This is a genomic window from Nocardiopsis alba DSM 43377 (assembly GCF_000341225.1).
GTDB lineage: Bacteria > Actinomycetota > Actinomycetes > Streptosporangiales > Streptosporangiaceae > Nocardiopsis > Nocardiopsis alba.
The window spans coordinates 114,430-172,100 of the sequence record NZ_ANAC01000001.1 but is presented as its reverse complement, the minus strand read 5'-3'; the positions used below and the strand labels follow the sequence as shown (position 1 = coordinate 172,100).

41 protein-coding genes (2 of these 41 only partly in view) are annotated in these 57,671 nt (G+C 67.5%); 29 read left to right on the top strand and 12 right to left on the bottom strand.

Going from position 1 to position 57,671, the window contains the following annotated elements:
* On the top strand, positions 1-595 hold the 3' portion of the coding sequence (locus D451_RS0100750; protein ID WP_017533071.1) for a DNA repair ATPase. The gene continues 4,418 nt to the left of window position 1, outside the view; only the last 595 of its 5,013 coding nucleotides appear in the window; the start codon falls outside the window, past its left edge; it ends in the stop codon at positions 593-595.
* Positions 596-642: 47 nt separating this feature from the next.
* Here D451_RS0100750 and D451_RS0100745 read toward each other — a convergent pair whose 3' ends face one another.
* Positions 643-2,667, bottom strand: coding sequence for an acyltransferase family protein (locus tag D451_RS0100745; RefSeq protein WP_017533070.1), 2,025 nt, complete (start codon positions 2,665-2,667; stop codon positions 643-645).
* A 79-nt stretch (positions 2,668-2,746) separates the two neighbouring features.
* Positions 2,747-3,349: a suppressor of fused domain protein gene (locus D451_RS0100740; protein ID WP_026124716.1), complete on the bottom strand. Its 603-nt coding sequence runs from the start codon at positions 3,347-3,349 to the stop codon at positions 2,747-2,749.
* 148 nt (positions 3,350-3,497) lie between these two features.
* On the opposite strand from D451_RS0100740, the gene D451_RS0100735 reads away from it, so the two are divergent.
* Entirely contained in the window at positions 3,498-4,334 is an 837-nt protein-coding gene (locus D451_RS0100735) for an aldo/keto reductase (RefSeq protein WP_017533069.1), read from the top strand.
* A gap of 111 nt (positions 4,335-4,445) precedes the next feature.
* Positions 4,446-5,144 carry a DedA family protein gene (locus D451_RS0100730; RefSeq protein ID WP_017533068.1) on the top strand — a complete coding sequence of 233 codons (699 nt, stop codon included), beginning with the start codon at positions 4,446-4,448 and terminating at the stop codon, positions 5,142-5,144.
* A 57-nt stretch (positions 5,145-5,201) separates the two neighbouring features.
* On the opposite strand, the gene D451_RS0100725 is transcribed toward D451_RS0100730, so the two are convergent.
* The gene (locus D451_RS0100725; RefSeq protein ID WP_017533067.1) at positions 5,202-6,437 is read right to left on the bottom strand and encodes an MFS transporter; all 1,236 of its coding nucleotides are present in this window, start codon (positions 6,435-6,437) and stop codon (positions 5,202-5,204) included.
* A 940-nt stretch (positions 6,438-7,377) separates the two neighbouring features.
* Between D451_RS0100725 and D451_RS0100720 the strand changes: the two genes are divergently transcribed.
* The 12 genes from D451_RS0100720 (at position 7,378) to D451_RS0100665 (ending at position 23,420) form a co-directional block, all read left to right on the top strand.
* The gene (locus D451_RS0100720; RefSeq protein ID WP_017533066.1) at positions 7,378-8,394 is read left to right on the top strand and encodes a hypothetical protein; all 1,017 of its coding nucleotides are present in this window, start codon (positions 7,378-7,380) and stop codon (positions 8,392-8,394) included.
* A gap of 208 nt (positions 8,395-8,602) precedes the next feature.
* Positions 8,603-8,785, top strand: coding sequence for a thiazolylpeptide-type bacteriocin (locus D451_RS0100715; protein WP_017533065.1), 183 nt, complete (start codon positions 8,603-8,605; stop codon positions 8,783-8,785).
* A 160-nt stretch (positions 8,786-8,945) separates the two neighbouring features.
* A complete protein-coding gene (locus tag D451_RS0100710; RefSeq protein ID WP_017533064.1) occupies positions 8,946-9,128 on the top strand; it encodes a thiazolylpeptide-type bacteriocin in 183 nt (60 codons plus the stop codon).
* Between the two features lie 88 nt (positions 9,129-9,216).
* Positions 9,217-10,134 carry an ABC transporter ATP-binding protein gene (locus tag D451_RS0100705; protein WP_017533063.1) on the top strand — a complete coding sequence of 306 codons (918 nt, stop codon included), beginning with the start codon at positions 9,217-9,219 and terminating at the stop codon, positions 10,132-10,134.
* Complete coding sequence (locus tag D451_RS0100700; RefSeq protein WP_014912034.1) at positions 10,131-11,021, top strand: ABC transporter permease; 891 nt, start codon at positions 10,131-10,133, stop codon at positions 11,019-11,021. The genes D451_RS0100705 and D451_RS0100700 overlap by 4 nt, the downstream gene beginning before the upstream one ends.
* Positions 11,018-13,699, top strand: coding sequence for a lantibiotic dehydratase (locus tag D451_RS0100695; RefSeq protein ID WP_017533062.1), 2,682 nt, complete (start codon positions 11,018-11,020; stop codon positions 13,697-13,699). Before D451_RS0100700 ends, D451_RS0100695 begins: the two co-directional genes overlap by 4 nt.
* A gap of 4 nt (positions 13,700-13,703) precedes the next feature.
* Positions 13,704-14,858 (top strand): lantibiotic dehydratase C-terminal domain-containing protein, encoded by a 1,155-nt coding sequence (locus D451_RS0100690; RefSeq protein WP_036567597.1) that lies wholly within the window; start codon positions 13,704-13,706, stop codon positions 14,856-14,858.
* The gene (locus D451_RS0100685; protein WP_017533060.1) at positions 14,851-16,446 is read left to right on the top strand and encodes a hypothetical protein; all 1,596 of its coding nucleotides are present in this window, start codon (positions 14,851-14,853) and stop codon (positions 16,444-16,446) included. The genes D451_RS0100690 and D451_RS0100685 overlap by 8 nt, the downstream gene beginning before the upstream one ends.
* Positions 16,447-16,457: 11 nt before the next feature.
* A complete protein-coding gene (locus D451_RS0100680) occupies positions 16,458-18,281 on the top strand; it encodes a YcaO-like family protein (RefSeq protein WP_017533059.1) in 1,824 nt (607 codons plus the stop codon).
* Complete coding sequence (locus D451_RS0100675; RefSeq protein WP_026124715.1) at positions 18,233-19,648, top strand: hypothetical protein; 1,416 nt, start codon at positions 18,233-18,235, stop codon at positions 19,646-19,648. The genes D451_RS0100680 and D451_RS0100675 overlap by 49 nt, the downstream gene beginning before the upstream one ends.
* Complete coding sequence (locus D451_RS0100670) at positions 19,645-21,345, top strand: thiopeptide-type bacteriocin biosynthesis protein (protein WP_017533057.1); 1,701 nt, start codon at positions 19,645-19,647, stop codon at positions 21,343-21,345. Before D451_RS0100675 ends, D451_RS0100670 begins: the two co-directional genes overlap by 4 nt.
* Positions 21,346-21,602: 257 nt before the next feature.
* On the top strand, positions 21,603-23,420 hold the full coding sequence (locus tag D451_RS0100665; protein ID WP_014913041.1) for an acyl-CoA dehydrogenase: 1,818 nt from the start codon (positions 21,603-21,605) through the stop codon (positions 23,418-23,420).
* A gap of 106 nt (positions 23,421-23,526) precedes the next feature.
* Here D451_RS0100665 and D451_RS0100660 read toward each other — a convergent pair whose 3' ends face one another.
* The 4 genes from D451_RS0100660 to D451_RS0100645 all read right to left on the bottom strand — a co-directional run bounded on the left by D451_RS0100660 (position 23,527) and on the right by D451_RS0100645 (position 27,684).
* On the bottom strand, positions 23,527-25,026 hold the full coding sequence (locus D451_RS0100660) for a DUF4190 domain-containing protein (protein ID WP_017533056.1): 1,500 nt from the start codon (positions 25,024-25,026) through the stop codon (positions 23,527-23,529).
* 573 nt (positions 25,027-25,599) lie between these two features.
* Positions 25,600-26,004, bottom strand: coding sequence for a PIN domain nuclease (locus D451_RS0100655; protein WP_017533055.1), 405 nt, complete (start codon positions 26,002-26,004; stop codon positions 25,600-25,602).
* Entirely contained in the window at positions 26,001-26,222 is a 222-nt protein-coding gene (gene vapB, locus D451_RS0100650; RefSeq protein WP_017533054.1) for a type II toxin-antitoxin system VapB family antitoxin, read from the bottom strand. Before vapB ends, D451_RS0100655 begins: the two co-directional genes overlap by 4 nt.
* Positions 26,223-26,391: 169 nt before the next feature.
* Positions 26,392-27,684 (bottom strand): MFS transporter, encoded by a 1,293-nt coding sequence (locus D451_RS0100645; protein WP_017533053.1) that lies wholly within the window; start codon positions 27,682-27,684, stop codon positions 26,392-26,394.
* Positions 27,685-28,268: 584 nt separating this feature from the next.
* Here D451_RS0100645 and D451_RS0100640 point away from each other — a divergent pair.
* The 9 genes from D451_RS0100640 (at position 28,269) to D451_RS0100595 (ending at position 45,242) form a co-directional block, all read left to right on the top strand.
* The gene (locus D451_RS0100640) at positions 28,269-28,640 is read left to right on the top strand and encodes a hypothetical protein (protein ID WP_014910506.1); all 372 of its coding nucleotides are present in this window, start codon (positions 28,269-28,271) and stop codon (positions 28,638-28,640) included.
* Between the two features lie 74 nt (positions 28,641-28,714).
* Entirely contained in the window at positions 28,715-29,905 is a 1,191-nt protein-coding gene (gene solA, locus D451_RS0100635) for an N-methyl-L-tryptophan oxidase (RefSeq protein ID WP_017533052.1), read from the top strand.
* A 150-nt stretch (positions 29,906-30,055) separates the two neighbouring features.
* Complete coding sequence (locus D451_RS0100630; protein ID WP_241463270.1) at positions 30,056-32,125, top strand: protein kinase domain-containing protein; 2,070 nt, start codon at positions 30,056-30,058, stop codon at positions 32,123-32,125.
* Positions 32,126-32,318: 193 nt separating this feature from the next.
* Positions 32,319-34,418, top strand: coding sequence for a WD40 repeat domain-containing serine/threonine protein kinase (locus D451_RS0100625; RefSeq protein WP_017533050.1), 2,100 nt, complete (start codon positions 32,319-32,321; stop codon positions 34,416-34,418).
* Between the two features lie 16 nt (positions 34,419-34,434).
* Positions 34,435-36,486, top strand: a complete 2,052-nt coding sequence (locus tag D451_RS0100620) for a serine/threonine-protein kinase (RefSeq protein ID WP_017533049.1) — start codon at positions 34,435-34,437, stop codon at positions 36,484-36,486.
* A 46-nt stretch (positions 36,487-36,532) separates the two neighbouring features.
* Positions 36,533-38,569 carry a protein kinase gene (locus D451_RS0100615; protein ID WP_017533048.1) on the top strand — a complete coding sequence of 679 codons (2,037 nt, stop codon included), beginning with the start codon at positions 36,533-36,535 and terminating at the stop codon, positions 38,567-38,569.
* 455 nt (positions 38,570-39,024) lie between these two features.
* Positions 39,025-41,106: a WD40 repeat domain-containing serine/threonine protein kinase gene (locus D451_RS0100605; RefSeq protein ID WP_026124714.1), complete on the top strand. Its 2,082-nt coding sequence runs from the start codon at positions 39,025-39,027 to the stop codon at positions 41,104-41,106.
* 69 nt (positions 41,107-41,175) lie between these two features.
* Positions 41,176-43,176, top strand: a complete 2,001-nt coding sequence (locus D451_RS0100600; RefSeq protein WP_241463269.1) for a protein kinase family protein — start codon at positions 41,176-41,178, stop codon at positions 43,174-43,176.
* Positions 43,177-43,202: 26 nt separating this feature from the next.
* The gene (locus D451_RS0100595) at positions 43,203-45,242 is read left to right on the top strand and encodes a WD40 repeat domain-containing serine/threonine protein kinase (protein ID WP_017533045.1); all 2,040 of its coding nucleotides are present in this window, start codon (positions 43,203-43,205) and stop codon (positions 45,240-45,242) included.
* A 145-nt stretch (positions 45,243-45,387) separates the two neighbouring features.
* On the opposite strand, the gene D451_RS0100590 is transcribed toward D451_RS0100595, so the two are convergent.
* From D451_RS0100590 to eccD, 5 genes are all read right to left on the bottom strand, one after another.
* On the bottom strand, positions 45,388-45,651 hold the full coding sequence (locus D451_RS0100590) for a hypothetical protein (protein ID WP_017533044.1): 264 nt from the start codon (positions 45,649-45,651) through the stop codon (positions 45,388-45,390).
* A gap of 416 nt (positions 45,652-46,067) precedes the next feature.
* Complete coding sequence (locus tag D451_RS0100585; RefSeq protein WP_017533043.1) at positions 46,068-47,141, bottom strand: PQQ-binding-like beta-propeller repeat protein; 1,074 nt, start codon at positions 47,139-47,141, stop codon at positions 46,068-46,070.
* Between the two features lie 62 nt (positions 47,142-47,203).
* Complete coding sequence (locus D451_RS27720; protein ID WP_357226997.1) at positions 47,204-49,660, bottom strand: TPR repeat region-containing protein; 2,457 nt, start codon at positions 49,658-49,660, stop codon at positions 47,204-47,206.
* Between the two features lie 103 nt (positions 49,661-49,763).
* Positions 49,764-50,135 carry a hypothetical protein gene (locus tag D451_RS27715; RefSeq protein ID WP_152472743.1) on the bottom strand — a complete coding sequence of 124 codons (372 nt, stop codon included), beginning with the start codon at positions 50,133-50,135 and terminating at the stop codon, positions 49,764-49,766.
* 111 nt (positions 50,136-50,246) lie between these two features.
* A complete protein-coding gene (eccD, locus tag D451_RS0100580; RefSeq protein ID WP_026124713.1) occupies positions 50,247-51,587 on the bottom strand; it encodes a type VII secretion integral membrane protein EccD in 1,341 nt (446 codons plus the stop codon).
* Between the two features lie 271 nt (positions 51,588-51,858).
* Here eccD and eccCa point away from each other — a divergent pair, with 271 nt between their 5' ends.
* The 5 genes from eccCa to D451_RS0100545 all read left to right on the top strand — a co-directional run.
* Positions 51,859-55,779, top strand: coding sequence for a type VII secretion protein EccCa (eccCa, locus tag D451_RS27115; protein WP_241463268.1), 3,921 nt, complete (start codon positions 51,859-51,861; stop codon positions 55,777-55,779).
* 129 nt (positions 55,780-55,908) lie between these two features.
* On the top strand, positions 55,909-56,247 hold the full coding sequence (locus D451_RS0100560; protein WP_026124711.1) for a hypothetical protein: 339 nt from the start codon (positions 55,909-55,911) through the stop codon (positions 56,245-56,247).
* A gap of 29 nt (positions 56,248-56,276) precedes the next feature.
* The gene (locus D451_RS0100555) at positions 56,277-56,573 is read left to right on the top strand and encodes a hypothetical protein (protein WP_017533039.1); all 297 of its coding nucleotides are present in this window, start codon (positions 56,277-56,279) and stop codon (positions 56,571-56,573) included.
* 10 nt (positions 56,574-56,583) lie between these two features.
* Positions 56,584-56,946, top strand: a complete 363-nt coding sequence (locus tag D451_RS0100550; RefSeq protein ID WP_017533038.1) for a hypothetical protein — start codon at positions 56,584-56,586, stop codon at positions 56,944-56,946.
* 57 nt (positions 56,947-57,003) lie between these two features.
* Positions 57,004-57,671, top strand: the 5' portion of a protein-coding gene (locus tag D451_RS0100545) for a serine/threonine protein kinase (RefSeq protein ID WP_026124710.1). It continues 1,669 nt past the right edge of the window; only the first 668 of its 2,337 coding nucleotides appear in the window; it begins with the start codon at positions 57,004-57,006; the stop codon falls past the right edge of the window.

Sequence of the window (57,671 nt, the reverse complement as noted above, 5' to 3'; positions counted from 1 at the left end):
CACCTCCAACCCGACCCTGGCCCCACTGTCGACGCGTGACCGGGAGGACGTGTACACGTTCGTGCGCATGGCCCAGGGCGACGACTCGGTCGGCACCGACCGGTTGAAGCATCCGTACTCGGCCGCCGAGGTCGACCGGATCGTGTCGGTGCTGCGGAAGATGCTGCGGGTGCAGGAGGTCGTGCTGGCCAACAACCAGGCCTACATCGCCTCGGCCGCCCAGTCCGAGGACTCGCGCACCGAACCGCCGTTCCGACTCCAGGGGTCGTACCGGAACATGAACCGGCTCGCGGAGAAGATCGTGCCGGTCATGAACGACGCCGAGGTGGAGGCCGCGATCGACGACCACTACGTGGGCGAGGCCCAGACCCTCACGTCGGGCGCGGAGGCCAACCTGTTGAAGCTGGCCGAGCTGCGCGGGGTGATGACCCCCGAGCAGGAACGACGCTGGACCGAGGTCAAGGAGGGCTTCCGCCGAGGCCGTGCGCTGGGCGGCACCGAGGACGACCCGATGACCCGCGCCATCGGCGCGATGGGCCTGCTGGCCGACCGTGTCGGCGAGATCGGCGCCGCCCTCGACCACGACCGACGCTGATCACCCACCCCGAGGGCCGCCGTGACCCCCACGGCGGCCCTTCGCGTTCACCAGTCGGTGGCGGTGAGGAGACGGCGTTCGAGTTCGGGGGCGAGGGTGCGCATGTAGGTGGTGGTGATGTGGCCGCCGTCCCAGAAGACCAGCACGTTGCCGACCACGGGGCGGCACAGGTCGGGGTCGCACACCAGGTCGGTGAGGTCGAGGGTGGACACGTTGTCGGGAAGGGCGGCGTCTTCGAGGGGCGAGGTCCGCGCCATCGAATCCTCGGGGGCCGCCGTGCACTCCGAGGGTTCGTCGGTGGCCAGGCATTCGGGGACGTCGAACCCCGGGCGTGGGGTGTCCCGGACCGCGACCACCTCGATCTCCAGGTCGTCGAGTTCGCGCCAACGGTCGACGTAGCCGTCCACCAGCGTCTCCTCCCCGAACCCGGCCGAGGTGTCGAGGCTGGTGGTGGTTCCGGTGGTGAACACGGCGTCCGGGCGCAGGTCGGCGAGTTCGTCCATCACGCCGCGGTTCCATTCGGCACACTCGGTGTAGGGCTCGCCCCGGTAGCGCTGCGGCTCGTCGGTGAACAGGCACGCCCCCTTGACGATGTTGACGAGTCTCCAGCCGTGCCGGTCCGCGATCTCTTCCAGGGCCGGGAACCAGTGGGCCGCGTGGGAGCCTCCCACCAGGGCGACGGTGCGGTCGGCGTCCTCTTCTCCGTATTCGCAGGTGATGACCTCGGTACCGGCGATCGTCTGGTTGCAGCCCTCCTCGTAGGTGACGGGGACGTCCTGGTCGGCCGAGGCCGGGTCCGGAAGAACCGGGTCGGGATAGGAGGAACGTTCTCCGTCGACCAGTTCGACGGCCCCCGGGTAGCGCAGGGGATCGCCGATCAGCTCCTCCAGACGGCGCTGTTCGGCGTCCATCCGGGCCGTCCAGGCACCGGTGACCGTCAGCAACGGCAATAGGCAGGCCAGGGCCAGGGCCGGGGCCCGTACCCGAGCGGGCCGACCGCCGCCGGCGTGGACGAGGACGACCAGCCGATCGGCGATGGGCGTGGTCACGGCGGCCAAGGCCACCGAGAGGGCCAGGACCAAGGCCCCGCCGAACGGGCTCGCCAGGGTGCGCCCGGTGTACTCCAGATAGAACACCAGGATCGGCCAGTGCCACAGGTAGAGCGCGTACGAGATCGAGCCGAGGTAGCGCATCGGACGCGGCGTGAGCAGCCGGTCGGCCCCCAGGCGGGAGCCGGTGGTGCCGGCGGCGATGATCGCGACCGCCGCCAGAGTGGGCCACAGCGCGGCGTATCCGGGAAAGACCGTGGACACCTGGAGGAGCACCCCACAGGAGACCAGGGCGACCAACCCGGCCCATCCCAGGATGAGTCGCGCCGTCCTGGGCGGGTTCAGGAGCGGTACCGCGAGGGCCAGAAGGCCGCCGAGCGCGAACTCCCACAACCGGGCCCCGGTGTCGAAGTAGGCCCAGGCCTGATCCGCCCGGGTCACGACCACCGAATAGGCGAGCGACAGGGCGAACACCGCGACCAGCACCGCGACCAGCACTCGACGCGGTGCCCGTCCTCGCCGGTGCGCCCACCAGGCGGCCAGGCCGACGACCAGGGGCCAGAGCAGGTAGAACTGCCCTTGGACGGACAGTGACCAGAAGTGTTGGAAGGGGCTGACGGCCGTGTCCCGCGCCAGGTAGTCGACCGCGTTCCGGGCCAGGGCCCAGTTCTCGTGATAGAGGGCGGAGGCGACGGCCTCGGTGAGGGTCTCGCGCCATCGGGGCTCCGGCAGGAACAGCCGGGCCCCGACGAGCGTCACCGCGATCACCAGGACCGCGGTGGGGACCAGCCGACCGGCCAGCCGGGAGAGGAAGGCTCCAAGGCGGATCCGTCCGTCGCGTTCGACCGCGCGTATCAGGGAACCGGTGATGAGGAAGCCGGTGAGCAGCAGGAACACGTCCACGCCGCCGGAGACCCGGCCGAACCACACGTGGTAGACGGCGACGAGCAGGACGGCGACCGCCCGTAGCCCGTCGATCTCCGGTCGATGGTCGATGCGTGTGGGGGGACTGATCGTTCTCACGGGGAGCCCATGCTCACGCCCCCGGGTGACGGGCGGTCGTACTCGGAGCGACCTTCCGGCCACTCTCGGGCGAACCTCGTCAGAGACGGATGGTCTCGCGATTCGGGTCCGTGATCATCTTCGGGTCGCGGTCGCGCAGGAGGGCGACGATCGGGGCGACGGTGTCGGCCTTCTGAGCGTATTCGCCCTCTTCGGTCTTGAGCCCGACGACCTGGAAGAACAGCACCAGGCCGTTGTCGGTGTCCATGACACGGATGTCGACGTCGGGCACGATCGCGAGCGAGGTCATGTCGCCGTTGGCGGGCTCGCCGCCCAGCGGGGCGGGGGTGACGATCCAGTGGCCGACGTCCAGGGCGGTACCGGCGAGGAACTGCGAGGCGAGCGCGTGCAGGACGCGGAGGATCCACGCGGGCACGGTCTCGTCGCCGTCCTCGCGCGGGATACGGCAGGTGAACTCGAACCCGGCTCCGGAGACGCGCTTCTCCTCGCTGGTCTTCTCGCCCAGTTCGGTGAGGCCGAAGGTGACGAGGAGCCAGTGTCCCTCCAGGGGGTAGGCGAGCACCCCGTTCAGGCCCTCCGTGGAGCCGTCGGCGGCGAACTGGACGGTCAACGGACGCACGTCCGGGTACTTCTCCGCCCATCCCTCGTAGATCCGGGTGAGTCCGGGAAGGATCTCCAGCATCGTGTGTCGCTCTCCTGCTCGATGTACGACGTCGCACCCCAGAGGATACGAGTGCCCCGGGGGCACCCCGACCGACGTGTGTGTTTCGATCATGCCCTCGGGGTGAGAGAGACCACGCGGGCCCTGAGAGACGAACGGGAAGAGGACCATGCGAGATCTGAACACTCCGTCCGGCGAGCGACCACTGCCGGTCCTGGGTCAGGGGACCTGGGGCATGGGCGAGACGGCCTCGGCGCGGGCGGACGAGGTGGCGGCGTTGCGGCACGGGCTGGACCTGGGTCTGGGGCTGATCGACACGGCCGAGATGTACGGCTCCGGCGGCTCGGAGGAGGTGGTCGGCGAGGCGATCCGTGGACGCCGGGACGAGGTGTTCCTGGTCAGCAAGGTACTACCGCACAACGCCGACCGGTCGGGCACCGTGGCCGCCTGTGAGCGGAGCCTGCGTCGCCTGGGCACCGACCACCTGGACCTGTACCTGCTGCACTGGCGTGGCGGGCACCCGTTGGAGGAGACCCTGGAGGCCTTCGCCGAGCTGCGGGACGCGGGGAAGATCGGGGCGTTCGGGGTGAGCAACCTGGACACCGACGACATGCGCGAGCTGCGTTCGATCCCCGGCGGGGAGGAATGCGCCACCGACCAGATCCTGTACAACCTCACGCGTCGGGGGCCGGAGTTCGACCTGCTCCCCTGGTGCCGTGAGCACGGGATCCCGGTGATGGCCTACTCCCCCATCGAGCAGGGGCGCCTTCTGGGCGACGAGGTGCTGGGCCGGATCGCCGAGGAGCACGGGGCCTCGCCCGCGCAGGTGGCCCTGGCCTGGATCCTGACGGACCGGAACCTGTGCGCCATTCCGAAGGCGAGCAGGGTCGAGCACGTCGAGGCCAACCGGGCGGCTCTGGACCTGCGTCTGGCCTCGGACGATCTGAGGGCCCTCGACGAGCGCTTCCCCGCTCCCACCGGGAAGGTGCCGTTGGAGATCCTCTGATCCCTCGGACGACACGGCGATGTCGGTCTTTACGAGGACCTTGCATCACCCTCCGTAGTGTGTTCCCCCTCTCCTCGACGGCAGGAGAGGGGACCGAACGGGAGATACCGAGTGAGCAGCAGTGATCCGACCGCGGCGGGGGGCGTCGTGGGGTGGGTGGTCGGCCTGATCGAGCCGTTGGGCGGCCCCGGAGTGGCACTGGCTCTGGCTCTGGAGAACCTCTTTCCGCCGATCCCCAGTGAGGCGATCCTCCCCTTGGCGGGGTTCACCGCGTCCCGCGGGGAGCTGGGGCTGGTCGAGGTGATCGTCTGGGCCACGATCGGGTCGTTGACGGGCGCCGTGATCCTCTACGGGTTGGGGGCCTGGCTGGGGCGGGAGCGTTTTCGCGCGCTCGCCGGGCGGGTGCCTCTGGTGAAGGTCTCCGACATCGACCGGACCGAGGCCTGGTTCCTGCGTCACGGCACCAAGGCCGTGTTCCTGGGTCGAATGGTGCCGGTGTTCCGTAGTTTCATCTCGATCCCGGCCGGGATCGAGCGGATGAACCCGCCCCTCTTCCTGTTCCTCACCGCTCTGGGCAGCACCCTGTGGAACACGCTCTTCATCCTGCTCGGCTACCACTTGGGCGAGCGGTGGCACCTGGTGGAGGGGTACGTCGGGATCGGATCCAAGGTGGTCCTGGGGGCGGTCGCGGTGGCGTGCGTCTGGTTCGTGGTGGCCCGGGTCAGGGAGCGTCGGCGCGCGCGAAGAGAGGGCGGTAAGGGCGGAGAGGCCCGTCCCGACGAGGAGGAGGACACATTCTCCTGTCCTTGAGGTGAGTGTCGGAGTCCCCCGAGGTCCCGTCGCGTCTTCCCGAAGCCCGTTCACGGCTCACGCCTGGTCCGGTCCGGAGCTCAGGGCCGGTTCAGGGTCCTCGTCCGTACCGGCCGCCGCCCCTCGGATCCCCAGGAGCAGGGGCACGCACAGGAAGACGAACAACCCCATGAACAGGAAGTAGACGGAGGCGTTGATCGTCAAAAGCCATCCGCCCGTCACGGGGCCCACGAAGAAACCCAGGTGGCGCAACTCGGACAGCCCGAAGTAGGTGCCTTTGCGCTCGTCCACCGCGAGTTCGTGTACGGCGATGTCGGGCAAGGGGAGCAGGATCGCCTCCCCCAGCGTCCAGAAGACGATACCGACGTACAGCAGGGCCAGGTGGACGGGGCTCAGCCAGAAGAACACGAAGGCCAGGGTGAAGGAGACGCTGCCCAGGAGAACCAACGACCGACGCGGAAGTCTCTCCGAGAGCCACATGATCGCCGGCTGGACGGCCAACGCCAGGACCGCGTTACAGATCAGGAGCAGAGCGAACAGGTACTCGGTCCGGTCCGCGTACCGCTCCCTCATGTACAGCGGGATGATCGACTCGACCTGGGAGAAGACCAGGAAGATGACGGCACCGGCCCCCACCGCCAGCAGCAGCGAACGATCGCGCAGAGCGGTGCTCACGGCCAGGGCCGAACTCGGCGGAGCCGGGCTCTTCGGCCCCTCGAGGGCGTTCAGTGAACGGCTCCTCGACAGTAGGAGCAGCAGGTACAGGAAGAACAGGAACGCCGGTACCAGGAAGAACGCCACCGGGCTGATGTTGTAGAGCACCGCGCCCACGGCGGGTCCGATGATCGCCCCCAGGCAGAGGGTGATGTAACGGACCCGGAAGATCCGACCGTCCCCGGTGTCGGCCAGGGACAGCAGCTTCTTCGTGCCGGGCTCGACCAGGGTGCGCACGGCGCCGAGCAGAAGGAGCAGCGGAACGATCGGCTCGGGGATCCCTACCAAGGCGAGCGCGGCGTAGACGGCGACGTTGGCGGCCAGACCCATGCCCATGAGTCGCACCGCCCGGGAGCGGTCCACGAGGAGGCCGCCGAACAGACCGCCCACCGCCGCGATGAGGGCGATGCCGCCGACCACCGCGCCGATCAGTGGAACGCTCAGCTCCGTTCGGTCGGACAGGTACAGCGAGGCGAACGGTAGCACCGCGAAGAAGGCCATCGAGTTCAGTAAGGCCCCCGCGATGAGGGTGCGCTCGTCCGGGCTGAACCTCCAGAGGGAACGTGTGGCCCCGCTCATGTGTCCACCTGCTCCACCAGCGGAAACGCCCGATCGCCACCGTCCTCCGGCATGCGCCGCGCGCGGACGGCGCGTTTCCCGTCGTTCATGATGGTGCGCCCGTCCGGCCGGGGGATACCGCTGTCACCGACAGCCGAGCGGTTCGTCGTCGTGGTGTGACCGGCTGTGGGCGAGGTTCGTGTGGCCGCACGAGATGAAGTACGGCCCCGACCCTCGGCTCTCGGGGAGGCGGGAAGACCATGAGGATTCTGCGCAAGAAACGCCTCCATGCCGATGGGAACTTCAAGGGGTGCCGGGATCAGCCTTGATGTTTCCCGATACGCAAGATCCAAGGCAAACACGAACCAGAATGAATATTTTTTACATTGACCTCCGACCCCGGAAACGCTATAAGCACTTTCCCGCACACATCCAGCCCCCTGAACTGGAGAAGGACTCACCACAACGCCAAGAAGGAGAGAGACCACAAGCCGAAGACCTACAACCCCCGAGAGGAAAAATGAAACGTATCGAAATTTCCTCGACAAAAACGAGCACGACCACATCCGGACGGTCCGATCAGAGGGTCGCGGCAGGGAACGAAGGATCACCGGGAGGCTCGGTGAGGTGATCCCGGTGGGTTCTCCACCGAACACCCGGGGGCGAAGTGCGCGAGTCGGCCGGTCGCGGTGGCGTGCGTCTGGTTCGTGGTGGCCCGGGTCAGGGAGCGTCGGCGCGCGCGAAGAGAGGACGGTAAGGGCGGAGAGGCCCGTCCCGACGAGGAGGAGGACACATTCTCCTGTCCTTGAGGTGAGAGTCCGGGGCGCCGCGGCGAGGGGTCTTGTCGGGCTTCGGGGAACGGTTGTAACTTTCCTCCGAGTCACACGCCCATGAAGAAAACCGCCGACAGTGCTCCGGTCGGTGTTCCCTCTCCCCTCGAACCCGCTCAAGAGGTGGATCCGTGAAGACCCCCCGACCGCGACGCCTGCGACGCGCTCTGACCACACTCACCGCCCTGGCCGCGGCCGCGCTGCTCTACGCGCCGCAGACCGCCTTGGCCGACACCCCCGATTTCGTGCCCACTCCGGCCGACACCCCCGCCGAGCGTGAGGCCGCCGACCGTCAGGCCTTGAACGACAAGCTGGCCGCCACCGCCGTCCCTCCCGGCCCGTTGAGTTTCGGGGCCGAGCCCCTGGCCGCCGCCAGGAGCGCGGCGGAACGGGCCGCCGCCGACGCCTCCTGCTCCATCACCTCCGAATCGGCCACCGCCCTGGCCCTGGCCCCGGTCTGGCCGGAGGTGTCGGCGAGTTCCCCGCTTCCGCCCTCGCCGATGACCCTGTCCCGTTACGACAACCAGTCCGGCCTCTACGATCCCGCCGGACGCGACGGGCTGTTCTTCAACCCCGGCGTGGGCCTGTGGCAGATGGACTCGGCCGGCCTGGGCACGAACAACACCGCCGGCGAGGCCATCGACTCGGTGTGGGTCTCCGACTTCGTGGTGCCCTACATCGTGAACAAGTACTGTGCCGCCCTCGAAGGCGGGGCCGCCGCCCCCGACGCCCGCGCCCGGGCGTGGGCGGACTGGAACGCCTGCCGCGGCGGAGACTGCGACACGATGTACTGGCGCGCGATGAACACCGGGATCACCTCGGACCCGTCGGTGAACCGCTATGGCGGGGCCGAGCCCCGCACCTGCACCTTCGGCGGGACCTCGTACGACTGCCTGTTCGTGGACGTCTCCAAGGCCCAAGGGGCGACCTGGTGGACCAATCCGGGAAGCGGACGCTCTCCCGTGCCGCATCCGTTCTACGTGTTCAGGGCCGGCGGCGAGGAAGTGCGCGTCTGGTTGGCCGAGGATTCCGGTCACGGAACGCACGTGAGCGTGACACGGCCGTTCGGCGGAAACGCGCGTGACTCCCTGACCTGGACCGATGGCCAGGGGGTGTGCGACACGACCGCGGGTCGTGGAGCCTGCTGATCACGGAATGTCGAATAGAACGGGCTCTGGTCTCTTATGGGACCAGAGCCCACTTTTGTTTCTCGTAGTTCCCTCGGTAACACGTAGAAGAACCGAAGGCCACGTTCCAGAAAAGGATCAATACAACCTCTATCGACCTGCGAACTTACATGTTACTTTCTTTCTCTCCCGGGGGATCCGATTGGCAGATACCGACAAAGAGGTCCTGATGCCCCATTCGACGGCACCCGCGATCGACCTGCCCGAGCTCGACTTCGACGACATGGAGGTGATGAGCGTCCGCGAGGCGGTCGCCGTCCCGGAGACCGGCGCCACCAGTGGCTCCAGCTCCTGCACCTCCACCTCGTGCTGCGGCTCCAGCAGCTGCTGCTCCGGTGGCTCCTGCGGCTGACCCGCACACGACACGGACCAACCTCCGTACCCCCGTTTCACCATCCCCACACAACCCCAGACGGAATTCGCGCTCTCTCACGGGAAAGCGTGAATTCTCCATGGGCGCACCGGCTGTATCGCGCCCACATCCCCTTCCCCCGTCCAGAAGAAGGTGCCCGATGGCCACCAAGGAAACCGCTGTTATCGACCTGCCCGAGCTCGACTTCGACGACATGGAGGTGATGAGCGTCCGCGAGGCGGTCGCCGTCCCGGAGACCGGCGCCACCAGTGGCTCCAGCTCCTGCACCTCCACCTCGTGCTGCGGCTCCAGCAGCTGCTGCTCGTCGGGATCGTGCGGCTGACCTTCTCCAAGGGCGACCCCGCTTCCGTCGGGGTCGCCCCCTCTCACCGTCCCCCACGCCCCCAGAAGAAGCAGGACGAGGGCCGCACGTGTACGCGATCAACGCCACGGACATCACCAAGGACTATGGGAAGGGAGAGGTGCTCCACGGCATCTCCTACCGGGTACCCGCCGGACGGATCGCGGCGCTGCTCGGCCCCAACGGGGCGGGTAAGACGACGCTGATCGAGATCCTCGAGGGGCACCGCGGTCGTACCTCGGGCACCGTCGAGGTACTCGGCCTCGATCCCGGTAACCGGCGCGACTTCGCCGAGCTCCGCACCAGGATGAGCGTCGTGCTCCAGCAGACCATGTTGGAGCCGGGCCTGTCGGTCCGCGACATCGTGCGCCGGCACGCCTCCTATTACCCGGACCCTCTCGACGTCGACGAGGCGCTCGCCCAGGTGGAGCTCACCGAGAAGAGGAGCGCTCTGGTCCGCTCCCTCTCCGATGGTCAGCGCCGCCGTCTCGACCTGGCGTTGGCCCTGACCGGCCGCCCCGAACTCCTCTTCCTCGACGAGCCCACCACCGGGCTCGACCCCGTCTCCCGACGTCGGATCCGCGCGCTGGTCGCCGGTCTCCGGGAGAGCGGCACCACGGTCGTGTTGACCTCGCACGACCTGGCCGAGGTACAGGAACTGGCCGACCGCGTGGACGTGATCCGCGACGGGGAGTTCATCGCCTCGGGCACCCCGGACGAGCTGGTCCGGGACTCGTCGGCCTTCACCGTGGTGGAGTTCGCCGTTCCCGAGGGGGTCGATGGACGCCTGCCCGAGGGGGCCGCGCTGGTCAACGGTCGCGCACGCATCCAGACCGACGACCAGGACGCCGTGGTCGAACGCGTGCAGACCTGGGCCCGGGACGAGGGAACGCGCATCAGCGGTCTGACGATCGTCCCGCCCAGTCTGGACGACGCCTACGTGGCGATGTTGGAGAACCGGCGACCCGAGACGGAGAGGTCCGAATGAGCACCACCGAGGCCGGGGCCCGCCGCTCGCCCCGCACGCGACGTCCGAGCAGTTTCCTGTTGCACGTGGACGGGGAGCTGAAGGAGTTCTGGCGCTCCCCCATCACCTTGGCGTTCATCGTGGCGATGCCGGTGATGTTCTACGTGGGCTTCGGGTTGGCGTTCCGTTCCCAGGCCGACGAGATCCGGCTGGTGGGCGAGCACGAGATCACCCAGGCCAATCTGAGCTTCGGCGGCATCCTGGGGTTCGCCCTGATGTCGGTGGCCTTCGCCAACGTCGCCATCGGGTTGGCGATCCGACGCCACCACGGTCTGTTCAAGCGTTTCCGCACCACCCCGGTGAGTCCGGCGACGGTGATGGGCGCCTATCTGGTGAACACGCTGCTCACCGCCGTGATCGTGCTGGGAGTGGTCACCGCCATCGGTCTGCTCGGTATGGGTGTGACCATCGACCCGGCGCGTATCCCGCAACTACTGGTCGCGTTGATGCTCGGCTTCGTGTGCATGGCTCCGTTGGGGGCGGCCGTCTCCCTGCTGCCGCCCAACGCCGACGCGGCGGTGCCCATGGTGAACGGCATCTTCTTCCCCGCCGCCTTCCTGGCCGGAGGGTTCGTCATCCTGCCCTTGGGCGACGCGGTGAGCGCCGTGGTCGACCTGCTGCCCGGCCGTCCGCTCACCGTGCTGATCCAGGGTTCGCTCTCCGAGGCGGGTCCCGTCTGGGACTGGCCGTCGGTCTGGCTGCTGTCGGCCTGGTCGCTGGTGGGCACGGTGGTCGCGCTGCGCTGGTTCCGGTGGGCCTCCGAACGTGAGCCGCGCGGTTTCGGTTCGGCCAAGCGCCGGGCGGAGACCTCCGAGCGGGAGGACGAGGGCACGGAGGCCAAGGGTTGAGCACGCCTTCGTTCACCCTGGTGGAGGGCCCCTACCTGGTCTCCCGGGTGAACCTGTACCCCCATCGGTGGTTGCGCGCGTCCGATGAGGTGGCCCGGGAGGACTGCGCTCTGGCGCGTTCCCTCGTCGAGGAGGAGCTCGCGCGCGAGCGGCTTCGCGAGGACCTGTTGGAGGCACTGCACCGGGCCGCTCCCACTCTGGACGAGGGCGGCCCGGGTCGGGAGGGCCATCGACGCGAGGCCTTGGCTGCCAAACGCGCGGTGTTCAACCGTCGCCCGCCACGTCCGACCCTGTACGGGCATCCGGTCACCGCCGAGGTGCCCGGCCTGGCGGAGTGGACGGAGAGTCGGCGACGGTCCGAGGCCGCGGCCGCACGTATGGACGACGGTCACAAGGCCGCCCTGAGCGCCGAGCGCGCCGTCCTGGCGGAGTGGTCCCGTCATCCGTACGTGGACCGTTCGACCGCGCTGTCCAGCGCCGATCTGCATCGGGCGGTGGCGGCGCGGGCCGCCACCGACGCCGATCCGGACAAGCGGATGCGCAAGGCCGAGGCGTCGCTGGTGCGGTACTTCTCGCGCTCCACGCTGAAGGTCAGCCCGTACTCGCTGTACACGGCCGTGCACTTCGACGACCTGGAGGAGCCCTCCTCCCCCGGTCGCGCGGGCGGCCCCCTCTCCCCCTCTCCCCACGCGGATCTGCGACGACTGCTGATCCGCCAGGCCGGTCGCGCGCTGGCCGCCGACCCCGAGGCCCGCCCCGGGCTGGAGTGGGTGCTGACCGGTGGTGCCCGACGGATCACCGACGCCGAGGGCGGCCCTCTGCTCGTGGTGCGCCGTCGTCGCTGGACACCGCCCTCTTCCGGGCTGCGCGCCGAGGCGTTCGGCGAGGAGGAGGTCCGACTCCCGTTGACCGGGGCCCGGGGACGGTTCGTCGAGGCCCTGGAGAAGAGGGCGGCCACGCCGGTGCGCTGGGACCTGCTGTGCGAGGCCGTCGCCGCCGACCTCGGGTACGCCCCGGAGCAGGTGCCGTCCGTGTTGGAGCGGCTGGTCGACGTCGGGGTCCTGGTGCCCTGGGCACCCGCGCCCGAGCAGTCGCCCGGGTACGGGCGCCGCTGGCACGAACTGGCCCGGAGCCTGCCGGGCGCGACGGCCGAACGGGTGGCCTCCGCCTTCGACGCCACCGAAGAGGTCCTGTCCGGTTTCGCCGAGGCCGACGGGGCCGAACGCGCCCGTGGTGTGCGTCGACTCCAGACGGTGTGGTCGTCGGCGGTGGGTGTCGAGGGCTCGGCGACCTCGCCGGTGGTGGAGGACTGTCTGGTATCGCGAGGTGTTCCGGTGGAGCGCCCCGTGACGCGACGGTGGTCGGCCGACCTGGAACGACTGATGCCGTTGCTGTTCGCCTTGGACGATCAGCGCGTGCTCTCCGGCGCCCTCGAGCAGGTGTTCGTGGCCCACTACGGGCGGGGCGGACGCTGCTCCGACCTGGACGCCTTCACCCAGCACGCCCGGGCCGCCTTCCCCCTCACCCAACGGCTCATGGGAGGCGATCCCGCCGCCCTGGCCGACGCGGACGAGGGTCTGCGGCGGGTGCTGGCCGCGCGGGCTCGCGCGGTCGACCATCTGGTGGGGCTGGGACGTTCCGACGCGGAGCGGGTGGAGGTCGACCCGGCGACGGTGGACGAGGTGGCGTCGCTGCTGCCCGAACGCGAGTTCCTCGCCCGCCGTTCCTTCGCGGTGTTCGGCCAGGCCCTGACCTCGGAGCGGACGGAGCACGACGACCGTCTGGTGATCAACCACGTCTACGGCGGTCGGGCCCGCTACTTCAGCCGTTTCCTCGGGCACCTGCCGGAAGAGGTCCGCGCCCGGGTCGCCGAGCACGTGGGCCGGCTCGGGCCGGAGGACTCCGACACCGTGCACATGCGGTCGGCCCTGGGCTTCAACGCCAACCTGTCCCCGGCCCTGGCCGGGGAGGAGGTGGCGCTGCGCGACGAGCCGACCCTGTCCCCCGGTCCGGCCACCCGCGACCTCGCCCTGGTCCACACACCGAACGGGCTCCGTCTCGTCCGGTCCGACGGGTCCGGGATCGACCCGGTCTACACCGGTTTCCTGGTCCCCCACGCGCTGCCCTACGACGAGATGCTCGTGGCGATGGTGGCGGACTCCCCGTTCTTCTCCTTCGGCGATCTCAGCATCGACCTGCACGAACGATGGACCGAGCGGAACGGGAGGGGTGAGGCGCCGAGGATCGATTTCGGTTCGCTCACCCTCTTCCGTCGCCGTTGGGGCCTGGACACGTCGATGTTCACCGCCCGTGACGGCGAGTCACAGGCCGGACTGTACCGGCGGGTGAACGTCGAACGTCTGCGTCGGGGGCTGCCCGACGAGGTGTTCGTCCGGCCCCTCCAGGGGTCCAGGCTCGGTCCGCTGGAGCGGGCCATGGCCCCCAAACCGCAGCACGTGGACTTCCTGAGCCGGCTGCACACCACGACCGCCGCCAAACGGCTGGCCCATCTGGGCCCGACCCTGATGGCGGAGGAACTGTCCCCGCACCCGGCCACCTCGGGGGTCGACAGCCCCGATGGTCGGCACGCGGCCGAGGTCTTCCTCGAACTCTCCACGGTCCCCGGCGCTCCCGGAACCGTGCGTCCCCCAGAGAACCCCCAGGCGAAGCGAGGCTGACCCCTTGACCGTCGGACTCAGAGTGACCTACTACGACAGCGACAAGAGCGCGCTGTTGGGCGACTGTCTCGTGCCCGCCGCGCGCGAGGCCGCCGCCAGGGAAGGGGTCACCGCCGCGTGGCTCCACCTGCACTGGCGGCTCGGCCCGCACTGTGTGCTCTACCTGGACGGATCCCCCGAGGCGGTGGCCGAGGCGGCCGACCGAGCCGAACGAGGGCTCTCCGCCTTCGTGGAACGACACCCCTCGCGAAGGGTGCTGGACCCCGCCGAATACGAGGGCTTCTCCCGGAGCATGGGCCGGTTGGAGCTGGTGGAGGGCCCCTACTCCCCTCTGACACCGGACAACTCCGTGCTCCGCCTGCCCGGCGATCCCGTCGACACGTTCCTGCGCGGCCCCGAGGCGATCGCGCTCAAGGGCCGGGTGCTCACCGACGGCCTGGACCGGGTCGCCGACCAGGTCGACGGACGCGGAGGCCGGAGCGCGGTGACGGCGAACGTGTTCTCCGGGATGGGCGCGATCGCCACGCGCTACCCCGAGTGGGGGCTCAGATCCGGCTACCAGGCGTTCCTGTCGCATTGGAAGGAGTACTTCCACTGGTCGGACTCCGAAGGGCGGGCCCAGGAACGGCTGGCCGCCTCCTACCGAGGGCAGCGGGAGAACCTGGTGGCGACCCTGCGCGGGATCCACGAGGGCGACGGCGCCGACCCCTACGCCGAGGCCTGGGGCACCTGGGTCGACCGTTGGCTGCCCGAGGCGGTCGCGCTGGCCCGGCAGGGACACATCCTGCCCTTTCCGCACCCCGAACGGCAGGAGACCGCGGCCCGGCTCGGCGACGACGTGGGCGTGCGGTGGAGCGGTTCCGACGAGCGTTCCTACAGCGACTTCCACCGTGAGTTCCGTAAGTTGGACTTCACCCGGCTCGGTGACGGGCACGGGTTCGCCGCGTTCCGCTTCGTCATCAACTGCTTCTTCGACCTCCTTCCGTTGATGGGCGTGACGCCGATCCAGCGCTACTCGGTGGCGTACCTGCTCACCGAGGCCGCCCAAGAGGTGGTGGGCGAGTCCTGGGAGGAGACGGTCCGCAGGGTCGTCGACCACCAGAGTCGGGACCCCGAGCTGCGGCCGACCCTGCCGTGGAGGGGTGACGACGATGTCTGAGCCCTCCGCGAACCCCGTCCGTCTCAAGAGCGCCGTGCGCGCGCGTTCCCTCGCCGAGGAGGGGGTGGCGTTGAGCATGGGCGCCACCGCCGTCGTGGTCCGGGGGTCCAGGGCCGACACGGTGTGGCGCGCCCTGGAGCCGACGTTGCGCGCCGGTTTCGAACGGGAGACCCTCCTGGGCGGTTTCCCCGAACGCGGCCGTCCCTTCCTGGCGAGCATCCTCGACCAGCTGGAGGAGCACGGTTTCCTCCGCGAACTCGAACCCGAGCCCGAGGACCTCGCCCCGGCGGAACGGGCCGCCTACCCGCACCTGGAGTCCCTGACCCGCCGCCCGCACGCCGCGCTGGCGGCGCTGCGCGAGGGCACGGTCCGTGTCCGTTCGTCCCACCCGGAGCTGGCCGCCGAGGCGGCGCGCGCTCTGGAGAGGGCCGGCGTCGGCACGGTCCGGGTCGACCCCGAGGACGCTCCGGAGAGCCCCCTTCTGTTGACCACCCGGTGGGAGCCGGCCGAGGGCGAACCCGCCGAGCACCTGATCGCCTCGGGCGGCGGCCTGTGGCTGTCCGGTCCCCGTGATCGGTCGGCCGGCCCGGACCTGGTCGCGCCGCTGCGGAGATGGTTCGCCTCCCGAAAGGAGACCTCGGACGGCACCGCCCCGGACGAGGGCGCGTCCCGGCTCGTCCACACCCTGGTCTGCGCCCAACTGGCGCTGGCCCTGGTGGCCCACGTGGCCAGGGACGCCGAGGACGCCGCGCCCGCCGAGGACGCGGAGTTCATGGTGACCACGGACGAGCTCGTCAGCGAACCGCGCGTGTTCTCGGTCCTTTCCCCGCTGAACCCCGAGGCCACCGGCCCGATCCCCGTGTGGGAAGCGGCCGAGCCCCCCGAGGTGCCCGCCCTCCTGGACTCGGTGACCCACCTGTGGGACCGGGTGTTCGGCCCGGTGGCCGAGCCGCGCCCCGGCTCGCTGCCCCAACTCCCGGTGGGTCTGGCCCGCTCCGGCACGGTGGTCGGCTGCGGCCCCACCACCGCCGAGGCGCGTCTGGACGCCCTGCTCCGTGCCCTGCGCCCCGAGGTGTGGCTCCCTTCCACCACACCGGTGGGCCTGGGGCTGGGGCTGACGCCCGAGACCGCGATCGGCGCGGCCGTGGCCGACCTGGCCCTGCGCATGCCCGGGGAGCGCTGGAAGGACGTGGCCGCGCCCGATCTCTCCCCCGGTTCCCGCCGTCTGTGGGCCGCGCTCACCCTGCGACTGGGTGTGACCGCGAGTCTGGTCGTCCACGCCACGGACGACGGACTCCACCGCGCCCGGGTGCTCCCGGAGACCGAGGGCGCGTTCTCGGGCGAGGGCGTGGCCCCGCACCCCGACACCGCCGTCCAGGAGGCGCTGCTCCGCGCGGTCGCCTCGGCCCGACTCGCCGAGGAGCCTCCAGGGCCACCCCTGGACGCCTGCGGCGGCGGCACTTCGCGGACGCTCTCCGACCTCGCCCGTTGGGCGTTCGGGACACGCGCGGTGCGCCTGTCCGCTCCGGAGGGCGCGGACCGGCTCCGCGACCTCGGCGTGCACTCGGCGGTGGCCTCATGGAGCTAGGACGTGTCCCCGTGGCCGGCACTCGAGGAACGGTCCCGCCCCGCCCCGACGACGCGAACGCGCTCCCGGTCGGCGCCACGCTGGACCACCCGCGCGAGTTCCCGGTCGACGGAGGGATCCTGCACACCGCGACGGGTGGACCGCTGCTCTTCCTCGGCCCCTGGACCCCCGACGGCGCGAGCGGCTGCGCGCGATGCGCCGGTCTCTGGCGGTACGACGTCGAGGGCGAGACGGCCGTCCACCGGCCGACCCCCGACGGCCTCCTCGACCTGTGGGAGGGGGTGTTCGACGCGCTGGTCGCCGCCACCGACCCGACCGACCTCCGGCTGTCCCTGATCGCCCTGGACCGCCGGGACGGAACACTGACCCGGCACCGCTTCGTCCCCCATCCGCACTGCGACCACTGCCCTCGGAACGGTGACGAGAGCGCGGTCGCGGACGACACCGACCCGCTCGGCCTGGAGACACCCGCGCCGACGGTCGGCGACTCCCTGCGTGTTCGAAGGATGGACCGCGAGGTCCTGCGCGAGAGACTGCTCGACTTCCGGTTCGGCCCCGCCGCCCACATGTACCGGGACGAGGAGTCCCCACTGGCCCTCGTGACCTGTGAGACCGTCGCTCCAGGACGCACGTCCCGCGAGGGCGGCTACGGGCGCTCCACCCGGTTCACCGACAGCGAGGTCCCCGCCCTCCTCGAAGGCGTGGAACGGGTGACCGGCGGGCGTCGGCTGTCGAGAACACCCACCGTGCGCGGCTCCTACGCGGAGCTGGCCTCGGACGCCGTCGACCCGGCCCTGCTGGGGCTCCACGAGGAGGAGTGGTACGGCCATCCCTCCTTCGACCCGGTCCCCTACACACCGACCACCCCCACCACCTGGGTGTGGGGCTGGTCCACCCGGGAACGCCGCCGTGTCCTGGTGCCCGAACACGTCGCCTACTGGCACGCCGGACCGCGCGAGGAGCGCTTCCTGTACGAGTCCTCCAACGGCTGCGCCGTGGGCGGTTCCCCGGCCGAGGCCGTCCTGTACGGCCTGTTCGAGGTGGTGGAACGGGACGCCTTCCTGCTCACCTGGTACTCGCGCACCCGACCACGCCGGATCGAGGGCGTCGACGACCCGGACCTGAACCACCTCACCGACCTGATCACCGAGCGCGGCCTGGAGCTGTCCCTGCTCGACATCACCTCCGACCTGGGTGTTCCGACCGTCCTGGCGATGGTCACCGCCGAGGAGGGGGCGGTGCGCGAAGGGCTCGCGCCCGCGTTGAGTCTGGCCACCGGAACCCACCTCGACCCTCGACGGGCGCTGATGGCGGCCGTCGAGGAGACCGCCACGAACGCCCTGATGTACCCCAAGTGGGTGCGGATGCGGGAGTCGGTGTCCGTGGAGCGCTGCCGGCCGATGCTCGACGACTTCACGCTCATTCGGACCCTGGAGGACCACACCGGCGTGTTCGGTCTCTGGGAGGCCCGACCGATGTGGGAGTTCCTGCGCCGCCCGGCCGGCGTCGTCGGCATGGACGAACTCGTCGCCGGTCGGCCCTCGTCCTTCGCCGGCGTCGACCTGGCCGCCGTACTGCGCGAACGTCTGGCGGCCGTGCACGCGCTCGGCCTGGACGTGATCGTCGTGGACCAGAGCGGCGCCCCCTATACCGAGGCGGTGGGCGCGCACTCGGTGAAGGTGATCGTGCCCGGCGCCCTGCCGATGACCTTCGGCCACACCCATCTGCGCATTCGTTCCCTGGAGCGGCTGACGCGGGCCTCCGAGCTGATCGAAGGGGGGATCCCGTGGGAGACGCCCGGCGAGGTGTACCCGATCCCGCATCCGTTCCCGTGATCGCCGCGACCGGCGGTCCCGAGGGGCGGGGCCGCGCCGAGGCGCTCGCGCACTTCCACCGGCAGTCGTACGCCAAGGACGTGGCCGCCGTGGAGACACTGTTCTTCGGCGAAGAGATCTCGAACGGCCTGGCCCGGCCGGTTCCGGGACAGGTCCGTCCGGTGTCGCCGGCCCTGGCCCCGCTCCGCGAGGTCGACGCCGCCGGTCCAGACCTCGGCGGGTCGTGGACCTCGGGCCGGCGGCTGCTCGCCGCCTGCGTCGAGGCGGTGCGGGTCCGGCGCCTCTCCGCGGCCGACCGCTACCCGGTGCACCGCGCCTACCCGTCGCCCCGGGGGCTCTTCGGAGCCGACCTGTTCCTCCTGCCCCGGCAAGGAACGGACTGGTGTCTGCGCGTCGATCCGCTGTCGCACGCGCTCCAGCCCTTGACCGACTCCGGAGCACCCGACGATCCGGAGACGGCGCTGGCCGGGGCCCGCGTGGTCGTAGCGGTGGACCACGGACGATATCCGCCCGAATACGGCGGACTGCGGCCCTCGCTGGCCCTCCTGGAGGGCGGTCATCTCCTGGCCACCCTGGGACTGACCCTGACCAGGGCGGGGCTGGCGCCCCGGACCCACGTGGGTCCGACCCATCCCGCCTGCGTCGACGCCGCCCCCTTCCTGCCCGAGGGCATGGAACCGAGCGCGGCGCTCACCCTGGAGCCCTCGGAAGGGGCGGGGACGGCCGGAACGGTGGAGCTCTCATCGGAGGCGACGGCGCGCACGGCCTCCGTCGCGGCACGCCCCGGACGTTCCCTCCGCCGTTGGTTGGACGAGCGCACCAGCGGGGTCTCCACCGCCAACCTGGTGACCAGTGCCCACGTCTCCCCCGAGGAGGGAGACGGGGTGACGTCGTCGCTGGTAGCGGCGCTCGCCGAGGTCCACTCGGCCGCCGGGACGGCCGGGGCGCCACGCCTGTACCGGCACGCCCTGCGCGAGGATCGGGTCGACGACCGCGTGGTACGCGAACTGGCCCCCGACGGCGGCGCGGGCCCCGAGCGCGAGGTCCCGCGTACCGGGGAGACCAACTTCTCCGCCACGCTCGGACACACCCTCGCCGTGGACTTCCCCTCGTGGGCACGCGCCCACGGCCGGCACGCCGAACCGATCCTGCACACCCTTCTCGGCTGGATCGCCCAATGGGGGTGCCTCGGTGCCGCCGCCACCGGGCTGTGCGCCCGCCCCATGCGCAACTACGCCGAGGAGGAGTGGGGGGCGGTCCTGGGGCTGGAGCCCGGGCAGACCCCCGCCTACCAACTGTGGGTGCGCGCCGAACGCGGCACCTACATGGACATCCCCGTCGACGCCGATCCCCCGGAGGCCCCATGACCCGCACCTGGTCGGCCGTGTACGTCCATCTGCACCGCGGTCGTGCCGACATCGACTCCTTCCTCCTGGAACACCTCGCCCCGGCGGCGCGGGAGCTGGTCGAGGGCGGTCACGCCGAGGACTGGTTCTACCTGCGTTATTGGGATGGTGGACCGCATGTTCGCGCCCGCTTCCTCAACGCCGACCCCGACGCCGTGGCGGGTTTCGCCGAACGCATGCGCGTCCTGGCCAAGGAGACCTCGGCGAGCGCCCTGGAACTGGACCGCGACTCCTACTATTCGGATCTGCCCCAGGCCGACCCGGAGCGGTGGCACACCGACGGCGACGTGCTGGAGGCGATCTACGAACCCGAGACCGAGCGCTACGGCGGCCCCCGGGCCCTGGAGGTCTGTGAGGACTTCTTCTGCGCGAGCACCAGGATCTCCCTGGCGGTCCTGCGCTCGGCCCCCCAGCCCGGGCAGCGTCAGGTGGTGGCGGTCGACCTCGCCACCCTGGCGTTCGGGGCGCTGGGGTTCGACGACGTGGAGGCGGTCCGCCAGGCGCGCGGCTACCACTCCACCTGGGACTTCTCGGCGGAGGTGGCGCGTGGTGACGCCCGGGCCCGGTCGGAGGCGGAACGGCTCTTCCACGCCTCCCCCTCCCGTTGGTTGCAGCGTCGACCGAAGGTGGAGCGGCTGGTCGCGGGCGAGGGGTCGTCCACCCACCATCTGTGGCACCGGGAGATGCGCGCGACGGTCGACCGGCTCCGTCGGATCGACGCGGAGGAGGGGCTGGCCAACGGCATCGACCGGATCATGTGGTCGCTGCTGCACATGACCTGCAACCGGCTCGGCCTGGACATCGACGACGAGCGTCGGATCTCCTGGCTGCTGTCGTTGTCCTACCCGCGCTGGGAGCCGCCGGGCGACTACTTCGAGCCCGGCGTGAGCGCCCCGGATCGGGTCTACCTGGAGGCCGGCAAGTACCTTCCCGGAACGATGGCGGGCGAGCACGCCCCTCGGGAGGTGGCGCCGGAGGGCGAACGCCCCGGGGCTCTGGCGGCCCCGGTCGTGGAACTGCCCGAGCCCGGGCCGTTGACCATGACGTTGGGCGAGGCGCTGGCCGAGCGTGAGAGCGCGCACGGGGACCTCTCGTCTCGGATGGACCTGGCCGAGCTCTCCGACCTGCTCGGGCACTCCGCCGGTCTCAGCCGTACCCGGGGCGGACGGACGGGACGGCATCGCCCCCCGCGTACGCACCCCTCGCCGGGTGCGGCCTACGCCACGGAGGTGTGGGTGCTGGTCCGTCACGTGGAGGGGTTGGAGGCCGGCACCTACCGCTACCGTGCGGAAGGGCACCGGCTACTGAGGGCGGACGGCCCCGCGGACGTGGAGCGGATCATCGAGCTCTCCCCCTTCCTGCGCGCGGAGGCCGACGGACGGCCCGGCGTGGTGGCCGACGGCCTGGGCGCCCTGGTGGTGCTGGTCGGAGACCTGGGCCGGTTGCGCGAGGGGTACGGGCAGAGGGCGCTGCGCCTGCTGCTCCAAGAGTGCGGTCACGTGGCGCAGAACCTGTCGTTGTGCGCCACGGCGTTGGGGCTGCGGTCCCTAGTGGTCTCCGGGTTCGCCGACGACGCGGCCAACGCGCTGCTGCACCTGGACGGGATCGACCGGACGGTGCTCTCCCTGATCCCGGTGGGCTCCGGCGAACGAGGGTAGATAACAGGGTGAGGTGCGGTCCGGCAGGTCCCGAGGGCTCCGGACCGCCCGGCCCCCTTTTCGGCACGACCGATGCCGATCGTCACGGATGTCCGAAAGTGACACTTTCCTTACTTTCGTACTTTTGACGCGTAGTTGGCGTCACACGCACACCTCGCTACTGGCGCCAGGGGCTACTCAGTAGTAACATTGACTTGTTACTAGTCGGTAGATCCGCGTGTACAGACACCGCGGCAAGGGACACAGCGGAGCTGTCCATGACGCATTACAAGAGCAACCTGCGCGACATCGAGTTCAACCTCTTCGAGCTGTTCCGGCGCCAGGACCTGCTGGGCCAGGGCCCCTTCGAGGAGCTGGACGAGGAGACCGCGCGCACCATCCTGGACGAGATCAACCGTCTCGCCACCGGTGTCGTCGCCGAGTCCTTCGAGGACGCGGACCGCAACCCGCCGGTCTTCGACCCCAAGACCAACACCGTCGCCATCCCCGAAAGCCTGAAGAAGTCCTACCAGGCCTACATGGACGCCGGCTGGTACAACCTCGACCTCCCCCAGGAGCTCGGCGGCCTCGGCGCCCCCCGCTCCCTCGTCTGGTCCGCGGCCGAGCTCATCCTGGGTTCGAACCCCTCCATCCACATGTACTCCGCGGGCCCCGGCTTCGCGAGCATCCTCCACTCCGAGGGCAACGAGGCGCAGAAGAAGTTCGCCGAGCAGGCCATCGAGCGCGGCTGGGGCGCCACCATGGTGCTGACCGAGCCCGACGCCGGCTCGGACGTCGGCGCCGGCCGCACCAAGGCCGTCGACCAGGGCGACGGCACCTGGCACATCGAGGGTGTGAAGCGCTTCATCACCTCGGCCGAGCAGGACATGACCGAGAACATCTTCCACCTGGTGCTGGCGCGCCCCGAGGGCGCCGGCCCCGGCACCAAGGGCCTCTCGCTCTTCCTCGTGCCGAAGTACCTGGTCAACGAGGACGGCTCCCTCGGTGAGCGCAACGGCGCCTACGTGACCAACGTCGAGCACAAGATGGGCCTCAAGGCCTCCACCACCTGCGAGCTGACCTTCGGCGACAAGCACCCCGCCATCGGCTACCTCGTCGGTGACAAGCACGACGGCATCCGTCAGATGTTCCTCATCATCGAGTACGCGCGCATGATGGTCGGGACGAAGGCGATCGCCACCCTCTCCACGGGCTACCTCAACGCCCTGGAGTACGCCAAGAACCGCGTCCAGGGCAACGACCTCGCCGGGAGCAAGAACTCCCCGAAGGTCACCATCACCCACCACCCGGACGTGCGTCGCAGCCTCATGACGCAGAAGGCGTACGTGGAGGCCATGCGCTCGCTGGTCATCTTCACCGCCACCCAGCAGGACGCGATCCAGGTCGCCAAGTCCAAGGGCGAGGACGTCACCGAGCTGGAGGCCATGAACGACCTCCTGCTGCCGATCGTCAAGGGTGTCGGCTCGGAGCGCTCCTACGCGCTGCTCGCCGAGTCCCTCCAGACCCTGGGCGGCTCCGGGTTCCTTCAGGAGTACCCGATCGAGCAGTACATCCGCGACGCCAAGATCGACACCCTCTACGAGGGCACCACCGCGATCCAGGCCCAGGACTTCTTCTTCCGCAAGATCGTGAAGAACGGCGGCCAGGCCATCGGCAAGCTGTCCGCCGAGATCAAGGCCTTCGCCGAGAGCGAGGCCGGCAACGGCCGTCTGAAGGAGGAGCGCGCGCTCCTGCTGAAGGCCCTCGGCGACGTCGAGAAGATGGTCGAGATCATGGTCGGCCACGCCATGGGCTCCGCCGAGGACTCCCGCGAGCTGTACAAGGTCGGCCTGAACTCGGTCCGCCTGCTCTTCGCCTTCGGTGACGTGGTCCTGGCCTGGCTGCTGCTGCGCCAGGCCGAGGTCGCCCTCAACAGCATCGACGGCGCCGACGAGGACGACAAGAACTTCTACACCGGCAAGATCGCCGCCGCGACCTTCTTCGCCGAGCAGTTCCTGCCGCGCGTGACCGCCGAGCTGAAGATCGCCCAGAACGTGAACCTGGGCGTCATGGAGGTCCCCGAGGAGGCCTTCTAGTCTCCACGCTTCGGAGGCCCGCGGCCACCGGAGGAGAACATCGCCCGAGGGGCGGGACGGTCCGACGACCGTCCCGCCCCTCGGCGTCTCCCGGGCCCGCCCGGGGTCACCACAGGAGGGACGTGGTCCACGACTCTCCGTCGGCGGACACGTAACAGAAGGCCTCCCTGATCCCGTAGTCCCAGGCGGATTCGTTCGGCGCGATGTAGCCGACGTAGTACGTGGACGGCGTGAGCGCCGGATCCAGGGCCTGTTCGCTCATGGGGCCACAGGTCGCGTCGATGTCGGCGTCGAAGGACCCCCACCCGGGCCACACCTCGCCCGAAGGGGAGTAGGAGCCGATCACCTGGGCGTCGTGCGCCTCGCCGCACGAAGTGAGCTCCACCTCGTAGAACTCCGTGCCCGCGGGTTCGAGGAAGCAGTCCCCCGACTCCAGGGTGCAGACCGTCGCGTACCCGGGAGAGGGCTCGCAGAGATCGGCCGGGGAGATCTCCTCCCCGCCGGCGAAGGGGTCCTCCGTGCCCGACATCCCGGTGTCCGTGTCCCCCGACGCCTGGGAGACGGTCTCCGCCTCGACGAGGACCACGACCGCGGCCGTCCAGCCCAGGCCCCACAGGCAGGCCGCCAGGAGCCCGAACACCGCGAAGACCACACTGATCGCCTTGGCCGCCGCGAAACCGCCTCCGGCCGCGGCCCCTCCCCCACCGGCCGCCGGGGCGAAGGCGGCAGCGGGCGCCGCCGACGGAGTGAACAAGGCCGCCGCGCCCGCCGGCTCGGGGACCGGCGGCGGGAACGCCCCGATTCCAGGGTCCGCCGGAGCGCCGGGGCCTCCGGCGGAGGGGGTCCAGGGGCCGGTGTGAGCGCCGGGATCGGAGGGCGTGCCGGGGCCGGAAGGGGTGGGGGAGGGCGGAAAGGCACCGGGACCGGAAGGGCCCGCGGACACCGGCGGGCCGGCCATCGACCCTTGGGCCTCCGGCGACATCGAGGGGCCGCCGGGGCCGGAAGGGGCCCCTCCCGCCCGACCCGTCTCCGCGAGCTGTGTTGAGGACGGGGCCCTCAACACCTGGACGAGGGCGATGATCCCGAGAACGACGGCGACGGGGATGGGCAGGATGAGGAAGCCCAGCAGCCCGAGGACCAGCGCCGCGATCGAAAGACCACTGATCTTTCTCTCGTGGACGGTGTTGTGCACCGTGTGGTGCACGTTGCTGGTGTTGTCACCCAGGTGGATCGGTCCCTGGTGGTCGCCGCCCACACCCACGTTGTGGTGTCCCGAGACCGTCGACCAGGACACCCGCGTCTCCACCATGGCGGACAGTTCCGCCGCCAGCCCCGGTTCTTCGCGCAGGGCCCGCCCGATCCGGGCGTGGAGGTCTCCGAGCGCGGCGGGATCGTTCGGCGCCGCGGCGAGCCTCTCGACCGCGACACCGACCTCCGAGTCCTTCCCGCCACGACGCAGGAGGGCCGACAGTATCCGCTGCCCGAGGCCCACGGTGCCGGAGGCCGCGACCTTCCCCGTCTGTGAGAGCACCGCCCGCCCGTAGGCGTCGATCGCGCTCCGGATGTACGGAAGGACCTGGGAAACGAGCGTCTCGACGTCTGACAAAGGTGCCCCCGTTCGGGTCCGATGGCAGGCGTCACGGTGGCGCACACGTCCGCGCTTCGGAAGAGAGCACCACTATAACGACGCGCCGAAAGAGAACAAGACAGAATTCGATAACGGATTCCCCAATCCGAACGAGTCCCTTCTTTCCCACTTTCAAGAGCCGACATGAACCACTTCGATCCCGCGAGAAACCCTGTTGCACAGGAGATCTGGACACACGACCATCGACGGAACGGGGAACCTGTCCACAACGAACATTTCTCTGCTTCGCCACACCGAGGAGTCCACCGAATTCATGGAGATACCGAAATCCGATGAGGGGATCTCCCCCTCGGGACTCTCTCCTCGAAGGCGGCGCGGACCGGGCGGAAGGCGCTCGGGTCCCCGTCCTCGTGCCCGCGTGGATGTGGACGGCGTCCGGACCGGGACACGAAGCACAGCGCACGAGGAACGACGTCGAGCCCGTCCGGCCCCGAACAGGAGGGCCCACGGCGCCCTCTCGAAGACCTGGGCGACCCCGCGGGTCGAGCCCCTCTATATAGAGGAGGACCCCGCCGGGGCGGGGTCCTCTCGTCAAGCCACCCTGAGTCTCTCCATCGACTGCCCGGTGATCTCACCGATCAATTCGAAATCCTTGTCGAGGTGAAGGACCGTAAGCCCCGAGAGTTCGGCGATAGCGGCGATGAGCAGGTCGGGAACGCCCGGAGCACGGTGCTGTCCTCTGTCCGCGAGCATCGACTGAACCTCGACCGCACGATCCTCCATCGTCGGAGTGGCGTACTCGATCGGCATGACCGAGAGCGGTGGGCGGGACATGAAGTTCCTCAGTTCTCCGCCCGACCTGGCCGAGAAACCGATTTCGAGCCGGGTCACCGTCGAGACACGAACAAGCCCGCGCTCTATACGCTCGGCCCACTTCGAGGCGTCGGGACTCAAGGCCAGTCGCACGAACGCGGACTTGTCGATCAGCCAGATCATTCCCACGCTCGTTTCATGACATCCGGGTCTTGAAGGTCGGAGAAGGCCTCCGCGAAGAGTTCGAGGTCACCGACGGTCACCGAGGCCTCGGAAGAGCGGGCCGTCCGCTCCAGAGAACGTCTCAGATACTCACTCCGAGACAACCCCTGTCTCTTGGCATCGGCGTCGATCGCCCGTAGAACACTGTCCGGCACATCGCGGATCAGGATGTCGGCCATGAGGACCACCTCCAAGTGATATCTGATGATATCAAGCCCGGCGGTGGTCGTGCGGGTCTCCGATCGGCCACTGACGGGGTCCTCCCCGCCCCTCCCGCGAGGCGACCACGCCTGAGGCCCCACGGAAAGAGGACCCCGCCGGGGCGGGGTCCTCTCGATCGTCCGTCCGTCAGGAGGCGAGGTTCCGGGAGCGCGCGCGGATGAAGAACGCCAGCGCCACCGTGGCCAGGGTCGTGCCGACCGCCATCGGGGTGAACGCCCACTGGTAGGAGGTCGGCTCGTCGGGCAGCGCCTGAAGGAGAAGGCCCGCCGCCACGGTGCAGACGACCGCGGTGCTGAAGCCGCTCATGTTGACGAGACCGGAGGCCACCCCGGTGCGGCTCGCCGGGATCCCGTCGCGCGCGAAGTCGAAGGAGATGGTGGGCGCGACGGTCTGCCCCAGCGCGCTCACCGCCAGCACCGTGATCCCCAGTGCCACCGGCGGCCCTCCCGGCCACGCCACCAACAGCAGCCACCCCAGGCTCAGCGATCCGCCCAAGATCAGGGCCAGGTGGACGCGTACTCCCGGCCGCCGTCCGATCAGAGCGCCGGCGACCGGCGCCACCCACAGGGCCCCGGCGGCGAGTCCGGTGAGTCCGAGCGCGGCGGTCCCCTCTGCCAGGCCCAGGCCGTTCACGAGGAACGGGTAGCCCCACAGCACCATCATCATCGTGAACGGAGCCATGACGGCCGCGTGGTGCGCCATCCCGATCCGGGGGCCGTCCGCCCTCAACGCCTCCTTGAGCGCCTCCCACACGGAGATGGGTTCGGCGACGGTGGAACGACCGGCCGCGCCCTCGGGACGGTCCCGTACGACCAGAAGCACCAGGAGCGCCATGAGCACGGTGAGACCACCGGTGGCGAGGAAGGCCGCGACCCAACCGACGTTGTCGAGGGCCCAGGCCATCGGTGCGGCACTGGCCACCTGCCCACTGCCGCCGACCACACCGGTCAACCCGCTGACCAGCGCGTAGCGCGACCGGGGGAACCACAGGGCGGCCAGACGGATCACGTTGAGGAAGACGAGCGCGTCGCCGAGCCCGATGAGGAACCGCCCGGCTACGGCCACCTCGATCCCCGGGGCGAGGGCGAAGAGGAGCGACCCGAGGGCCATCGCGATCGCGCCCATGACCAGGGTGTAGCGCGGGCCGAGCCGGTCGGCGAGCAGTCCGGCCGGCACCTGGAGCAGCACGTAGATCAGCAGCTGGAGCATCGGAAGCAGGGAAAGGAGGGCGGGGCCCACGTCGAACCGGCTCTGGGCCTCCAGGGCCGCGACCCCCAGACCGTTACGGTGCAGCATCGCGAGGAAGTAGCCGCCCACCGCGACACCCCAGACCAACCAGGCGCGCGACCCGCCCACGGGCTCGGCGGAAGAGTCTCCGTTTGCTGTCGTCCTGCCACCGGATGTCTCGGTCTGGGTCACTTCGCCACTTCTCTCTTGCTTTCGGAGCGCCCACCAGTGTCCTCCACGCGGGTGAAGGCCCACCGCACCGGGGGTGACCAGGAACGCGAAACGAACGGGAATGTCCGCCTGTGCGGCGGGTCCGCCCTTGGTAAAGACCGTTCCCAGGTGCCCCCATCCCCAACAAGCGGCAATAAGTCACCCTGAGTGATCGAAAACAGCCCCAGAGTCGTCGAATCGGGTGAGACTGACGACAACCGACATGGGACCAAGGGCCCGATATCCCACTTCAAGACCATGAACGCATGTTCGAATAACCCCATATGACATGGACATTCGCATTCTAAACAGGTCGATGCGCATCTGTTAGATGTGAGATGCACCACTCTTTGAAGCCTCGACTACATGGGGTTGGTTGCTGCTAGCATCCGGAACGCGAAGGATAACTACGAGGTAACGACTTGGTTCACACCTCGCCAACTTCGCGGAGAAGGGCCCGTCGGCTCCGTAAGGCGTCACACCCCTCTCACACCGCGGCGTCGTGGCCGCAACAAGCGCACACGGTCAGCACACCCCGCGGTACCCGACACTTACTGGAGACGACCTTGAGTCACTGGCGCCTGAACAACCCCCGGGCCTCCCGGGCGAAGTCGGCACTCGCCAGACGGGTCAAGCACAAGCCCCGCCACGCCTTCTGCGCCCAGCGCGCCATCACGGCGCTGCTGAAGGAGCTCGCCTCCGTGGCCACCCGTCCCCTGTACTGGTCCGGTACCTCGGAGATGGCCGTCGCCTCCGTCATGCGCGACGTCAACGTCTGGTGCCGCGACGGCCGCTTCTTCTGGAACGACCTGCTCCAGGGCGGTACCGTCTCGCATCCCGCGAGCGACCCCGCCGGGGCCGCCGCCCTGCTCAACCCCTTCGCTCGGATCCCCGAGCCCGCGCACTACTACACGCACCGCCAGCCGGTCGCCGCCTAGGACGTGTCACTCCCGGGCCGGCACACGCGCACACCGCTCCACGCGCGTGAGACGGCCGAGGCCCGGGTCATCGCGTGAGTCCCCGCCTGGACACCGACACCGTCGTCGTCGGCCTGGGCGCGATGGGCTCCCAGGCCCTGTGGCGCCTGGCCCGTAACGGTGTCGACGCGATCGGCGTCGAACGCTTCTCCCCCGGCCACGACCGGGGGTCCTCCCACGGCGAGTCCCGCATCATCCGGACCGCCTATCTCGAAGGCTCCGAGTACGTTCCCCTCGTCCGCGCCGCCTGGCGTGCCTGGGACGAGCTCCAAGAGGCCGCCGGCACCGAACTCGTCGTACGCACGGGCGCCCTGATGCTCGGCCGCCCCGAGAGCCCGGCGATCGCCGGATCCGTCACCGCCGCGGAACGGCACGGACTCTCCTATGCGCGTCTCTCCCCTGCCGACCTGGCCGAACGCCACCCTCGACACCGTGTCCGTCACGACGAGGAGGGGGTGTTCGAGGAGGCCGCAGGCGTCGTCCTGCCCGAACGGGCCGTCCTGGCCGCCGTGAACGAGGCCCGTCGTGCCGGAGCCCGCGTCCTCACCGGACGGACCGTCACCCGGATCGAACCCGACCCCGACCGACCTCGCGTATGGATCGGCGATACCGAGATCCGTGCTCGACGCGTGATCGTCACCGTCGGGGCCTGGCTGACCCGGCTGCTCCCCGGCCTGGCCGACCTGGGCGGTGGTATCCGGGTGGAGCGCCGTGTACTGGGCTGGTTCCCGATCACCGACCCGCTCTCCGCCTCGCTCGAACCCGTCTTCGCACGTGACGAGGCCGACGGCACTCTCTGGTACGGCTTCCCCAGCATGGACGGGGGGCGTACCCTCAAGATCGGGATCCACGCCGAGGGCCCCGAGACCCGGGCACCCGAAGGCCGCCGCCCCGGAAGCCAGTGGGGCGAACCCGTCGACCCCGACGTCGGCCCCCGTCCCCCGGACGCGGCCGATGCCCGTCGTCTCGGCGCACTCGTCGCCGGGCTGCGCGGGGTGGCCCCGACACCGGAACGAACGGTCTCCTGCATGTACACGATGACCTCCGACGAGCACTTCCTCATCGGCCGTCACGACGAACTGCCCGGTCTGGTCCTGGCCGGAGGCTTCTCCGGCCACGGCTTCAAGTTCGCCTCCGCCGTGGGCGAGGCGTTGGCCGATCTGGCGGGAGAGGGACGCACGGACCTGCCGATCGGTATGTTCGACCCACATCGTTGGGACGGGTGACCCCACCCCGACGCCTCTCGTCGGCGACCTCCCTCGCCCCGTCGTGACCGGCCCCGTACCAGGGGCGCCACCCACCCCCAGGTCGGTATCGTGCAACCTCTCTCGCCCAGGGACCCTCTCTTCATCGGACCCTATACTCTCCGTGCTCGAGTGCGCACGAATCGTATGGGAACGGTCTTTCTCGGCACCTCACCCGACGGCCGCCCCGCCACCGTGAAGCCGGTCGACGAGGAACTCGCGCGTGATCCCCGTTTCCGTCGACGCTTCGTCCGCGCGATCCACGCCTCCCGGCGTATCCGCGGCCCTCACACCCCCGCGCTCCTGGACGCCGACCCCTACGCGTCGATCCCGTGGATGGCCACCGAATACCTTCCCGGCCCTTCGCTCGCCCAGGCGGTCACCGAGTGCGGCGCGCTCCCCTCCTCCGCCCTGCCGCCCTTGACGCTGGGTCTGGCCGAGGCTCTGCGCACGGCCCACGACGTGGGTCTCGCGCATCTGGACCTGAGCCCGGATCACGTGCTCCTGACACCGCACGGCCCACAGGTGATCGACTTCGGGATCGCGGACGCCGTCGAGGGGGCCGGTCCCCTCTCCCGCATCCTCGGCCCCTGCCTCGCCGGATCACGTGCGGGGACCCGGGCCCCACTGCCCGACGACGTGTTCCGCCTGGCCGAGGTCGTGGTCTTCGCCGCGACCGGGGCCGATACCCCCACCCCGGACCTCGCTCCGCCGCCTTCGCTGCGGGCCGCACGGGTCCGCTCGCGCCTGGGCGAGGTCCTGCCCGTCCCGCTGCGGGAGATGCTCGCGTCCTGTCTGTCCGAGGACCCCGCCGACCGACCGAGCGCGGGAAGTCTGCTGCTGCGTCTGCGGGTGTCGGCCGTTCCCGGAGACGGTCGACTGCCCGAGGCGTTCACCGAGCAGATCGATCGCACCGTCGTCGACCTGCGTTCGACGCTGACAGGGGATCCTCCCTACCGGGCTCCCCACCTGAACCCGCTCGTCCGTTTGGCCCCGGAGGAGGAGCCTCCGCCCACGTCGGCGCCTCCTCCGGTCGACCCTGTGGACCTCCGGGAGGAGGGCTCCCCCGCACCCGCCCACTCCGGTGCTCCGGTCCGCCCCATCTCCCGGGAACCGAGGCGGCGGTTCCCGACGGCCCCGATCTCGATGTGCGCGATGGCGCTGGTCGCCGTGCTCTGTCTGGTGCTGTTCGTCCTACGGCCCGGCGCCGAAGGGGGCGGTGGAGCCGCGGCGGGCTTCGCTCCGCTCGCCCTCGACGATCCACTCGTCGGGCTGGCCTTCACGCCCCAAGGCGGACTGTGGGTGCACACCCGGACCTCGCTCGAACTGTGGAAACGGGGGGCCGGATCCCCCTTGTCCGTCCACGAACCCGCTCCCCGGGAGTTCGCGGTGCGCTCCGACGGGGCCTTGGTGGGTCTGTCCTCCTTCGACCGGGTGGAGCTGTGGCCCGCGAGCGGAGGCGCCCCCGAGGTCCTGGTCGAGGAGGAGCCGGATCGGGGCATGCTGCGTTCCCTGGCGTTGAGCCCGGACGGCACCATGGCCGCCACCCTCTCCAACACCGATCCGGCCGGTGCGGGGGAGCACCTTCTCCTCCTGTGGGACCTGACGGGCGGCGGGCTTCTCGCGGAGACGGTCGTCGACGGCATCCCCGAGGCGCCGTCCTTCAACCACGACGGCACCCGGCTGGTCGCGCTCGTCTCCGACGCCTCCGGCGGCTCCGTGCTGTCGGTGTGGAACACCCCCGATCTGTCACCGCACGGCGTGATCGAGGCCGACTCTGGCGACGACGCCCGACGTTCACGGGTCACGGCCTTCGCCACGGCGCCCGACCGGGACTTCGCGGCCGTCGAGTACGGCGAGGACGCCGACCTGGCCCTGTACGACCTGGCCGCCCTGACCTCGACCATGACCTTGGAGCGCCCCTCGGACACCCCGCCCGGCTCCAGGGCCCGATCCCTGCTGTTCACCCCGGACGGAGCGACCCTGATCGGCGGGCAGGCACCCGTCGAGGGGCCGCATGGCCTCACCGGGGGTTCGGCGTGGGACAGCGCGACCGGTGAGCTCCTCACCGTCGGGGCCACCACCCTCTTCCCGATCCTCGCGGTGGGGCCGAAGGGGCGTGTGATCGCCTCGGGGCATCCGAAGGTCGACGAGGTGGTCTTCCTGGAGACGATCGCCCTGGGTCGGGTCGGCGACCCCTGACCCCTCTCCACCCGGCCCGGTCCCGTCACCGCGGGCGGTCCACCTTCCCCGGAGGGTGCGAGCGCCGTCCGGAAGAGGTCATCTCCCTGGGGGCTTTGTCCTCGACCGGCTACATTGACGGGGTACCTCCTCCCTCGTACGCCCCTGGACCAGCCGGAACACCAGGTCCCGCACGCAGTAAGGACCCGCAGCCGTGCAACCCCTCGCCGTCGACGACCCCTCCTCCATCGGACCCCACCGACTTCTCGCCCGCCTCGGCGCCGGAGGCATGGGCAGGGTCTATCTCGCGAGAACCCCCGACGGCCACCTGTGCGCCATGAAGGTGGTCAAGGAGGAGCTCGCCCACGACGCCCAGTTCCGGGCCCGGTTCGCCCGCGAGGTGCGCACCGCGCAACGGGTGCGCGGCCCCTTCACCCCGGCGGTCGTGGACGCCGACCCCGACGCGCCGGCCCCCTGGATGGCCACCGAGTACGTCCCCGGCCCCACCCTCAAGGAGGCCGTACGGGAGAACGGCCCCTTCCCCGCCGAATCCCTGCTGGTGCTCACCCTGGGGCTGGCCCGCGCCCTGTCGACGATCCATGCCGCCGGGCTGATGCACCGCGACCTCAAACCCGGTAACATCCTCCTCTCGCCACGCGGGCCCCAGGTCATCGACTTCGGTATCGCCCGCGCCGTCGAGGGCACCGTGCTCACCAGGACCGGCCAGACCTTCGGCACCCCCTCCTACACCTCGCCCGAACAGATCGTCGGCGAGAACGTGACCCCGAAAGCGGACGTGTTCTCGATGGCCGGCGCGGTGCTCTTCGCGGCGAGCGGGCTCCCGCCCTTCGGCGAGGGCACGTCGATCAGCGTGCTGAACAAGGTCATGAACGGGGAACCGAACCTCGGAGCGCTCCCCGAGGGACCGTTGCGACCGTTGCTCGCGCGTTGCCTGGAGAAGGACCCCGCTCGACGTCCCGACGCGGACGAGATCCTCCACGAACTCTCCGGAACGCCACTACCCTCGGCCGAGCACGGATGGCTGCCCACCCGGGTCGACCGACAGATCGACGCCAAGGCCGTGGAGACGGAGCGGGCCGGCGCGAACGAGCACACCACCGTCCCCATGGGCGGCGGATCGGCCACCGTCCCCATGGCGGAACAGGCCCGGCAGGGCCCGGAGTCGTGGTGGCGCCGCAGGTCGGTGGTGGTCGCGGCCGCCGCCGTCTGCGCCCTGATCCTGCTCGGCGGGGGCGCCCTCGCCTGGACCGTCCTTCCGGACCGGGCCGAAGACCCCCCGCCCACGGCGGGAGGGGGCGGAGAGGACACCGACTCCGACGGTTCGGACGCCGGGCCGCCGGGTGAGGGGGCCGACGACGAGGAACGTCCGGCCTCCGACCACTTCGCCGGCTTCGTCTACACCATCGACTTCTCCGAGGACGGGGACCTCGTCCACGTCTTCGGCTCGGGCACCCTGTCCACCTGGGACTGGCGCACCGGAGAGCTGATCGAGGACTACCCGCCGGCGACCGGCGCCCGATTCACCTCCACCGGCTACGTGGCGTCCACCGTCGAGCAGTACATCCGTGTCTGGGACGGCGGCGTGGACGACCGGATCGCCGTACTGGGGCGGACCGAGGAGTTCGGCATGTTCGACATGCCGGCGATCACGAGGGACGGTTCCACGCTGGCCGCCCTGGCCAGCCAGGACGGGACCGTCGAAGGCGACCCCTTCATCCAGATCTGGGACGTGGAGAAGGGCGAGGTGACCTCCGACTTCGAGGTGGAGGGCATGTTGACCCACCTGGAGTACGCGCTGGACGATTCGGTCCTGGTGGGCGTCCTCGCCGTACGCGACTACTCCGAGTCCATCGCCACGGTCGTCTGGGACCCCGAGACCGGGGAGGAACTCCACCGCTTCGACGACGCCGAGACCTACGACGCCAGGGTGTCGGGCGACGGCGAGACGCTCGTGGTGGCCGCCGACGACGAGAAGGCCTTCGTGGTCGACCTCGCCGGCGGGGACGTCCAGGACCTGGACGTCCCCGAAGAGGCGGTGGGGGAGCTCGGGTACGTCGCGCTCTCCCCCGACGGCTCGGTCGCCTACGGCGCCTCGTCCCTCTTCGGCACCTCCGAGGGCTACATGTGGGACACCGCCACCGGAGAACCCCTGCCCTCCGAGGGCCTGGAGTTCGACTCCGTCATCGGGGTCGACCCCGGCGGGGAGTACCTCGCCACCACTTCCACCGACGGTGGAGTCACGAGCGTCCAGATCCTGAACGGCGATTTCGAGATCGTCGCCGAGATCTCCTGATCCCCGGAAGGCAGTCATGCGTCCATCCGCGCCGAACGATCCCCGAGAGATCGGCCCCTACCGTGTCGTCGCCCTGCTGGGGTCGGGCGGCATGGGCCGCGTCCACCTCGGGCTGGGGCCCGACGGCACGCCGGCCGCGGTCAAGGTGGTCCGCGCCGAATACGCCTACGACCCTGGTTTTCGCGAACGGTTCGCCCGAGAGCTCGACCTCGTCCGGCGGGTCCACGGGCTCTTCACCCCCCGTGTCCTGGCCGCCGACACCTCGGGCCGGACCCCCTGGCTGGCCACCGAGTACGTGATGGGTCCCTCCCTCCAAGAGTTGGTGCAGGACACCGGCCCCCTCCCCGAGGAGACCGTGCGCTTCATGGGTCGGGCCATCGCCCAGGCGCTCGAACGCGTCCACGCGTCCGGGCTGGTCCACCGTGACCTCAAGCCCGGGAACGTCATGGTCGCCGGCGAGGGACCCCAGGTGATCGACTTCGGGATCGCCCACACCCTGGGCGACGCCCAGGACGGCGGAGAGGACCGGTTCGTCGGCACCCCCGGTTTCATGTCCCCCGAGGCCGTGGGCGGGGAGGCTCCGGGGCCGCCCGCCGACGTCTTCGCGCTCGGCGGCGTCCTGATCCACGCCCTCACCGGGCGGGGGCCGTTCGGAGACGGGCACCCCTCCACCGTCCTGTACCGGATCGCCCACCTCGAACCCGACCTCGAGGACGTCCCGGAGTCGCTGCGCGGGATCGTCTCGGCCTGCCTGGCCAAGGACCCGGCGTCCCGGCCCACCGCCGCGCAGGTGGTGCGGGACCTCGGAGGCCCCGTGTCACCGGCCCCGATCGCCTCCTCCTGGTTGCCTCCCGCGGCCGCCGAACGCATCGCCGGGATCGCCGACGAGTACCGCGACGCCGTGGCGACGGGTTCGAGGGCCGGAGGCCGGGGACGCCTGGGCGGCCGACTCCTCATCGCGGGGGCGGCGACCCTCGCCCTGACCATGGTCGCCGGCCTGGGAACGTGGACCGCGGGCCAGGCCGGCCTGATCGGTGGCCTCCCCGGCGATCCCGAGGAGGACCCGGGGGTCGCCCAACGCGAGGTCTGCTCTCCGAAGGAACACCTGGCGCCCGAGTTCGCCGAGGCCGCCGAGGACGAACTCACCCCGCCCAACACGGACGAGGGGATGTTCTACACGAACTTCTCCTCCGACGGCGAGGTCCTCGCGGTGGCCGGCACCGGGGGCCTGGCCCTATGGGACTGGCGGGAACAGACGGAGGTCGCGCGGATCGAGACGGAGATCCCGGCGCGGTACGGCCACCCCACGTTCAGCCCGAACGACTGCCTCCTGGCCTACGCCTCCGACGACGGCGCGCACGTCTACCACCTGGAGAGCGGGGAGCACACCGTCTACGCGGAGGGGTTCGACATCGGATCGATCGCCTTCACCCGGGACGGCGGCCGGCTGGTCGTCGGGTCGGGCGACGCCTCGTCCGACTCCACCGTTCTGCTGTACGACCTGGAGACCGGAGAACTGGGCACCACCCTCGCCGACGGGCCGACGAGCGTGAGAGCCCTCGCCGTCAGCGCGGACGGCTCCCACGTCGTCGCCCAGGACTGGCTCGAACGGCTCTACCTGTGGAACGTGGAGAGCGGGGAGATCATCGCCGAGGGCACCGACAGCCCCGCCCTCAACCCCGAGGCCGTGTACTTCGTGGACGACCGGAACCTCCTCCGCCCGGAGGCGACGGGGGCCCGACGGCAGAACTTCACCGACACCTCCGACGTCACCCGGTTCGTCGACGAGGACATGGAGGAGGACTTCAGGGTGCACGACGTCGAGTACAGCCTCGAGGCCGACCGGGTCTACGTCACCTACGTCCCGGGGGACTACGACTTCTCCAAGGCGTACATGAAGGTGTGGGAGTACTCCACCGGAGAGGACCTGACCGCCGAGGCGAACGAGGGCTACATGCACGAGATCAGCGTGCATCCCGAGGGCGAGGTCCTCATCGGCGTCCCGGGCAACGGCAACGGCATGTGGGTCGTGGACGCCACCGAACTGCGGATCCTGGACCGGCTATGAGCGCGCCCGTCGACGTCCACACGCACCTCGTCACCCGGTAAGGCCCATGTTCCCTCTCCACCCGCACGATCCGCCCTCCGTCGGTCCCTACCGTCTGCGCGCCCGCCTGGGCGAAGACGCCTACGCCCGCGTGTACCTGGGGACGGCCGACGGCCGCGACCCGGTGGCGGTGAAGATCGTCCGTCCCGAGTACGCCACCGACCCCGGGTTCCGCTCGGCCTTCTCGCGCCAGGTGGAGGCGGCCCGCGGCCTTCCGGGACGACACGTGTGCTCGATCCGGGAGACCGACGTCCGAGGCGCGGTCCCCTGGGCCGCCGTCTCCCGCCCCCTCGGCCCCTCCCTGACCGACCTGGTCCGCGACCACGGTCCGCTTCCGGCGGACGCCCTCCCCCCTCTGGCCCAGGCGCTCGCCCAAGGCCTGGCCGACCTGCACGCGGCCGGCCTGGTCCACGGTTCGCTCTGGCCGGACGGTGTACTGATGGCCTCCCGATCGGCGCTCATGGCCGACCCCGGCCTGGAAGGGGCGACCTCCGACGCCGGACGACGCGCGCCGCATCCGGCGTTCGCGGCACCCGAAGGGGGAGCCTCCCCCGCGACGGACGTGTTCTCGTGGGCCGCCACCCTCTGCTACGCCGCCGGCGGGGTGGAGGGCCCCGCGGGCCTGGCCCACGTCCCGCTCCAACTCCGAGGACTCGTCGACACCTGCCTCAAACTCGATCCGCGACTACGCCCCAGCGCCGTCGACCTGGTGCGGATGTTGGGCGGCCCCGCCGAACCGCCCGCCTGGCCGCCTCGGCTCCGCTCCGTGATCGACGCCGTGGCCGACCGCCAGCGGAACGCGCTCGCCTCCCCTTCCGACCCTTCCGACACGACGGACGCGGGCGAGGGAAAGAGGCCCGGACGTGGTCGTCTTCTCGCCCTCGGCGCCGGCGCGCTGACCCTGGTCGTGCTCGGTTCGGTGGGCGCGGTGATCGCCTACGACCGGCTCGGCGGCCCCTCCGAGACGAACGACCCGGAGCCCGAAGGCACCGCCCTGGTCACCGACGCGGACTGCCCGGACTCCTCGGCCCACCCCGCCCCGGAGACCCCCCTGCCCTCGGACGTCTCCCTCTCGAACCCGGTGTTCTCCGCCGACGGGGACGTACTGGCCACGACCTCGACCGAGGGGCTCTCGATCTGGGACTGGCGCGAGGGCGAGGAGATCGCCCGCCCCACCGACTCCGTGAGCGTCGGTTCCCGGAGCACCCCGGTGTTCTCCCCCTTCGGCTGCACCGTGGTGGTCCCCGAACTGGTGGAGCCCGAAGGACGCGACGACAGCATCACCCTCGCCCACGGATACGACCTGGCCGCCGGGACCGACACCGAACTCCTGGGCCCCCAGGACGGCCCGGACGAACAGGGACGTTGGATGAGCAAGCCGCTGAACGTGCAGGCCTTCGGCTTCTCTCCGGACGGCCGGCGCCTGGCCGTCACCCTGGACTCCCGGCTCGGGGCCGAGGCGAACACCCACGTCGTCGACACCGAGACCGGCGAGGCCGGAGAGCCGATGCTCTCCAGGCTCCAGTACACGACCACCTTCGTGGACGACGACCACTTCGCCACCAGCACCGGCGACGAGATCGCCATCTGGAACGCCGACACCGGCGAGAAGGTCCGCGAGTTCCGAGGGTCCACGTCCACCTCGCTGGCGGTGGACGTCGCCGGTTCCCGCCTCGCCTACCTCGACGACGATCGGATCGTCCTCGTCGACACCTCCGACGGCGGCGAGATCGCCTCCTTCACCCGCGAGGAGTTCGAGACCGACGACTCCCCCCTCCTCCTCGACCTGGTCATCGACCCCGAGCGGAACGTCCTCCACGCCAACTGGATGGTCTCCGTCGGTGACGCGGCCTGGAACCACCACCCCTACGCGTGGGACATCGAGACGGGCGAGGACCTGTGGGCCGAGGCGGAGGACCCCGTCCGCTACTCCGGGCTCGCCCTCCACCCCGACGGTGAGGTCATCGCCGCCACGACCGCCGCGGACTCCCGTCTCGTTCTGCTCGACCCGGAGACCTTCGAACCGATCGACACCCTCCACTGAACCCGCCGCCCGCCCCTCCCGACCTGGGAAGGGCGGGCGAGGGACGGCGTACGCCCCGTTATAGAACGCACCAGTAGACTTCGCCCGGAACGCCGTACCGCATCGTCACGAGAGCCCTCATGCGTCAGCCCTCCGCCGATGACCCCCACCGGATCGTCGCCCCCTCGGATCCGGCGGCGGAAAACGCGTCCACCTGGGCCTGGACCGGGACGGACGCACCGCCGCCGTCAAGGTCGTCCGCACCGAACAGGCCCGCGCCCCCTCTCGAGGTCCCGCCTCCGTCCCCGGCGGCTCCCGGCCTCCGGCCGGACGCACCCCGGCTTCCGTGGCCGATACCGGCCACGAGGACACGGCCCCACCACCCCTCCCCCACCGGGTCGGCCGACCGGCACCGGTGAAACGGGGCCACCGCCTCGGCGCGACGACACCACGACGACCACAAGGAACGATCCACCGTGCATCCCCTGGCCCCCTCGGACCCCACCCGGGTCGGCCCCTACCGCCTCATCGCCCTCCTCGGCGCGGGCGGCATGGGCCGTGTCTACCTGGGGCTGGACCGGCGCGGACGCCCCGCCGCCGTCAAGGTCGTGCGCTCCGAACACGCCTACGAACCGGCGTTCCGCGCACGGTTCGCCGACGAACTCGACCTGGCCCGACGCGCGCAGAGCGAGAACGTCCCCCGCGTGTACGACGCCGACGCCAAGGCGGAGACACCGTGGATGGCCACCGAATACGTCATGGGCCCCTCCCTCCAACACCTGATCGAGACCACCGGCCCCCTGCCCGAACACTCCGCCGTACACCTGGCGCGCGGTGTCGCCCAGGCCCTCGTCGGACTGCACGCGGGAGGCCTCACCCACCGCGACCTCAAACCGGCCAACGTGATGGTCTCCCCGCACGGCGCACGGGTCATCGACTTCGGCATCGCCCGCGCCCTGGTCGACGGCCACTCCCCGGAGCACGGCAAGACCGTCGGGACCCCTGGATACATGGCCCCCGAGACCGGAAGAGGCGAACAGACGGGCCCACCGGCGGACGTGTTCGCCCTGGGCGGGGTTCTGACCTGGGCCTTGACCGGCCAAGGGCCGTTCGGCGCCGGCCACCCCTCCACCGTGCTGTACCGATCCGAGAACCTCGCCCCCGAACTCGGTCGGGTCCCCGAGAACCTCCGCCCGCTGATCGCGGCCTGTCTGGACAAGGACCCGGCCCGACGCCCCACCGCCGTCCAGGTCCTCCAGGCCCTCGGCGGACCCGCACCGCACGAACCGACGGCCGCGCGCTGGCTGCCCCCGGCCCCCGCGTCGGCCGTGGACGCCATTGGTAACGCCTACCGGGCACGCGTCGTGTTCGGTGACCGTTCTCGCCGCGGACGCGGTCTCCTCACCGGCGCCTCCGTGGTCGTCGCGTTGGTCCTCCTCGGAGGGTTCGGCTTGTGGGCGCTCGACGGCCCCCTGCCTCGCGAGGACGAGGACCCGGTCGCCGCGGAACCGTCGACGGAACCGGAACCCGCCACCCGAGAGGTCTGCGACCCCACCGAGCACCTGGCCCCCGAGTTCACCGAGGCCGCGGCGTCGGAGCCCACGATCCCGTCCGTGTCGTTCCGGGTCCGTACCTCCTTCTCCCACGACGGTTCGGTCCTGGCCGTCGCCGGAGACCAGGGCGTGGCCCTGTGGGACTGGGAGAACGAGACCGAGCTCGCCCTGATCGAATCCCGAGGAGAACGCAGCGACACCCGTCCGCACTTCAGCCCCAACGACTGCCTACTGGCCTGGGGCACCGAGGACGGCGCCCTCGTCTACTCGTTGGAGACGGGAGAGTTCACCACCTACGCCGAGGGGAGAGACATCTCGGACACCCTCTTCTCCCTCGACGGCACCGTCCTGACCGTGGCCGACCGAGGTTTCGACAGCGAGGGGTCGGTCTACGACATCGACCTGGAGAGCGGAGAGACCCTGCTGGTGTACGAGCGTTCCTCCAACCGACGTTTCCTCGCCCGCTCTCCCGACGGTGAGCACCTGGCGGGTCTGTCCGGTTCCGGATCTCCCTCGGTCTGGGAGACCGAGGTGGGACGTCGGATCTTCGATCAACTCTCCGGGGAAAGAGGTCTAGGAGTGAACCTCGAGCTTCTCGGTGACGGAGAACTCCTCTTCCCTCATGAGGATGGACCGTTCCACTACGACTTTCTCGAGGACAGTGGAGCGGGTTGGGTGATCGAACCCGAATTCGAGGACGAGAACGAGGAGGTCAATGGTTCCCTGACCGACTTCGTGTTCAACCCCGAGGCCGACCGACTGTACGCGGTTTTCATGGAGGATCCCGATGATGATGGTTTCTCCGCCGCGACCCTGAGCGTCTGGGAGTACTCGGCCGGAGACCACCCCGCCGAGGCGACCTCGATCGATCCTCAGGCCGAGGTTCTTCCGCTGCGGTTCGGTGTCCACCCCGGGGGCGAGGTCGTCAGCGCGATCCAGCCCGACAGCGAAACCGTTCTGATCCTCGACGCCGACGACCTTCGGGAACTCCAGCGGCTCGGCTGACCCCGCCCCGAGAACGGACCCACCGGAGAACGAAAGATCATGCATCCCCTGAACCCCCACGATCCACCCGTGATCGGACCGTTCCGTCTCGTCGGCCGGCTCGGCGAGGACTCCTGCTCTCGGATGTACGTCGCGAGCTCCGAGGAACACCCTTCGGTGGCCCTACGGGTCATCAAGGCCTCCCATAGCGCGAACCCCGCCTTCCGCACCGCGCTCGGCTACCGGGTCGAGAACGCCCGGCACGTGCTCAGCCCCTACGTGGCCGGACTGCTCGACTTCGACCTGGAGCGCACCACCCCCTGGATCGCGACGGAGTATCACCAGGGCGTCCCTCTGCGATCCCTGCTGGAGACCCACGGACCATTGCCGGCGGAGGCACTGCGACCTCTCGCCCTCGCCCTCGCGCAAGGGCTGGCCGATCTGCACGCCGGGCACCGGACCCACGCGGCCCTGTCCCCCGACACGGTCCTCATCACCCTCCGAGGGGCTCTGCTCTCCGACATCGGATTCGAATGGGCGGCGGCCGAGATCGGCCCCCTGTCCAACCAGGGTTTCGCCGCACCGGAAGGCCGCGCCGCGCCGGCGGTGGACGTGTACGCCTGGGCCGCCGTCCTGGTCTGGGCGGTCGGTGGGAAGAGCGTGGCCGAGGGGATCGATCGGCTCCCCCTTCAACTCCGCGGCCTGGCCGAGGCCTGTCTGCGTGAAGACCCCGCTCTGCGCCCCACCTCCGACGACCTCGTACGTCTTCTCGGCGGCCCCGCCTCACCCGATCCCTGGCCCTCCGACCTCGTCGGGCTCCTCGACCGGCGAGCGGAACAGGCGACCCGGGCCTTGGCCGCAGCCTCACCTCGAAGGAAACGCGGGAAGGGCGTGCTCCTCGCGTCCGGTTCGGCCGCGCTCGCCCTCATCCTGGTCGCCGCCGGTGTCCTCCTGTGGCCCTTCTCCGAAGAGGAACCGGTGAGTTCCGAGGAGGACACGACCCCGGCGCTCATCACCGACGCGGGCTGCCTCGACGATCCGGGCTTTCCGCCTCCGGAGGGACCCATCGACGAGTTCGACGCCACGTACCTGGCCTTCTCCCCGGACGGAGATCTCCTGGCCGTCAACAGCTACAACCATGGCCTCACCCTGTGGGACTGGCGTGCAGGCGAAGAGATCGCCCGGCCCTTGGCAGAGATCGATCAGGGGGTCTTCACCTTCGCTCCGGTGGGCTGCCAACTGGAGGTGACCACCTACGATCAGTTCCCCCAGTCGGATCTTCGCCACACGGTCGCCACCACCGTCGACATCCCCTCTGGAGAGATCAGGGACTACCTGGGCCCCCAGTCCGAGCGTGTGCTGACAGGTCTCACAGAACCGCGTTCGGTCTACTCGTTCGCGTACTCGCCTTCGGGCGAGCGGGCGATCATCAACCTCAGAAGAGACCTCAACATGGAAGGACGCCACCCCAGCACGGGGATCATCGACCTGGACACAGGAGAGGTCGTGGAGACCTGGGACCAGGAGGAGACGGACGCCTTCCTCTACGCACGGTATCTGGACGAGGAGCGGCTGATCGCCATCAGCGGCCGCACCCTCGAAGTCCGCCAGGCGAGCACCGGCCGGCGTGAACAGACCATTCGCAATAGCACCTCTCCCCGCATCGATCTACTCGAAGGTGAGGAGATCGTCTACGCCTCCCAGGACCGCATCCTCCGTTGGGACCTGGAGGCCGGAACGGAGGTCGATTCCTTCCCGGTACCGGACTACGCCGATATGGAGGAGCACACCGACCACTCCGTGAGCAACCTGAGGGTCGACACGGAACTGGGGCTCCTGCACTTCAGCTACGTGGTCGTTCCGAACCCGTCCGGCGGAGGAGAAGCGCCGCCCCCCGGGTCCGATCGTCGTTTCCCCAACCACGGATACCTGTGGGACCTGGAGACGGGAGAGGAGATCGGCGACGAGGACATCGCCTCACGGCCGATGGACTTCCACCCCGACGGCGAGGCCATCGCCTCGATCGGCCCCGAAGGAGACGTCCGGATCCTCGATCCGGAGACCTTCGAAGTCATCGACACCCTCTCCTGAACCCGGCTCCGGACGGAACGACCATCATGAGACCTCTCGGCCCCGCCGACCCCGATCACATCGGTCCCCATCGCGTACTCGCCGTCCTCGGCGCGGGCGGCATGGGCAAGGTGTACCTGGCCCGCACTCCGCGACAACAGTTGACCGCGATCAAGGTCATCCACCGCGACCTGGTCGAGGACCCCTCCTTCCTGAGCCGATTCGGCCGTGAGGTCCGTACCGCTCAAATGGTCCGGGGCCCCTTCACCCCGGCGATCCTGGCCGCCGACCTCGAGGCGTCCACCCCGTGGATGGCCACCGAGTACGTCCCCGGCCCCACACTGAGCGAGGCCGTCCGTGCCAACGGCCCCTTCCCCGAGGAGTCACTGAGGGTCCTCACACTGGGGCTGGCCCGGGCCCTCCAGGCCATCCACACGGCCGGGCTGATGCACCGGGACCTCAAACCGGGGAACGTCCTGATCTCCCCTCGCGGCCCCCAGGTGATCGACTTCGGAATCGCCCGAGCCGTCGAGGGAACCGTCCTCACCAAGACCGGTGAGGCCTTCGGCACCCCCGCCTACACCTCGCCCGAGGCGATCCTGGGACAGACCCAGAGCCCGGCGAGCGACGTGTTCTCCCTCGCCGGGGTGGTGGTCTTCGCCGCCACGGGCGAGCCCCCGTTCGGCCGAGGCCGCGCCGCCGAGGTCCTGACCAGGGTCGCCGGTGGGGAGCCCCGCCTCGAAGGGGTTCCCGCGAGTCTGCGCCCGCTTTTGGACCGATGCCTCGCCAAGGCCCCCGAGGAGCGCCCCACATCCGACCAGATCGTCCACGAACTCTCCACGGGCCCCCTGCCCTCCGCCGAACACGGCTGGTTGCCCGCACAGGTGGGCCAGGAGATCGACCATCACCGGCGGGAACTCCAACGTGTGGCCACTACGGACGAGCCCCCGAGGCTCCAGGCGTTGTCCACCACCCACGGCCGGCGCCGTACCGCTCTCATCATTGGCGCGGCGGCCGCCGCCCTGGTCCTGACCACGGGCACGGGGATCGCCCTGCTCCGCCCATGGGAGACCGAGGAAGCCGTGGGTCAGGCCTCGGAGGAGCCCGAGGAGGGCGATGTCTCCCCCGGTGCGTTCGACTCTTCGGGACCCGCCTTCACCGACACTGTGCAGGGAACCTACTTCGGAGCGGACGGAGACCTTCTCTACGTGCACTCCGAAGACCGGCTCACCCCATGGGACTGGCGTGAAGGGGAACCTCAACAGGCCTTCGAGTCACCGATGAGCGCCGTCGACGTCAAGGGGGATCGCGTCGCCGGCGGCCACGAGGGCCTCCTCACCATCTGGGACCTCGAACAGAACGAGATCGCCTCCTATACACCCGAAGACCCGGATCGAAGCTCCTACATCGATGGAGTCTCCATCGCTTCGGATCAACCCGTCGCGCTCTTCACAGAACGTGGTTCGGAGGGTGATACGACGCTCCGTCTCTGGAATTGGGAGACCGATGAGGGGTGGGAGGAGAAGGTCCCCGGACAAGTGGCGGCAATGAGCTTGAGTCCGGACGCCGCACATCTCGCAGTAGCCCTCCCCTCCTACGACGATTCCCACGCCCGTGTGGAAGTGCGGGAGACCGACGGACTGGAGCAGGTGCACGAAGTCGTCCATGACGATCCGGGGGCTGAGGAATCCCTCAGCGTGAACAACCTGGAGATAGCGTTCTCCCCCAGCGGAGACCTGATCGCGATCAGCTCCGGACACTTCGAGACCACCACCGTCCACGACCTGGTACAGGACGAACCCGTGGCCGAGTTCGAGTCGTCCTACTCCTCGGAGGGGCTGGAGTTCACCCACGACGAGTCCCGTCTCCTCCTCGGGGTCTCCCCGAACCAGGCCCTTCGATCCGGCGGATACCAGTGGGATCTGGAAACCGGTGAGGAGCTCACCTCCAGCACCACGCTGATCTACGAGAACCCCACCGCGCACCCGGCCGGGGAGACCATCGTGATCACCGACAACACTCCCCGCTCTCCCGCCCTGATCTTCCTCGACCCCGAGACCCTCCAGAACACCCACGAAATCCGCTGAGCCGAAACACCCAACAAGAGTCTCCTAACCCGCCCTCAGGAAGGGTAATTTTCAACCGAAAGAAGAGACAGGAAAGGGCAAAAATCGACCTCCCAGTTTTCAAAAAGAACATCTGAAAATTCACAAAAGAAAACGATAAAATTCCTTACTCCAAGGCTTCGTTCAGGCTTTCCTCCAGCCTCCCGAACATCAGATCCGGACTCGCGCCCCACTGACCCAGGTGCTCCATGAGCTCACCATCGATGAGCAGGCTCTCGTCAAGATCCTCGAGGGCGACCGGAGCCTCCGCATCGTCGACCAGCGCTCGTGCGGCGGCCAGGTACAGGCGGCCACGCCCCTCCCGGGGCAGAGGATCAAAGAGAACGATCTCCTTCGGAGCGGCCTCCGCGTCCTGGAGCGGTGCCTCCAAATGAGAGGACAGCTCCGGGCCGTGGGAGCATCGGCGCTCTTCGGATTCGAGACCCGGCCCTGTTCGGTGTCCACCAGGAGAAGCCGTTCTCCGGCGAAAGGTCCGATGTCGTCCCGGTGCTGGACCAGGAGAACGTCGCCGCCGGGTGAGAGCGCCGTGGCCACGACCTCCCCGGGAAGGTCGTGCCGCCAGACCCGCCGTACCGGATCCACCCCGTAGGAGATCACCGTCTCCGCGAAGACCACGACGACCCCGCGACGGGAGACCGACGCGTCCTGGACCAGGCCGTGGCCCTCCTTTTCGGCATGAGAAAGGACCGTGTCCAGATCCTCCCGGGTCCAAGCGGGCCGGGCGAAACTGAACACGGATGCACTGAGCCTCGGCCCGACGGAGTGGAGCGCCCTCTCCGGGGCCCGTCAGCGATCGAGGTCCTCCCACGGTGAGCCCTGCTCGGCCACCACCTCGGTGAGCAGCTCGTGCAGCCGCGCGCTCTGGAGATCCACGCCGGTGTCCCACCCCTGGAGGGTGTCGGGCAGAGCTCCGTCGACCATGAGCCCCGCCTCTTCGAGGTCCTCCGGATCGATCGTCCCCTGCTCCAGGAAAAGCCCGGCGACCTCCAGGGCGAACCGGTTCTGGGCGTCCTGAGGGTCCTCGATCAGGAGAAGACGGGCCGGCGCTCGGTCGTCCCCCACTCGAGGAGGCAGGTAGTCGGCCTCGCCCAAAGCATCATCGAGGTCCAGATAGCCCTCCGCCCACTCTCCGCCCAACAACCGTTCCACCGGATCGTCGACGCCGCCCGGGATCGTCGTGGGGGTGAGAGCGAGCAACTCGGGCGTCTCGGTGCCGGGCCAGGAACGGCTCTCCAACACCGTGCCGGTGTCGGCGGACAACTCCACCGACCGCACCTCGTCCCCGCAGACGCCCACCACGGTCACCCGTGCCCCCACGGCCGCGACCTCGGTGTTCTCGCACCCCTGGTCGTGGCTCCACAGTTCCCGGTCCTCGTCCAGCGACCTGGCCTCGACCCGTCCGTCGTCGGAGAGCACGACCCTGGCCTCGGCCGTCAGTACGGACACCACGCCCTGAGGGGCCTCCGCGGTCCAGTGCGCGTCGATGACCTTCCCGGTGTCGGCTTCGAGCACGAGCCATCGCGTGCGACCGGACAGCAAGGCCGAACCTTCGTAAGCCACCACCACCCGTTCCCTGTCCGCGGTCACCCCGGCGGCCGTCGCCCCGCCCAGGTCGTGTCGGCTCCACACCTCGACGACGGGGGCGGTGCCGAACAGGGCGACCGCCTCGTCGAAGACCGCCAGCACACCGTTGTTCGTGGTCGAGAGCTCCCGCACCGGCCCGCGGGGATCGTCCTCCAGGAGTTCGACCACCTGGTCCGCCTCGTCCAGGATCAGCCACTCAGGGGCCTCATGGTCCGACGACGCGAACTTCCCGGCCAGGTAGGCCGGCAACACCCCCATGGAGACCCCGAGAAGCAACAGAAGAGAAGAGACAAGGAAAATAATCTTCTTCAATTTAACCCCAAAGAAGAATATAAAAATCAGTCACGGAGTCCCCTTGGGTTGTAATTATTCACATAAGCATCCATGAAATCATCAACATCCTGCTGGGACCCGCCAGAACTTTCGACATAGCCCTCGCGAAGAATCGCCAGCAAACGACTCGCCTGCATATCCGAGCCGGTATCCCACTCAGCCGGAGTGACGGGGAGCCTGGAGTCTCCGCCACCCCCAGGAACCAACAATCCTTCATCCTGGAGCTTTTCGACATCAACTATACCCCTTTCCAGGAAAACGTGAGCCATGTCAAGAACAACTTGATTCTCTGCAGCTTGGGGCTCTTTTTTGACAAAGTCAAAAAGATCATCCCTGTCACTTCTTTTTTCATCTTCCGGCCTGTCATCATTTCTCCTCATCTCCTCATCCCAAGCAGAATAAACATCTGGAATATCTTGCTTTATGCCCTCCTTTACAAAATCTTCATAAGGCGCCTTCATCAATTCAAGAAGAGCATCAGCCCCAATCGAAGCAGCTGGACCACCCGCACCAGCAGCACCAGAAACTACAGCAGAGAAAACTCCATAGCCTGTTTCAAATTTTCGCTGCGCAGCGTCTCGCGCCTCTTCTACACTATCAACTCTTGACTCGTAATCATCGATAATCGCTTCCGTTACAATCTCCCTCAAGCTACCTGCCGTGGCCCCGCCACCTCTGTAGTCCACCCCCCCTTCATCAATCACCTGATTAAGAATCCTCCGCTCTTGAACTTCAGTTATACCAATAGCCTTAGGAGAAACGTCTTCATTGGATACAATCAAGTGAAGGAAGTCTCTTTTTAGAGAGTCCGGGAGCACCAAAGCATTATCCCCGATTTCATGAAAAAGAGGATCACCTCCGGCCTCAGTAAGCTCTCGATATCCTATGTCATCTCCATCATAAGTAATCGAAAAATCATCAATATAGGAAAGGTACATATCAGCAAAACTATCCGCTAGATGCGTATTAACCTCCCCAACCGTTGCATTTTCATTTCCATCCACCTCGATACCAGTGTTTTGGAATGGATTATCATTCCCCCCGCCAGACATTATCTCAATTAGAGAAAATGCCGCATCCCCAGCCATGAGCTTCTCTTCTTCACTCCCCCCATCGTTCCACTCGTGAATCCAATCAACCACCCCCGTCACCGAGGACTCTCCCTCTTCGCTCTCCCACTTATGCGAAAAAAGCTCCCCCAAGAGCTCTTCATTATTCGTCCCAGTTCTCCCTGAGCCATAGTTGAAATAGCCAGGATGATCGTAAGAATCCCCGTTAGGATAACTTCCGGTAATTATCGCATAATTGGCATCTTCATTCTCAGAGGCAATTCTGAGAATCCTGGCCATGACATCTTCGTCATCAGCACCATCAAGATTTGCAGCTACAGTACCTATTGCCGTGGCAGAGAACACATCGCCACCGACCAACGGCTCACCCGGACCGTTTTCAGTGGCGGTTCTCGCCATGTGAGACTCACTCGCGAACTCAAGGTATCGAGTGAGAATTCCAAAATCTTCTTCCCAGTTTGACCCCCATTCTCCAGTACCTGGACCATAGATTTCAGGACCGGAGATCAAGTGCCTTACCGACTGCGGAAGATCGCTGAATCCACCCCCCTTGCTCTCATCAGAGGTAACCATGATCGAAGTGCCCAGGGCATTCATCAAGTCCCTCTTCTCACCATAGGAAAGAAAATTGTTCTCCGAAATCTGTCGCATGATATTGACATAATCGCCATGGATCCCGGAAGGATTACCTCCTGAGCCTTCAAGGCTTCCGTTGAATTCTTCTAGAACTTCTCGCTCTCGATCGGTCATCGTTTCTTCGCGAAGTGCAAGCGAGGACATAAAAGCAGCCAGAAGAGCAGCGTTTCTCGCACGCTCACCTGTCGGATCTGGGGCCCCTTCTGCGGCCTCTCTAGCCGCCTCTGAAAACTCCCTTCCACTCATCCCTTCAGGCAGGGAAAAATAGATAACATTTCCTGTTACCACCCACCCCAGACCGCCTGGAACATCTCCCAGGTATCCATTTTCTGTTAGAGTTCTTACATTCTCTGGAGTGGGTCCTTCGCTGAGCATATCCGAGGCCTGCCCAGCTGCTCCTTTCAGCGTCTCCCACTCTCCATCGGCAAGATCTTTGTACTCATCAGATAGATCTTGCTTTTCTTTATCTGTCTCAGCCGCAGAAATCTCGGTATCGAGCTCCGATTCCAGCGTTTCAATACGATCCTCGTAATGCTCGACGGCTGCGATATACAGGTTTAGAACACCAACAGCATGAAAACTCGCAGAGAGTGCACAATTCCATGCTGTTCTGTTCTCTTCAGCAACTCCGAGCAGATCGTCCGCGATCAACTCTGAAAAATTTCCCGCAGTTGTGTTTACTACAGCATTATAGTTATCTGCGCGGCCACATATATTTGCATAGATCTCGTCGAAAGCCTCGACCTGAGACTGCATCGCAGACACAGAGGCATCACACGTCTTGTACCTCAAAGGGTATTCTGAATTAGACACAACAACCCCCGATCAATCTATTTCCTGATAGCATTAAAGAGAGAAACTACCTGCCATTAACGATCGCTTCATCAAGAATAGGAGAGCTGGAGTTTCCCCTGTAATCCTCCGCGCTCTGGCCGTCCACCGAACTGCTTTCCGAGGCAGAGGATTGGATATTTCCAGCAATAATATCAGCCTGTTCTTTCACCTCTTCCATAAAATCTTCGAAATTACTTCCCAGGGAGCTCCAACCGGACACCTCAGGATTACTTCCGACAGCCGTTTCCGCTGCACTGATCGCATCAGCCCAGTCAACTGGAAGATCACCCAACCTTACAGCGGCAGCCTCAGCCTCCGCCCCTCCCGCATAAGCTTCGGGAGCATTAACTCCAAATCCCGACACTAAATCTCCCTTGAATTTAAATGTTTCCTTCATGAAAACCCTGGACTATCACTTCAGAAGTACTCAAGGTTTACGAAAGTCTAAAAACAAATCTCGACAATTTCCATCGCCGAATGAATTAACGACTGGTCGAATTTTCAAATATCATGCGATTCCAGCTTTGGCTGCCACAAAATCAAACAGGCCCATCGACCAGGCGAAGGCCACGCAAATAGCAACCACCACGATGATCTCGACCCAGTTGAGGAGACGGCGCAATGATGCCCTGGGAACATCGGTCAACCGAACTCCACTGATCACAGCGAGTGTCATACCGAGCAGAAGTATCCCAAGCGGAAGCCACGAACTAAACACCGGATACTGGCCGACTGTGGCCAAGCCTGTGGCACCCACGCCTAGAACGCCCGGGATACGTAGGGGCAGCACATGACGAATGCGGTCGAACAGCCGCGATCGCAGCAGGAGCAACCCGGAAAGCAGTCCACAGAGCAGTAGGTCGGGGTGGCCTTCCCTTAGGTAGGCAAGCAGGATCAGGATCGTTCCCGCGCTGACCCCCGTACCGATCATGAGTCCTTGCAGCAAACGATCACTGCTGACGTAGGTTCCCTCGAAGCGCTCCGTCGCGACCTGCCCTGATCGACTCACCTCGTAATCGAGCCCTGACAGGCCGCCCATCACCATCGCGGTTCGCGGCAGTACTCCGACACACATGGCCAAGGTCAGAGCCATCGCCCTCAGTCCTTGAACAGGATCGGTGAAGATGCCCACCGTCACAAGGATCGCGGCGGCCAAGGCCATCATGCTGAGACCGGCTATGTAGGCCAGACCGATCTCATGTATCGCCCAACCGGCCAAAGCCACCAGAAGAGCACCGAACAAAGCGAAGGCCGTCATGACGAGAGGTCCGGCCTCGATGAACAGTCCGGCGGTCTTCACCAGGGCGACCGCACCCCAGACACATGCGGTGATCAACAGCACGTGAGCGATGGCCATCAACGGCCTACGAACCGCATAAACCATGATCGCCAAGGTGAACACGGTTCCGAGTAGGGCCACCCCCATGTGCCCGATCGATGGGCTCAACCACATCATCAGCCCCAGAACCAGCAAAGGTCCCACAGCTGCTGTGACCAGACCGAAAGCGAGCGTGACCGTCGAGTTCCAGATCCAGGCCGTCTCATCGACCTGGTCCTCCACAGCGCCCCGTACATCGTCGACATACCGGGAGCGCTCCGGAGCGACCTGTCGGTTCAGAAGTAATACGTCCCCGTCGTAGACCCCCGCGGTCTCCAAGGGCTCGTCCAACGGAACCGGATCGCCATCAGCAGTGGTCAACGACCATGTACCCGGTTCGAGACTCTCATCTTCGGGGCAACAGACCTCGATGATCCGGGGCATCAGGGTCGCCACGGGGACCGTCCCAGGGAGGGCCAGGTCAGCCCACTTGTGCGGACCTGTGACCGTGACCCGGCAGTATCCACTCACACCAGGGTTCCTTTGTTATCGACTTGAGCGGATGTGGCCGCTCAAGTGCGGGATGAAGATCGATTGCGCGATTCGCGATATTCGCGAGATCATCCTTAGCGTAGTCATCCAGATAACTGGCCCCGAGGTAGACTGAAAAGAGAGCATCGTGGCGACGCGACCGGTTCCCCGACCAGCTCGCAGCACTCCCCCATCACCTGATGACAAGCCCCTGGTCTTCGCCACTCCTCCGCAGATGCCGGAGGACGCGCCGGCGGGAAGCTCCGGAGCGATGATCGTCATGCCCATCATCACCGGGTCGGGATCGTTGTTGATGTCGATCACCATGGGGCATCGCCCCCTGATGGCGGTCGCGGGCGTGATGATCATGGGGGCCAGCGTGATCATCGGCATCATCATGTTCGTCAACCAGCACAACGGGCCCCGCAAGCGCATCCGTGAACAGCGGGAACGCTATGTCGACTACCTTGATCAGCTACGCGAGATCATCAGGGACGTCGCGTCTGTACAACGAGTGGACAACACTTTTCGCCATCCGGATCCCGCGCTCCTGCTCGAGCCTTGTAGATCACGTGCTCGTAGATGGGAGCGCCGTTCCACAGATCCCGACTTTCTCGCTCTGCGCGCCGGTTCGGGGACTCGCCCACTGGCTCGGCAACTGAAGCTCAAAGTAGACACTTCGAACCCACTGATCGTCTACGACCCCGTCTGCCTTGGTGCCGCGGAACAGCTGATCGACCTGTACGCGAACGTACCCGAGATGCCATTGGTTCTTCCCCTACGGGATATCGGAGTGACATCGATTCTGAGTGATCCCGCCTCTGGCAGAGCGTTGGCCCGTTCATTGATCGCCCAGATGAGTACGTTCCACTCACCGCAGGATCTACGCATCGGTGTGGTCAGGGACGATAAGACGCGTGCCGAGTGGGAGTGGCTCAAGTGGCTGCCTCACAACACCTTCGACGGGGCCAAGGACGGCCCCTTCTCAGCACGGTTCGTCGCCAGGAACAGTATGCAGATGGCCGAACTCCTCGCTGAAGAGATCGAGAGCCGAACAGTCGACCTCCAAAGGCGCCGAGGCGAGGCACCCGGCCCCGGCACCCAGCGGCTGGTGATCATTTTGGATGGAGAGCATCAGTCCACCCTGTCCGGTCTCCAGGCGGAACCTCCTGTCCCGTCCCTAGCCTCTCTCGGTATCCATGTGATCGCCTTGGTTCGGGAGCGCCGCCAGGAACCGGAGGCGGTCGACCTCCGGTTGGCCATCGACGCCGATGGGAATCTGACCGAGGATCTCGAGAGCACGAGGACACAGAGGACCGAGGCGCAGAATCCGCTGAAGGGACGAGCAGACCGGTCCAGTGTCGCCCAGCTGACCACTTTGTCCCGTACTTTGGCCCCTTATGGGGTCTCCACCGCCGACAGTGACGATTCCATGCACTTGACCGTGGGGCTTCCTGAGATCCTGGGCGTACCGGACGTGGCCCAGTTGGACACCCGAAAGACGTGGAAACCACGGAGCACCGGAGATTACCTCAGGGTTCCCATCGGCGTGGGCCCACACGGAAACGTCGTTCTCCTAGACCTGAAGGAGTCGGCCTTCGGTGGGATGGGACCGCACGGGCTGGTGGTCGGTGCGACCGGATCGGGTAAGTCAGAGATGCTCAGGACCATGGTGGCGTCACTGGTGATCAACCATGACCCGAACCATCTGGCCCTGCTTTTGGTGGATTTCAAGGGTGGAGCCACCTTCGCGGACACCGATCGCCTTCCGCACAGTGCTGGTCTGATCACCAACCTGGCCGATGACGACTCCCTCGTCATGAGGTTCCGCGAGGCGACCTTCGGTGAGTTGACTCGAAGGCAGCAGGTGCTCAAGGAGGCGGGGAACCTCCCCAACCTGCACGCCTACGAAGCAGCCAGAGAAAAGAACCCCGATCTAGAGCCTCTACCTCATCTACTGATCATCATCGATGAGTTCTCCGAACTGCTCACCGCCCACCCCGATTTCGCTGAACTTTTTCTCGCTATCGGTAGAATCGGGAGATCGATCGGTGTGCACCTGTTGTTGGCCACGCAACGTCTAGAAGCTGGAAAGATCCGAGGACTCGACTCTCATCTTTCGTACCGAGTCGGTCTACGCACCTTCTCCGAGGCCGAGAGCCGGGAGGCCATCGGTGTGGGAGACGCCTATCACCTTCCCCCTGAACCAGGTTCCGGTTACCTGAAGGTGGACACGTCCGTGTTCGAGCGCTTCAAAGCCGCGATGGTGTCCCAACCATATGTCTCTCCTGATGAGAGTGAAGACAAAGACGAAGGTGAACAGCCGCTGCCTTTGCTTTCCTTCAATGGCCTTGACAAGGCCATGGGTAAGGACACAGGATCGATCCTGGCCTCACTGGTCGAAGCCGCAGCAGAAAAGTCGACCAAAGAAAGCAAAAAAGAGCAGGAGAGTCGGACGACCCTCCAGGTCGCCATCGATCGGATCGTGGCTTCAGGGGTGGCCCGGGTCCGTCCTGTATGGCTCCCCCCACTGCCAGAAGTACTTACCTTGGACAAGGTTCTCGAACATCTGGGTTCAGAAGAAGAATCAGAAGGGGCAGGCATCGAGCCGGAGCCGGACGATATGCGTGCGATCGTCGGTCTCACTGATCACCCGCGAGAGCAGAAAGTCGTTCCCACAGAACTTGACTTTACCGGTGGAGAAGGAAACCTCATCCTCTTGGGTGGACCTCAGTCTGGAAAATCCACCCTACTCCGCACATTGATCGCGAGCCTCTCTTGGCGTTACCCCCCAGGCAGGGTAGCTGTCTATGCCATCGACTTTGGAGGCGGATCGCTCCAAGCCATGGAAGGGCTCCCTCAGGTAGCCGGTGTGGCAGGACGCTCCGATCCTGAACGTGTCCAGCGTGTACTCAAGGATGTACAAACACAGCTGGAATATCGGCAGAGATCGTTTCGAAATTACAAAATCGACTCTCCTGCGGCTCTCCGAAAAGCGAGATCAGAAAAAACCGTCCCGTCCAGCATTATCGGTGATGTTTTTCTTCTGATCGACGGCTGGTCCGCCGTCCGCGAGTTCTTTGAAGACGCTGATGGAATCGTCATGGATATCGCAACCAGAGGCCCTTCCCTCGGCGTCCATACAATCCTTACAGGCGCTTCGAACTCTCAGGTCAGAGCGCGCCTCCAATCACTCTTCGGAGGGAGACTCGAGCTTCGACTAAGCGATTCAATGGACTCCGGAATCGGTCGAAAAATAGCCGACACGCTCCCCAAGGACCTTCCTGGGCGCGGAGTCATTCCAGACGAAAACCATCTACAGATCGCTCTACCCAGGGTGGATGGAGAAGCCGACAAGGACACCATTTCCGATGGTATCCATAATTTGATAAAACGAGTGGAGGAACGCTGGCCCCAGCAGGCGGTCCAAGGGGTCAAGACTCTACCCGAAAAAATCGATCTCGAACACCTGATCAAAAACCATCGATTTTCCAAGCGGAAAAACGAACTGGTACTTGGGGTCGCAGAGAACACCCTGCTTCCGACCAAATCAAATCTATCCAGAGATCCACATCTCCTCATCTTCGGAGACCCACAGAGCGGAAAGAGTTCCTTCCTGCGAAGTGCGATGAAACAAATAATTCAACGCCCTTCAAAGGAGATAGGAATCGTCCTGGTCGATTTCAGGAGAAGTCACCTGGAACTTGTCCCCAAAGAGTACCTACTCGCTTATTGCACGAACTCTGAACAGACACAGAACGTCGCGAACGAGCTCTCGGGGTCTCTCAAGGAACGCCTACCCGGGCCCGAGGTGACCCCACGCCAACTTCGCCAGCGCAGCTGGTGGAAGGGCTTGGACCTCTATGTCGTGGTCGATGATCTGGACATGCTCGGAAGCCGGGGGAGCCCCCTGTCCGCCCTCGCTCCCTACATTCCGCAAGGAGCAGACCTGGGCCTCCATATCATTGCTGCTCGCCGAACAGGTGGTGCGGGTCGTGCGCTGTTCGATCCCGTCCTTCAAGCGATGAACGACATGGCCACGCCCGGGCTTCTGTTCTCTGGTGACCGCCGGGAGGGACGCCTCTCCAACGGCGTGGCCTCCCGAGAGCTACCTCCGGGGCGGGCTCAGCTCGCGATTCGTGGCAAGCCTCCTGAGTTGGTGCAGACGGGCTGGAGTTCACCGCCTGAATAACATAAGGTTAAATTTCCATATACACCCGAACCAAAGCAGCCGAACTCACATCAGACTCAGATGATCTAGAAGATCTGAGATCCACAAATAATCCCAACAATCAAACACGAGAAAGGAAGGTTGAAAATCATGTCTGAACACATAACCCTCGCAGAGAGTAACAGTATTGGAAAGGGTGGGCAGAATCTCTCTGAAGAGGCTGATGCCATGTACCATCAGGTCTCTCTGCTGATCGCCGACATGGAGGGAATCCCTCGCGCTATGGTCGGCCAGACCGGGACCTCTTTCGAAGGAACCGCCGGAAAGCTGCAAGAGCGATTCTTCGAGCTCATGGAATGGTGTTCCACCAATGGAGTAAAGCTGGGCGAGAGCCAGGACATGGTCAACACCACCGAAGTGAACAGTAGCGAGCTTTTCGATAAGGCCAACAACAGCGTCAGCTCACTGGCTCGCAGCGTCAACGGCTAGGAACCAATCGAAAACGACAGAAGGAAAAAATGAGATCACAATTCGAACTCGCCTACGATCGAGGCGAGCATGCGAATGTTCAGGACGACCAGCACAGCCATTACAACCAGTTCATGGAACTGATGCTTCAAATCGACCAGGCCGCCAGAAACACACTGGGAGACTGGGGTGGCGAGTCCGCAGAGTCCTTCAGTGCCGAAGCAGGAGAATTCGAAGGGCACTTCAACGATGTTCTGAACGCTTTCACAGAGGTCATCTCGACGACCGAAGAGGTAGGCGAGAACTTCAACGCCATGCTGGTAAAGCTCGGAACCCAATTCCAGTAGAATAAGTAAAATGTCCTCGACCACCGCCACACCGCAGACCTCGTCTGCCGAAGCCGACCCCCAGCTCCCAGAGGCGTTCCACTACACGCCCAACGAGGAGAAGTACGTCCTCCAGGCGGACGCCCTCCGGCATCGGCAGTTGAGGTCGGCGCTCCTCTACGGTTCCAGTCGCTACTGGCGCCGGCGTCAGCGAGTGTGGCCGGCGGTGATCGGCGGTCTGATCCTCACCGCCTTGATCTGCGGGGTCATCGCTTTGATCGGAGCATTCGACCGGCAGCAGGAAATCAACGAACAACGTGGGTTCGGGCAGTTCCGACAGCAGTCGGCCCCGGTCCCCGTCATCGAAGCCCCCCTGCTGCCGGATCGACTCTGACACTCTGGATCGTCGGAAACCCACACCTCTCCACCACGAACAGGGGGTCGATCTCTCGTGTCCGACTCCGCGCCCGGCCCTTCCTGGGCCCCCGGGTACGACACCTCGGACGTCCTGAAGCAGGGACGTCGTGCCGTGATCGTGCGCGCGACCCGCGCCACCAGCGGCGCCGACGTCGTGCTCAAGGTGCTGGCCGCCGACGCGGGGCGCAACGAGCTCGACCGTCTGCGCACGCTCGGCGGGGTCTCCGGTGTCGTTCCGCTGTTGGACGCGGGGACGACCACCGCGGGCGACATGTTCGTGGTCCTGCCCCACTACCCCGATGGTTCCTTCGCCGACATGCTCTCCCGGGTGGGCCCCGCGCCGATCCAGGAGGCGGCGGCGGTCGCCAGGAGCATCTCTGTGGCGCTGGGGGCCATGCACGCCCGAGGGTTGACGCACAACGACGTCACCCCGGGCAACGTCCTGCGGGCCGGTCGGACCCCGGTGCTGACCGGGTTCGGTTTCGTGATGCCCGTGGGGCAGGCCTTCTCGCCGCCGGAGGCCTCGGAGGAGGTGTTCCTGCACTCGTCCCCGGAGGCTCTGCGGGGCGAGGCACGGACGCCGGCGTCCGACGTCTATCAGCTCGCCTCGACGATCTGGACGATGTTGACGGGGCAGCCGCCCTTCTCGTCCACCGACGGCGGACCCTTCGATCCGCACGCCTACGCGAACCGGGTGTTGGG

Coding starts and splice junctions, on each gene's coding strand:
- D451_RS0100615 (WP_017533048.1), top strand. CDS start 36,533: ATGTTCCCTCTCCACCCGCACGATCCGCCCTCCGTCGGTCCCTACCGT.
- D451_RS0100725 (WP_017533067.1), bottom strand. CDS start 6,437: ATGAGCGGGGCCACACGTTCCCTCTGGAGGTTCAGCCCGGACGAGCGC.
- D451_RS0100665 (WP_014913041.1), top strand. CDS start 21,603: ATGACGCATTACAAGAGCAACCTGCGCGACATCGAGTTCAACCTCTTC.
- D451_RS0100685 (WP_017533060.1), top strand. CDS start 14,851: ATGTCTGAGCCCTCCGCGAACCCCGTCCGTCTCAAGAGCGCCGTGCGC.
- D451_RS27720 (WP_357226997.1), bottom strand. CDS start 49,660: ATGCAGTCTCAGGTCGAGGCTTTCGACGAGATCTATGCAAATATATGT.
- D451_RS27715 (WP_152472743.1), bottom strand. CDS start 50,135: ATGAAGGAAACATTTAAATTCAAGGGAGATTTAGTGTCGGGATTTGGA.
- D451_RS0100620 (WP_017533049.1), top strand. CDS start 34,435: ATGCGTCCATCCGCGCCGAACGATCCCCGAGAGATCGGCCCCTACCGT.
- D451_RS0100550 (WP_017533038.1), top strand. CDS start 56,584: ATGTCCTCGACCACCGCCACACCGCAGACCTCGTCTGCCGAAGCCGAC.
- eccCa (WP_241463268.1), top strand. CDS start 51,859: ATGATCGTCATGCCCATCATCACCGGGTCGGGATCGTTGTTGATGTCG.
- D451_RS0100560 (WP_026124711.1), top strand. CDS start 55,909: ATGTCTGAACACATAACCCTCGCAGAGAGTAACAGTATTGGAAAGGGT.
- D451_RS0100555 (WP_017533039.1), top strand. CDS start 56,277: ATGAGATCACAATTCGAACTCGCCTACGATCGAGGCGAGCATGCGAAT.
- D451_RS0100595 (WP_017533045.1), top strand. CDS start 43,203: ATGAGACCTCTCGGCCCCGCCGACCCCGATCACATCGGTCCCCATCGC.
- D451_RS0100735 (WP_017533069.1), top strand. CDS start 3,498: ATGCGAGATCTGAACACTCCGTCCGGCGAGCGACCACTGCCGGTCCTG.
- D451_RS0100655 (WP_017533055.1), bottom strand. CDS start 26,004: ATGATCTGGCTGATCGACAAGTCCGCGTTCGTGCGACTGGCCTTGAGT.
- vapB (WP_017533054.1), bottom strand. CDS start 26,222: ATGGCCGACATCCTGATCCGCGATGTGCCGGACAGTGTTCTACGGGCG.
- D451_RS0100700 (WP_014912034.1), top strand. CDS start 10,131: ATGAGCACCACCGAGGCCGGGGCCCGCCGCTCGCCCCGCACGCGACGT.
- D451_RS0100710 (WP_017533064.1), top strand. CDS start 8,946: ATGGCCACCAAGGAAACCGCTGTTATCGACCTGCCCGAGCTCGACTTC.
- D451_RS0100670 (WP_017533057.1), top strand. CDS start 19,645: ATGACCCGCACCTGGTCGGCCGTGTACGTCCATCTGCACCGCGGTCGT.
- D451_RS0100715 (WP_017533065.1), top strand. CDS start 8,603: ATGCCCCATTCGACGGCACCCGCGATCGACCTGCCCGAGCTCGACTTC.
- D451_RS0100740 (WP_026124716.1), bottom strand. CDS start 3,349: ATGCTGGAGATCCTTCCCGGACTCACCCGGATCTACGAGGGATGGGCG.